Annotated in this window: 50 protein-coding genes, 1 tRNA gene and 1 riboswitch (1 of these 52 running past the window's edge); of the genes, 25 read left to right on the plus strand and 26 right to left on the minus strand. The window is 67.6% G+C overall.

Annotated elements, in window-relative coordinates:
* The first annotated feature begins 243 nt into the window (after positions 1-243).
* A complete protein-coding gene (groL, locus tag CPH63_RS00760; protein ID WP_096301133.1) occupies positions 244-1869 on the plus strand; it encodes a chaperonin GroEL in 1626 nt (541 codons plus the stop codon).
* Between the two features lie 201 nt (positions 1870-2070).
* Here groL and CPH63_RS00765 read toward each other — a convergent pair whose 3' ends face one another.
* The 3 genes from CPH63_RS00765 to CPH63_RS00775 all read right to left on the minus strand — a co-directional run bounded on the left by CPH63_RS00765 (position 2071) and on the right by CPH63_RS00775 (position 7112).
* On the minus strand, positions 2071-4449 hold the full coding sequence (locus CPH63_RS00765) for an MMPL family transporter (RefSeq protein WP_096301134.1): 2379 nt from the start codon (positions 4447-4449) through the stop codon (positions 2071-2073).
* Between the two features lie 194 nt (positions 4450-4643).
* Positions 4644-5165: a DinB family protein gene (locus CPH63_RS00770; protein ID WP_096301135.1), complete on the minus strand. Its 522-nt coding sequence runs from the start codon at positions 5163-5165 to the stop codon at positions 4644-4646.
* 75 nt (positions 5166-5240) lie between these two features.
* Positions 5241-7112: a Na+/H+ antiporter gene (locus CPH63_RS00775; protein ID WP_096301136.1), complete on the minus strand. Its 1872-nt coding sequence runs from the start codon at positions 7110-7112 to the stop codon at positions 5241-5243.
* 216 nt (positions 7113-7328) lie between these two features.
* Here CPH63_RS00775 and CPH63_RS00780 point away from each other — a divergent pair, with 216 nt between their 5' ends.
* On the plus strand, positions 7329-8339 hold the full coding sequence (locus CPH63_RS00780) for a type IV toxin-antitoxin system AbiEi family antitoxin domain-containing protein (RefSeq protein ID WP_157749184.1): 1011 nt from the start codon (positions 7329-7331) through the stop codon (positions 8337-8339).
* Positions 8340-8393: 54 nt separating this feature from the next.
* Here CPH63_RS00780 and thrC read toward each other — a convergent pair whose 3' ends face one another.
* The 3 genes from thrC to CPH63_RS00795 all read right to left on the minus strand — a co-directional run bounded on the left by thrC (position 8394) and on the right by CPH63_RS00795 (position 10848).
* Positions 8394-9656, minus strand: a complete 1263-nt coding sequence (thrC, locus tag CPH63_RS00785) for a threonine synthase (protein ID WP_096301138.1) — start codon at positions 9654-9656, stop codon at positions 8394-8396.
* A 17-nt stretch (positions 9657-9673) separates the two neighbouring features.
* Positions 9674-9843: riboswitch (SAM riboswitch) on the minus strand.
* 115 nt (positions 9844-9958) lie between these two features.
* Positions 9959-10555: a LytR C-terminal domain-containing protein gene (locus CPH63_RS00790; protein ID WP_096301139.1), complete on the minus strand. Its 597-nt coding sequence runs from the start codon at positions 10553-10555 to the stop codon at positions 9959-9961.
* Positions 10556-10566: 11 nt separating this feature from the next.
* Positions 10567-10848 carry a DUF3263 domain-containing protein gene (locus CPH63_RS00795; RefSeq protein WP_371364810.1) on the minus strand — a complete coding sequence of 94 codons (282 nt, stop codon included), beginning with the start codon at positions 10846-10848 and terminating at the stop codon, positions 10567-10569.
* 444 nt (positions 10849-11292) lie between these two features.
* On the opposite strand from CPH63_RS00795, the gene CPH63_RS00800 reads away from it, so the two are divergent.
* From CPH63_RS00800 to CPH63_RS00820, 5 genes are all read left to right on the plus strand, one after another.
* The gene (locus CPH63_RS00800) at positions 11293-11655 is read left to right on the plus strand and encodes a hypothetical protein (RefSeq protein WP_096301141.1); all 363 of its coding nucleotides are present in this window, start codon (positions 11293-11295) and stop codon (positions 11653-11655) included.
* Complete coding sequence (locus CPH63_RS00805) at positions 11652-13034, plus strand: hypothetical protein (RefSeq protein WP_096301142.1); 1383 nt, start codon at positions 11652-11654, stop codon at positions 13032-13034. The genes CPH63_RS00800 and CPH63_RS00805 overlap by 4 nt, the downstream gene beginning before the upstream one ends.
* A 21-nt stretch (positions 13035-13055) precedes the next feature.
* Positions 13056-14672 (plus strand): long-chain fatty acid--CoA ligase, encoded by a 1617-nt coding sequence (locus tag CPH63_RS00810; protein ID WP_197704512.1) that lies wholly within the window; start codon positions 13056-13058, stop codon positions 14670-14672.
* Between the two features lie 81 nt (positions 14673-14753).
* A complete protein-coding gene (gene mgrA / locus CPH63_RS00815; protein WP_096301144.1) occupies positions 14754-15779 on the plus strand; it encodes an L-glyceraldehyde 3-phosphate reductase in 1026 nt (341 codons plus the stop codon).
* Positions 15776-16246, plus strand: a complete 471-nt coding sequence (locus CPH63_RS00820; protein ID WP_096301145.1) for a thioesterase family protein — start codon at positions 15776-15778, stop codon at positions 16244-16246. Before mgrA ends, CPH63_RS00820 begins: the two co-directional genes overlap by 4 nt.
* A 64-nt stretch (positions 16247-16310) precedes the next feature.
* Here CPH63_RS00820 and CPH63_RS00825 read toward each other — a convergent pair whose 3' ends face one another.
* Both CPH63_RS00825 and nadA read right to left on the minus strand, forming a co-directional pair.
* Positions 16311-16574, minus strand: a complete 264-nt coding sequence (locus CPH63_RS00825; protein WP_096301146.1) for a hypothetical protein — start codon at positions 16572-16574, stop codon at positions 16311-16313.
* A 64-nt stretch (positions 16575-16638) separates the two neighbouring features.
* Complete coding sequence (gene nadA / locus CPH63_RS00830; RefSeq protein ID WP_096301147.1) at positions 16639-17613, minus strand: quinolinate synthase NadA; 975 nt, start codon at positions 17611-17613, stop codon at positions 16639-16641.
* A gap of 291 nt (positions 17614-17904) precedes the next feature.
* On the opposite strand from nadA, the gene CPH63_RS00835 reads away from it, so the two are divergent.
* Positions 17905-18648 (plus strand): nuclease-related domain-containing protein, encoded by a 744-nt coding sequence (locus CPH63_RS00835; protein WP_157749185.1) that lies wholly within the window; start codon positions 17905-17907, stop codon positions 18646-18648.
* A 159-nt stretch (positions 18649-18807) separates the two neighbouring features.
* Here the strand turns inward: CPH63_RS00835 and CPH63_RS00840 are convergent, their stop codons facing one another.
* A complete protein-coding gene (locus CPH63_RS00840) occupies positions 18808-21057 on the minus strand; it encodes an ATP-binding domain-containing protein (protein ID WP_096304855.1) in 2250 nt (749 codons plus the stop codon).
* A 104-nt stretch (positions 21058-21161) separates the two neighbouring features.
* Between CPH63_RS00840 and CPH63_RS00845 the strand changes: the two genes are divergently transcribed.
* Both CPH63_RS00845 and CPH63_RS00850 read left to right on the plus strand, forming a co-directional pair.
* The gene (locus tag CPH63_RS00845) at positions 21162-21992 is read left to right on the plus strand and encodes a 1-acyl-sn-glycerol-3-phosphate acyltransferase (RefSeq protein ID WP_096301149.1); all 831 of its coding nucleotides are present in this window, start codon (positions 21162-21164) and stop codon (positions 21990-21992) included.
* Between the two features lie 101 nt (positions 21993-22093).
* Positions 22094-22615, plus strand: a complete 522-nt coding sequence (locus tag CPH63_RS00850) for a hypothetical protein (protein WP_096301150.1) — start codon at positions 22094-22096, stop codon at positions 22613-22615.
* Positions 22616-22678: 63 nt separating this feature from the next.
* On the opposite strand, the gene CPH63_RS00855 is transcribed toward CPH63_RS00850, so the two are convergent.
* Complete coding sequence (locus CPH63_RS00855; RefSeq protein WP_096301151.1) at positions 22679-23527, minus strand: alpha/beta fold hydrolase; 849 nt, start codon at positions 23525-23527, stop codon at positions 22679-22681.
* A gap of 70 nt (positions 23528-23597) precedes the next feature.
* Positions 23598-24245: a hypothetical protein gene (locus CPH63_RS00860; protein ID WP_096301152.1), complete on the minus strand. Its 648-nt coding sequence runs from the start codon at positions 24243-24245 to the stop codon at positions 23598-23600.
* 201 nt (positions 24246-24446) lie between these two features.
* Here CPH63_RS00860 and CPH63_RS00865 point away from each other — a divergent pair, with 201 nt between their 5' ends.
* Positions 24447-26588, plus strand: a complete 2142-nt coding sequence (locus tag CPH63_RS00865) for a nuclease-related domain-containing DEAD/DEAH box helicase (RefSeq protein WP_096301153.1) — start codon at positions 24447-24449, stop codon at positions 26586-26588.
* Positions 26589-26652: 64 nt separating this feature from the next.
* Here the strand turns inward: CPH63_RS00865 and CPH63_RS00870 are convergent, their stop codons facing one another.
* Both CPH63_RS00870 and CPH63_RS00875 read right to left on the minus strand, forming a co-directional pair.
* Positions 26653-27147 (minus strand): hypothetical protein, encoded by a 495-nt coding sequence (locus CPH63_RS00870; RefSeq protein ID WP_096301154.1) that lies wholly within the window; start codon positions 27145-27147, stop codon positions 26653-26655.
* Positions 27148-27244: 97 nt separating this feature from the next.
* Positions 27245-27736 carry a glutathione peroxidase gene (locus CPH63_RS00875; protein ID WP_096304856.1) on the minus strand — a complete coding sequence of 164 codons (492 nt, stop codon included), beginning with the start codon at positions 27734-27736 and terminating at the stop codon, positions 27245-27247.
* A gap of 79 nt (positions 27737-27815) precedes the next feature.
* Between CPH63_RS00875 and CPH63_RS00880 the strand changes: the two genes are divergently transcribed.
* Positions 27816-28097, plus strand: a complete 282-nt coding sequence (locus CPH63_RS00880; protein WP_096301155.1) for a Rho termination factor N-terminal domain-containing protein — start codon at positions 27816-27818, stop codon at positions 28095-28097.
* Positions 28098-28127: 30 nt separating this feature from the next.
* On the opposite strand, the gene CPH63_RS00885 is transcribed toward CPH63_RS00880, so the two are convergent.
* Positions 28128-28850, minus strand: coding sequence for a TetR/AcrR family transcriptional regulator (locus CPH63_RS00885; protein WP_096301156.1), 723 nt, complete (start codon positions 28848-28850; stop codon positions 28128-28130).
* Positions 28851-28982: 132 nt separating this feature from the next.
* Here CPH63_RS00885 and CPH63_RS00890 point away from each other — a divergent pair, with 132 nt between their 5' ends.
* The 3 genes from CPH63_RS00890 to CPH63_RS00900 all read left to right on the plus strand — a co-directional run bounded on the left by CPH63_RS00890 (position 28983) and on the right by CPH63_RS00900 (position 34504).
* Positions 28983-31217 carry an MMPL family transporter gene (locus tag CPH63_RS00890; protein WP_096301157.1) on the plus strand — a complete coding sequence of 745 codons (2235 nt, stop codon included), beginning with the start codon at positions 28983-28985 and terminating at the stop codon, positions 31215-31217.
* 142 nt (positions 31218-31359) lie between these two features.
* Positions 31360-33786, plus strand: coding sequence for a bifunctional diguanylate cyclase/phosphodiesterase (locus tag CPH63_RS00895; protein ID WP_172892129.1), 2427 nt, complete (start codon positions 31360-31362; stop codon positions 33784-33786).
* A 34-nt stretch (positions 33787-33820) separates the two neighbouring features.
* Complete coding sequence (locus CPH63_RS00900; RefSeq protein WP_096301159.1) at positions 33821-34504, plus strand: alpha/beta fold hydrolase; 684 nt, start codon at positions 33821-33823, stop codon at positions 34502-34504.
* A 3-nt stretch (positions 34505-34507) separates the two neighbouring features.
* On the opposite strand, the gene CPH63_RS00905 is transcribed toward CPH63_RS00900, so the two are convergent.
* The 3 genes from CPH63_RS00905 to CPH63_RS00915 form a co-directional block, all read right to left on the minus strand.
* The gene (locus tag CPH63_RS00905; protein WP_096301160.1) at positions 34508-35617 is read right to left on the minus strand and encodes a sensor domain-containing diguanylate cyclase; all 1110 of its coding nucleotides are present in this window, start codon (positions 35615-35617) and stop codon (positions 34508-34510) included.
* 99 nt (positions 35618-35716) lie between these two features.
* Positions 35717-36232: a DUF664 domain-containing protein gene (locus CPH63_RS00910; RefSeq protein WP_096301161.1), complete on the minus strand. Its 516-nt coding sequence runs from the start codon at positions 36230-36232 to the stop codon at positions 35717-35719.
* Between the two features lie 88 nt (positions 36233-36320).
* A complete protein-coding gene (locus tag CPH63_RS00915) occupies positions 36321-37958 on the minus strand; it encodes an FAD-binding oxidoreductase (protein ID WP_172892130.1) in 1638 nt (545 codons plus the stop codon).
* A gap of 181 nt (positions 37959-38139) precedes the next feature.
* Here CPH63_RS00915 and CPH63_RS00920 point away from each other — a divergent pair, with 181 nt between their 5' ends.
* From CPH63_RS00920 to CPH63_RS00950, 6 genes are all read left to right on the plus strand, one after another.
* On the plus strand, positions 38140-38595 hold the full coding sequence (locus CPH63_RS00920) for a nitroreductase family deazaflavin-dependent oxidoreductase (protein WP_096301163.1): 456 nt from the start codon (positions 38140-38142) through the stop codon (positions 38593-38595).
* Positions 38596-38829: 234 nt separating this feature from the next.
* Positions 38830-39066, plus strand: coding sequence for a hypothetical protein (locus CPH63_RS00925; RefSeq protein WP_096301164.1), 237 nt, complete (start codon positions 38830-38832; stop codon positions 39064-39066).
* A gap of 180 nt (positions 39067-39246) precedes the next feature.
* Positions 39247-41496: an alkaline phosphatase family protein gene (locus CPH63_RS00930; RefSeq protein WP_096301165.1), complete on the plus strand. Its 2250-nt coding sequence runs from the start codon at positions 39247-39249 to the stop codon at positions 41494-41496.
* A complete protein-coding gene (locus CPH63_RS22675; protein ID WP_197704513.1) occupies positions 41493-42503 on the plus strand; it encodes an MBL fold metallo-hydrolase in 1011 nt (336 codons plus the stop codon). The genes CPH63_RS00930 and CPH63_RS22675 overlap by 4 nt, the downstream gene beginning before the upstream one ends.
* Positions 42500-43177, plus strand: coding sequence for a DedA family protein (locus tag CPH63_RS00945; protein ID WP_096301166.1), 678 nt, complete (start codon positions 42500-42502; stop codon positions 43175-43177). Before CPH63_RS22675 ends, CPH63_RS00945 begins: the two co-directional genes overlap by 4 nt.
* 109 nt (positions 43178-43286) lie before the next feature.
* Complete coding sequence (locus CPH63_RS00950; RefSeq protein WP_157749186.1) at positions 43287-43829, plus strand: hypothetical protein; 543 nt, start codon at positions 43287-43289, stop codon at positions 43827-43829.
* A 328-nt stretch (positions 43830-44157) separates the two neighbouring features.
* Here CPH63_RS00950 and CPH63_RS00955 read toward each other — a convergent pair whose 3' ends face one another.
* From CPH63_RS00955 to CPH63_RS00985, 7 genes are all read right to left on the minus strand, one after another.
* Positions 44158-45228 carry a glycoside hydrolase family 16 protein gene (locus tag CPH63_RS00955; RefSeq protein ID WP_096301168.1) on the minus strand — a complete coding sequence of 357 codons (1071 nt, stop codon included), beginning with the start codon at positions 45226-45228 and terminating at the stop codon, positions 44158-44160.
* 170 nt (positions 45229-45398) lie between these two features.
* Positions 45399-46256 (minus strand): metallophosphoesterase, encoded by an 858-nt coding sequence (locus CPH63_RS00960; protein WP_096301169.1) that lies wholly within the window; start codon positions 46254-46256, stop codon positions 45399-45401.
* A 64-nt stretch (positions 46257-46320) separates the two neighbouring features.
* Positions 46321-47808: a methyl-accepting chemotaxis protein gene (locus CPH63_RS00965; protein WP_172892131.1), complete on the minus strand. Its 1488-nt coding sequence runs from the start codon at positions 47806-47808 to the stop codon at positions 46321-46323.
* Positions 47809-48144: 336 nt separating this feature from the next.
* Positions 48145-48576: a hypothetical protein gene (locus CPH63_RS00970; protein ID WP_096301171.1), complete on the minus strand. Its 432-nt coding sequence runs from the start codon at positions 48574-48576 to the stop codon at positions 48145-48147.
* A gap of 228 nt (positions 48577-48804) precedes the next feature.
* Positions 48805-48877, minus strand: a tRNA-Thr gene (locus CPH63_RS00975).
* A 92-nt stretch (positions 48878-48969) separates the two neighbouring features.
* Positions 48970-49644: a response regulator gene (locus tag CPH63_RS00980; protein ID WP_371364813.1), complete on the minus strand. Its 675-nt coding sequence runs from the start codon at positions 49642-49644 to the stop codon at positions 48970-48972.
* Between the two features lie 17 nt (positions 49645-49661).
* On the minus strand, positions 49662-50927 hold the full coding sequence (locus tag CPH63_RS00985) for a sensor histidine kinase (protein WP_197704514.1): 1266 nt from the start codon (positions 50925-50927) through the stop codon (positions 49662-49664).
* Between the two features lie 164 nt (positions 50928-51091).
* Between CPH63_RS00985 and CPH63_RS00990 the strand changes: the two genes are divergently transcribed.
* The 4 genes from CPH63_RS00990 to CPH63_RS01005 all read left to right on the plus strand — a co-directional run bounded on the left by CPH63_RS00990 (position 51092) and on the right by CPH63_RS01005 (position 54689).
* Positions 51092-51439, plus strand: coding sequence for a hypothetical protein (locus CPH63_RS00990; RefSeq protein ID WP_096301173.1), 348 nt, complete (start codon positions 51092-51094; stop codon positions 51437-51439).
* A gap of 38 nt (positions 51440-51477) precedes the next feature.
* Positions 51478-52227: a 1-acyl-sn-glycerol-3-phosphate acyltransferase gene (locus CPH63_RS00995; RefSeq protein WP_096301174.1), complete on the plus strand. Its 750-nt coding sequence runs from the start codon at positions 51478-51480 to the stop codon at positions 52225-52227.
* 187 nt (positions 52228-52414) lie between these two features.
* Entirely contained in the window at positions 52415-53512 is a 1098-nt protein-coding gene (locus CPH63_RS01000) for an ABC transporter ATP-binding protein (protein WP_096301175.1), read from the plus strand.
* A gap of 133 nt (positions 53513-53645) precedes the next feature.
* Complete coding sequence (locus tag CPH63_RS01005; RefSeq protein WP_096301176.1) at positions 53646-54689, plus strand: YihY/virulence factor BrkB family protein; 1044 nt, start codon at positions 53646-53648, stop codon at positions 54687-54689.
* Here CPH63_RS01005 and rlmB read toward each other — a convergent pair.
* Positions 54649-55602 carry a 23S rRNA (guanosine(2251)-2'-O)-methyltransferase RlmB gene (gene rlmB, locus CPH63_RS01010; RefSeq protein ID WP_096301177.1) on the minus strand — a complete coding sequence of 318 codons (954 nt, stop codon included), beginning with the start codon at positions 55600-55602 and terminating at the stop codon, positions 54649-54651. The two genes, CPH63_RS01005 and rlmB, sit on opposite strands and share 41 nt — an antisense overlap.
* On the minus strand, positions 55602-56933 hold the 3' portion of the coding sequence (gene cysS / locus CPH63_RS01015) for a cysteine--tRNA ligase (RefSeq protein ID WP_096301178.1). It continues 93 nt past the right edge of the window; only the last 1332 of its 1425 coding nucleotides appear in the window; its start codon lies off the right edge, out of view; the stop codon is at positions 55602-55604. The genes rlmB and cysS overlap by 1 nt, the downstream gene beginning before the upstream one ends.

Below are 56933 nucleotides of genomic sequence, written 5' to 3' on the forward strand. Positions count from 1 at the left end.
TGCCCGAGTGCCAGAATTGCACCTAGCACTCACCATCGGCGAGTGCTAACCACCGGCGTCTACGGTGAGGTTGCACGGGCTTGGCGCCATCCGGCGCTTGTTCGCTCAGCCGTCCGTCGCGGGCACCCAAGCCGCCGATAACCACCTCGACTCGCTGTCGTTCAGCTACTGCTGTCCGCGGCTACGGCCGAGGTGATCCAAGACAACTAAGCATGTCCACCTATCACGTGAGGACAACACCGCATGGCTAAATTGATCGCGTTCGACGAGGAGGCCCGTCGCGGCCTTGAGCGCGGCATGAATATTCTTGCCGATGCCGTAAAGGTGACGCTGGGCCCGAAGGGTCGCAACGTCGTTCTGGAGAAGAAGTGGGGCGCCCCCACCATCACCAACGACGGCGTCTCCATCGCCAAGGAGATCGAGCTCGAGGACCCGTACGAGAAGATCGGCGCGGAACTCGTCAAAGAGGTAGCGAAGAAGACCGACGACGTTGCCGGTGACGGAACCACCACCGCCACCGTTCTCGCTCAGGCGCTCGTCAAGGAAGGCCTGCGCAACGTCGCGGCCGGAGCCAACCCGATGGCGCTCAAGCGCGGCATCGAGCAGGCCGTCATCGCCGTCTCCGAGGAGCTCGGCCGCCAGGCCAAGGACGTCGAGACCAAGGAGCAGATCGCGGCCACCGCTTCGATCTCCGCCGCTGACACCAGCGTCGGCGAGCTCATCGCCGAGGCGATGGACAAGGTCGGCAAGGAAGGCGTCATCACCGTCGAGGAGAGCAACACGTTCGGTCTCGAGCTCGAGCTCACCGAGGGTATGCGCTTCGACAAGGGTCACATCAGCCCTTACTTCGTCACCGACACCGACCGTATGGAAGCCGTCCTGGACGACCCGTACATCCTCATCGTCGAGTCGAAGATCTCCTCGGTGAAGGACCTGCTCCCGCTGCTGGAGAAGGTTATGCAGAGCGGCAAGTCGCTCGCCATCATCTCCGAGGACGTCGAGGGCGAGGCCCTGGCCACCCTGGTCGTCAACAAGATCCGTGGCACCTTCAAGTCCGTCGCCGTCAAGGCTCCGGGCTTCGGTGACCGTCGCAAGGCCATGCTGGCCGACATCGCCATCCTCACCGGTGGAGAGGTCATCAGCGAGACCGTCGGTCTCAAGCTGGAGAACGCCGGTCTGGAGCTGCTCGGACGGGCCCGCAAGGTCGTCGTCACCAAGGACGAGACGACCATCGTCGAAGGTGCCGGTGACGCCGACCAGATTCAGGGTCGCGTCAACCAGATCCGTGGCGAGATCGAGAAGAGCGACTCCGACTACGACCGCGAGAAGCTGCAGGAGCGCCTGGCCAAGCTGGCCGGCGGCGTTGCGGTCATCAAGGTCGGCGCGGCCACCGAGGTCGAGCTGAAGGAGCGCAAGCACCGCATCGAGGACGCCGTGCGCAACGCGAAGGCGGCCGTCGAAGAGGGCATCGTCGCCGGTGGCGGCGTGGCCCTGGCGCAGGCTTCGGTCACCGCGTTCGACAAGCTCGAGCTGACCGGCGACGAGGCCACTGGGGCCAACATCGTCAAGGTTGCCCTCGAGGCCCCGCTCAAGCAGATCGCGATCAACGCGGGTCTCGAAGGCGGAGTCGTGGCCGAGAAGGTTCGCGGACTGCAGCCGGGATGGGGCCTCAACGCCGCGTCCGGCGAGTACGTCGACCTGATCGCCGCCGGCATCATCGACCCGGCGAAGGTGACGCGCTCGGCGCTGCAGAACGCAGCCTCCATCGCGGCGCTCTTCCTCACCACCGAGGCCGTCGTGGCCGACAAGCCCGAGAAGGCCGGTGCCCCCGCGGGCGGCGGCATGCCGGGCGGAGACATGGATTTCTAAATCCTGACTCCATCGGGCGCCGCTGATCAGGGCGCCCAGCAATAACCTCGAAGAAGGGGCGGATCCGAAAGGGTCCGCCCCTTCTTCTATTCGGTCACGGGTCCGGCACGGGCTGGGTCTGGCACGGGCTGGATCTCGAAGATCCTGCAGATGGTGCACCAGGGCGCACACAATGCAGGACGTTCACACGACCGGGGTCGGTTAGGGACGGTGCCGGTGCTTGCCGGTGCTGCCGCCGCTCTCGATGCGACGGTGGCGACGCGGCTCGGTGACCGCCGGCTGCTCGCCGGTGATCTCCGGCGGCGCCGGCTGGCGCACGATCGGCGGAGGCAGCAGCACGGTCCGCTCCGCCGTCGGGGCCGGCTCGGCGGGAGAGCGCACCAGCGTGAGCTGTGGGGCCGGAGCCGGTGGGGGCGACGGGATGAGCACCAGCTTCGGCGCCGATCCGTCCGGCACCACCACCGGTCCCCCCTCGGTCACGCCGTAGCGGTCGTGGAAGCGCCGCAGCGGAGCCGGCGCCCACCAGTTGGCGGTGGACATCAGGCGCATCGCCGACGGCACCAGGAACGCCCGGATGATCGTCGCGTCGAGCAGCACGGCAACCGCGGTACCGACACCGAGCTGCTTGATGAAGAGCACCGACGAGGTCGAGAAGGCCCCGACCGCGACACAGAGCAGCAGCGCGGCGCTGGAGATGATGCGCCCGCTACGCCCGACTCCGGTCGCCACCGCCTCGACGTTGTCGCCGTCGTGGTCGTAGGACTCCTTGATCCGGGCCATTAGGAAGACGCCGTAGTCGGTGGAGAGGCCGAAGCCGATCACGGCCACCAGAATCGGTTGGCTAAGGTCGATAGCTCCCGTGCTCTGGAAATGCAACGGCCCTTCCAGATGCCCCCACTGGAAGATCCAGACCAGCACCCCGATCGTCATGCTCACGTTCAGGATGTTCACCAGCAGCGTCTTCACCGGCAGAACCACTGAACCGGTGAGCAGGAAGATGACCAGCATGACGGCGATCGCCACCACCAACGCCGCCATCGGCAGGTGGGCCAGCATGCTCTGCTCGTTGTCGACGAAGGCGGCCGTCTCGCCGCCGACCAGCAATTTATTGGGACTCGGCAGCTCGCGGATGTCATGCAGCGCGTTCTCAGCGGCCTGACTGAATGGGCCGTCGAAGACGACCGCGCTCAGGCTCCAGGTATCGCTGCCCAGGAAGACCGGCGCGGCGGGCACCACCACATGCGGCACCTTCGCCACCCGCTGGGCCAGCGTGGTGACCTCAGCCTGGGCCTCCTTCGGGGCTTCGACGGCGACGTTGATGGTGGTTCCCCCGGAGTTCGGGAACTCCGAGGCGACTCGCTCACTGACGGTGCGCACGACCGAATTCGTCGGCAGCGAATTGACGTTGATGTTGCTGAACCGGGTACTCAACGCCGGCCAGGCGAGCGTCGCGACCAGGATGAGGCTGGCCACCAGCACCACCTTGGCGTGCCGCATAACCCACTTGGCCAGGCGATACCAGACGATCTTGTGGACGTGACCGGTGTCCTTGCGCCGGGCCCGAGCCGAGCCCGGCAGCGTGAGCGAATCGATCCGGTGCCCCAGCAGGACCAGCGCGGCCGGCAGCACGATGATCGACACGGTGGCCGAGACCAGGGTTACCAGCGCTCCGCCGACGCCCATCGAGAAGAGGAACTTCTGCGGGAAGAGCATCAGCGCCGACATGGAGGCGGCGACGGTGAGCGCGCTGAAGATGACGGTGCGCCCGGCGGCCATACCGGCGGCCAGCGCCGCCCGCGGGGTGTACCCGTAGAGGACAGTCTCCTCCCGATACCTGGACATGATGAAGAGGCAGTAGTCGATCGCCAGCCCCAGTCCGAGGCCGGTGACCAGGTTCAGAACGTAGCTGGAGATGCTGGTGATCTCAACGACGCCGCGCAGCAGCATCAGCGTGGTCACGATCGCCAGCACGCCGATTCCGATGGTCACCGTCGCCGCGACCACGCCCCGGAAGATCCAGAGCGCGAGCAGGAAGAGCAGGGGCAGCGCGAAGAGCTCCGCCTTGCTGAGGTCACCGGCGACCCGGTCGCCGATCTCCAGGCCGGTGACGCTTACGCCGCCGAGGGCGACGTCAGGCTCGCCCTTGAACTGTTCGGAGATGCTCTTGGCCAGGACGTTGCGGTCGACGCCGCTCTTGAATTGGACGCTGACGATCGCGGACTTGCCGTCCTTGGAGACCAGCGCCGGGCTGTTGCTGTTGAGGTAGCTCTGGACGTTGGCGACGCCCTCGTCGTTGAAGAACTTCAGGGCAACCTGGCTGACCCGATAGCGACCGGCGGTGCTCGCGATCCCGCCCTTGGGGCTGACGATGGCGACGATGTCGAGGTCGGCGCTCATTCCCGCGGCATTGGTCAGCCGCTGCGCGGTCAGTACGCTCTCGGCGGTCGGCGAGTCACTGTCGTTGGTCATCTTCGACAGCGTCGTCGAGCCGACGACGGCCGCCAGCAGCCCGAAGAGGATCGCGCCGAAGACGATCACGCGTCCGTGGGAGACCGTTCGCCGAATCAGGGCGGTGATCATCGAACGGTGCGCACCCCCAATGGCTCCCGAGACATAAATCTTCTGAGTATCGGGGAAGTCTACTGGCGAGTAGCGAAAACGCCATAAGGGAATTTCGTCTAAATAAGATCCCAATCAGCCTGTTTCACCAGTGGTAGCGGTTTCGTCACCAGCAGGCGCACCCGCGTGAGGTATTTGCTGCTAAAGCGGGAGAATCAGGCACTGATGTCGTGCAGGTGGTGCACCAGATCATGGGCAAAATAACGACCAAGTGAATCTACTGTGAAGACTGATCCATTCGAGCGCCGGCCGCGCCGCACCCACTGCTCGTCCTGCACCGAGCCGAAGATCCGGGCCGCGTCAGTGAACTGCACCTGCAGCTCTGCCGCCACCTGGGATGGGATCTGCTCGGCGTAGCGGTCGGTCACCGCGGTCTCGTCCTGGTCCCAGTTAGGAAACTGCGGGTCGTCATTGTTGAGCATCAGCTCGACCCGTTCGGTGAAGATCCGATTCACGTCACGGACGTGGCAGGCGTATTCAAGGGTCGACCAGGTGCGCGGCTCGGGGCGCTGCTTGGCGTCCGGGCGGGTCAGCGCGACGGTGAAGCGGTGACGGGCGTCGTCGACGATCCCAGCGACGTCGGAGCCGCTGACCTGGGCAGCATCGAAGCCGCACTCCGGACAGGGTTCGTCGAGAATCCAGGTCCAATCCTTGTCATCGACGGCCGGTTGCTCCATGGCTCCACGATATCGAAGGGGACCCGCCCCTGACCAAGCCGTCGTCGGCGTGTCCGGGGCGAGCGTCGGTACTGCTCACCCCAGCTGTTCGTCGAGGTAGCACCAGCGCCAGGCCTCGCCGGGTTCGACGCTGCGCATCACCGGATGGCCGGTCTGACGGAAGTGCGCCTCCGCGTGCAACCCGACCGAGGAGTCACAGCAGCCGACGTGCCCACAACTGAGGCACATCCGAAGATGAACCCAATTCGTCCCCTCCTCCAGACATTCGGCGCAGGCCCCAGGGGTCTGCTGCACGGCGGCTCGCGGCGCCTCCCGCAGGTGGCCGCACTCTCCGGCGACGGAGGGTCGGGCCACCAGGTCCTCGCCCAATCGCGAGTCCGCGCTCTCCAGCCGGTCCAGCAGCGACTCCTCGACGTCGACGGCCGCCATCGCCGCCCGCAGCACCGGATAGTCGACCGTGCCCGAGTCCCGGGCGTCCAGAATCGTGTCACGCTCCGCGGCCAGCATCTGCACCCGCAGTCGCCGGTAGGTGACCGAGGGCGGCTCCAGCTCGGACTCGCTGCGGCCAAGACGCTCCCAGGCCTGATTGCTGCGGCTCGCCGCGCGCGCCCGTAGCTGCTCGATGACCTCCTCGGGGTCACTCGGCTGCCGGATCTCCTCCAGCCGATCGAGGCCGGCCCGGGTCGCCTCGGAGACGAGAGAGGCCGCCTGCAGCGCGTCATCGGCGGCATCCGGCCCCTGCAGCCCGAGGCGCCTCACCAGCATCGGCAGGGTGAGCCCCTGGATCAGAAGCGTCCCGGCGACGACGGTGAAGGCGGTGAGTTTCAGCAGGGGCAGCTGCGGGATGCTGTCGGGGAGCAGGAAGACCGCGGCCAGGGTCACCACCCCCCGCATTCCGCACCAGGAGATGACGGCCGCCGTCGACCAGCTCCAGGCCTGCTCCCGCAACTTGGGCGGCCCGATCTTGTAGGCCCCGCACGCCGCGAAGACCCAGACGACGCGGGCCAGCATGCAGGCCAGCAGCACCGCGACGCAGGTCGTCGTCACCAGCGCGAAGGAGTCACCGCTGTCGCGTACCCCGCGCAGCATGTCGCGCAACTGCAGGCCGATGAGCAGGAAGACGAGGTTCTCCAGGATGAATTGAATGGTGCTCCAATTCAGGCTCTCGGAGATTCGCGAGGTCGCCGATTGGATGCGCGGGGCGGTGTGGCTGAGCAGCAGGCCGGTGATCACCACCGCGACCACGCCGGATGAATGCACCGCCTCAGCCGGCACAAAGGCGACATACGGCGCGACGAAGGAGAGCGTGGTGTCGAGCACCGGCTCGTCGATGTGCTTACGGATGTAGCCGAGGACGGTGGCGACCGCGATGCCGATGACGATTCCGCCGACGGCCGCAAGCAGGAAACGGGCCGCCACCTCGCCGACGGTGATGTCACGGGTGATCGCGGCGATGGCGGTATTCAGGGCGACCAGCGAGGTGGCGTCGTTGAAGAGGCTCTCGCCCTCCAGGATGGAGATGGTGCGCCGCGGCATCCCGACGCGACGCCCGACCGCGCTGGCGGCGACGGCGTCCGGCGGTGCGACGACCGCGCCCAGGGCGAAGGCCGCGGCGACCGAGATCGCCGGGATTAGCCACCAGGTGACGACCCCGATGACGGCCGTACTGAAGGCGACGAGGCCGATCGACAGCAGCATAATGGGGCGCCGGTTGCGTTTGATGTCGACGAAGGACATCCGCAGCGCCGACGCGTAGAGCAGTGGGGGCAGCAGGCCGGTGAGGATCACCTCGGGGTTGATCTTCAGCTCCGGCACGCCCGGGATGAATGAGCCGATGACCCCGACGACCACGAGGGCGAGTGGCGGCGAGGCACCGAAGCGCTCAGCCAGGCCGGCCACACTGGCGACGACGACCACAAGAGCGACCAGCTCGACAGCGATATGCACTAGGCCATCATCCCCGTCACGTGTTTCGCCGTTCCGAAGCGGCCGCGGGTACGCCGTTCTGCGGCTCGCTTTCTCGTGCTCTGCGCGCGGAATTGCCGGTTTTCCGGCCAGAACCGGCAATTCCGGGTGAAAGGCGGGTTATCCACAGACGGCCAGCTCTCCACAGATTCATTCAGCGGCTCACGAAGGTGTCGGCGGCGCGATCTGCTGGTCGCCATGCGAAGAACACCGCCGGGCAACCTGTTCAGCCGGGGCGAAGCGCTGGAAATCGGCTGGACCGACTCGGCGCTCGCCCGAGCCGTCGCGACGGGAAAGCTGCGCCGGCTTCGACAGGGCTACTACACCCGCGCTGACGTCCCCCCGGAGAGCGTGCCGACTCTGGCCGCACTGGCGGCATCCGCGGCATCGGGAACATCGGGGACACCGGGGACACCGGGGGCGTCGGGGGCGTCGGCGGGCCGGCCAAGAGCTGTGCTCAGCCACTTCACGGCCACCGAAATGCACGGGCTGCCTATCCTGCGCCACACGCGCAGCCGGCAGATCGCGGCCGCGCTTCCTCGCCTCACGGTGAGGCCCGGCATGACTGGACACCTCCAGGGAGTCCATCTGCACCGGGCGTCGCTGCGAGAGCAAGACGTCGTCCGGCTCGGCGCGGCCTCGCTGACCTCAGTAGCCCGAACTGTGATCGACGTTGCCCGAACGTCGGCGCTGATCGACGGCATCGTCTGTGCCGATGCCGCTCTCAACCAGGCGAAGACGACCGAAGCCGAACTCGACGACGTGCTCAACAGCTGCGCTGGTTGGCCGGGCAGCGCGGCGGCCCGACGCGTGCTGCACTTCGCCGATTGGCGGGCAGAGTCGGCGCTGGAGTCGATCAGCCGCTGGACCATGCACGATCTCGGGATTCCCGCTCCGATCCTGCAACCGCGAATCCGCACCGATCGCGGCACCTTCGTCGCCCGGGTGGATTTCTACTGGGACGAGTTCGGGGTGGTCGGCGAGGCCGACGGCGAACTGAAGTACGGCGGTGGGGGCGGCGTGTTGCTGCGCGAGAAGCGGCGTCAGGAGCGGCTGGAGGAGCTGGGCCTGGTGGTCGTCCGGTGGGGATGGGAGCAAGCGGCGGAGCGTCCGGCGACGCTGCACCGGCGGCTACGACGCGCCTTCACCCACGGGATGGCTCGCCGCCGAATAGCTCTTCTCCCGGAATCGTCGGTTCAGGAGTGCTAAACCGACCATTCCGAACACAAGGACGGCTACGACGTCGGACCCGATGAACCGGAACTACATGAGGCCGGCTTCGCGCATCCCCTTCACGGTGGCCGGGATGACGGCGGTCGGACCGGCTCCGTCGGCCACTGCATCGATGGTCTTCAGGCCGTCTCCGGTGTTGTAGATGACCGTCTCGACCGACGGATCCAGCTGCCCGGACTCAACCAGCTTCTTCAGGACGGCGACGGTGACTCCACCGGCGGTCTCGGCGAAGACGCCGGTGGTCGAGGCGAGGAGGCGGATACCGGCGCGAATCTCGTCGTCGTCCACAGACGCCATGGCGCCGCCGGTGGTGCGCACGACATCCAGGGCGTACGGGCCATCGGCCGGGTTGCCGATGTTCAACGACTTCGCGATCCCGGTCGGCTTCACCGGGGTGATGACGTCCTTGCCCTCGGCGAACGCAGTGGCGATCGGCGAGCAGCCGGCCGACTGAGCACCGAAGACCTTCCAGCTGCTGGCGTCGACCAGCCCGGCCGCAACCAGTTCCTTGAACGCCTTGTTGACCTTGGTCAGGAGGGACCCGGAGGCCATCGGGGCCACGATCTGCGGCGGGATGCGCCAGCCGAGCTGCTCGGCGACCTCAAAGCCCAGAGTCTTGGAGCCCTCGGCGTAGTACGGGCGGACGTTGACGTTCACGAAGCCGGTCGCCTCGAACTCGTCGGTCTCCGAGAGCTCCGAGCAGAGCCGGTTCACATCGTCGTAGGAGCCCTGGATGCCGACCAGTGTGGTGCCGTAGATGGAGGACTGAACGATCTTGGCCGGCTCCAGGTCGGAGGGGATGAAGACGATCGAGTCCATACCGATTCGCGCGGCGTGCGCGGCGACCGAGTTGGCCAGGTTGCCGGTCGAGGCGCAGGCGATTCGGGTGAAGCCGAGTTCGCGGGCGGCGGTCATGGCGACCGAGACGACCCGGTCCTTGAAGGAGTGCGTCGGGTTGGCCGAGTCGTCCTTGACCCACAGCGGCGCGGTGAAGCCGAGCGCCGCGCCGAGGCGATCGGCCCGGATCAGCGGGGTCATTCCGGTGTTGGACTCAACGCGAGTCTGCTCGTTCTGGCCGACCGGCAGCAGTCCGGCGTAGCGCCAGATCGACTGCGGTCCGGCCTCGATCTCGGCCCGGGTGACCCGGGCCAGCGCCTCGGCGTCGTAGCCGATCTCCAGCGGTCCGAAGCACTCAAAACAAGCGTGCTGAGCACCGAGTGGGTAAGTTGCGCCGCAGTTGCGACAGACCAGGCCAGAGGCCGGCGACGCTGCGCGCGAGAGTAGTGCGGTCATTGCTTGGGAGCCCTTTCTCCTCATCTTCCCTCGGTCACTGTGCGCCGAGGACGGAAGTGGCACCTCTCTGCGATGGCGGGCTCGACGGTGCACGCTTGCACACCTTGGTTCAACTGACGAGACGTATCCATCACAGTGGTTGCCGGGGCTTCATCGGGCCGTTTCCCTCTGCCCCTCTGGATGAGCGGTATTAAGTTGTGGTTCGTTCAGCACCCATTCTGACACATGCAGCTACATCAGATTTCCGATCGGAGCCGCGTCGACGGGGTGGCGGCCACCCGCTGCGACGGCTTCGAGGCCGGTCAGGAGGTGTAGTCGGGGGTCAGCACGACGATCAGCGGGCCGCTGGGTAGACCGTCGAACTTCTCCTTCACCCGTTTGATCGCTGGGAATTGCCCCTGCAGCGCCTTCGCGGCGGCTTCGTTGGCCGGATCGCTGGGGTCGTAATAGACGACGGTCGAGGCGATGTTGTTGGTGAGGTTCCCCACCGAGCTAACGGTCCACCCGCCGGAGACGAAGCGACTGCGAGCCGTCTGGGCCAGCCCGGTCTGGGTTGTGTTGTTGAGCACGACCAGAGGTATCGACTTGGAGTTCGTCAGGGTGGTCGATCCGGCCGACGAGGAGGCGCTGCCCGATGTGGAGGGGCTGGAGGCGCTCAGGGATGCCGTAGTCGGGGTAGCCGGGGTGGTCGTGGTCACCGGCACCGAGTCGGTGGCGACCTCGTTGCCGGCCGAATCGGTCACGATGCTCTGCTTCGCGGCGGCCACCGAGCGGCCGTTGGGGTGATGCAGTGCCACTATCGCGACGGCCGCCGCGGCGATGCCGATGAGGGCGAGGAGAGAGCCTGCGATGCGGTCGAATCGGCGCTTGGCCGGTCGTTCAGGAGCTATGTGCGACATATAGCTCCAGTTTATACGTCAATTCCCAGACGACGTGCCGAACGTTGGCGCTGGCGACTGGCGCGCAGTCGGCGCAGGCGCTTGACCAGCAGCGGGTCGGCGGCGAGCGCGGCGGGAGTGTCGATGAGGGTGTTCAGCACCTGGTAGTACCGAGTACTCGACATGTCGAAGAGCTCACGGATCGCCTGCTCCTTGGCGCCGGCGTAGCGCCACCACTGCCGCTCGAAGGCGAGCACCTCGCGGTCGCGGCGGGTAAGTCCGCCGACCACCTCGTCACTGGCGCCAGCGGGCAGGTAGGCCGAGATTCCCTCCGGAGCCGTCGCTGCGACGCTGGGCTCGGGGCAGCCGGTGGCGTCCGAGGGGCTCGATGACCCGCCAGCTCCCGAGGAAGCCTGTGCGAACTCCATGCGACCCTGCTCCCCTGACTGTCGTACGTACCTGTTCCGGACTGAAATCTCACGCTGCCCGGCGCGACAACGCTGCGCAACCGTCCTGTGCAACTCCGACAGCTTAGCGGCTGCCTGGCGCCTCTTGGACGAGGGACACCATAACGAATTGCACCATTGTTATTCACTTTATAGGCGCTGCAACACGCGGACGCCAGCGTGCGTCGCGCCGGCGATCGTGGCGGCCCCCCGGTGGCGGCGCAGCCACCGGTTTATCCACAGCAAGATCGGTTGTCCACAGGTGACGCGATCCGCTGGTGGCGACTGCCACGAGGCGGCCAAGCTCTATCCATGCAACCAGTCGACGCCCCCGCCCTGCACCGCTACGACCAGCAGTTGCAGCGGAACTCCGCGACGCTGCGGGGCCGGGCAGGTGAACTCCGCCGGCTAGCCGAGTTGCCCCGCTGGGAGTCCATGGCGGCCCGCCTCTATGCGGATCTGGTGCACACCGAGGCCCGGCTCCTGGCCGGATGCGCCGACCGTCTGCTGGACGCCGCCGAGATCCTCCGCCGGCACACTGACACCGCACTGCGCCGCGAGGCCGAGCTCGCCGCGGTGGCCCGAGCGGCAGCCGAAGCGGCCGAAGGGGCGGCGAGTGCAGTCGGAGAGGCGGCCCGCTCCGCCGTCCGCCGCGCCGGCGGCCTGCTGCCGTGACTGAACCCAGCGCCAATTGCCGCACCGGCGCCTCGTCGATCTCAGTGCACGGCGGCCCGGGTGGCATCGCCGCCGACTGTGACTCGCTGATCGCAGCCGCCGACTCGCTGGCGGCGATCGGGGCCGACGCCGCGCGGCTCGGACTGTCGCTGCACTATGTGCTCTTCGCACCCGAACTGGTAGTGCCGAGCATCCTCGATCCGCGCGGCGGTGCGCACTTCGAGTTGGACCTTGCGTCGGCCCTGGATGGACCGACGGGACTGCTCAGCTGCGCGGCCCGGGTGGCCGGACTCGAATTCGAACTCCGCTCGGCCGCTGCCGCCTACCTGGCGGCCGATCGCCTCGCCGACGCCGGCGAGCCCTACCTGGACGCCCTGCGGGCCCTGCCGGGCGCCGTCACGGCGGCGGCTGCGGGCGTGGAGCGATTGGAGCACGACTGGCTGGCCGGACGCCGGCAGGCGATACCGGGCGATCTCGCCGACCTGCAGCGCACCCTCACCGCCGACCCAGCGCTGGTTTCGGCAGTAACGCAGAGTCTCGGCCGGCTGCCCTTCGTCGCCACGCTGCGTGCCGGATTCACGGCCAGTCAACTGCTCAGCGACGGCAACCCGATCGTCACCCGGCGTGACGCTCAGACCGGTACAGCCGGCGGGGCCGACGAGCCGCCGCGCAATCTCGGGGATCTCGTGGCCGGACTCGAACGTCCGGGCTTCGGCGGTGATGTTGCCGTGCACATACTGCCGAATTCGGCACCCGGGGTGGCCGCCTCGACTGGAGCACGACGGGTCATCGTGGACATCCCGGGGACGGACAACTGGGCACCGTCGGCCGGCAATCCGGACGTGGCGAACCTCGGCACCAACCTGCTGGCCATCGAGGGAGCTACCACGACCTACGAGCGCGGCGTCATCGAGGCCATGCGGCAGGCCGGGGTCCGGCCAGGGGACGACGTGCTGCTGGTCGGGCACAGCCAGGGCGGACTGGTCGCGGTGACCACCGCCCGGGATCTCAGCCGAAGCGGCGAATTCCACGTCAGCCACGTGATTACGGCCGGGTCACCGATCGCGGCCACCGTGAGCGAATTGCCAGCGAATGTCCAGGTCCTGGCGTTGGAGAACTCCAGCGACATCGTGCCGATGCTTGACGGCGCGGTGAACCCCGATCGGCCCAACGTCACCACGGTGACGGTCTCGCACCGCTACGACGACATCGACGCTAGCCACGCCCTGCCGACGGCGTACGTGCCCGGCGCTCAGGACGTCGACACCAACGCGCCACGATATCCATCGGTTGCGGCGTATTTGCGGGGCCTGCACGGCTTTGTGAGTTCTGAAAGCATCGTCACTCAGACCTTCCATATTGCGCGTGGCACCGAGTAGGTTGCCCTGATGGACGGACTGATGCAAGACGCACCTCTGACGATCAACTCGATTTTCCAGCGCGGCGAGCAGTACTACGGGTCGAAGACCATCGCCACCCGCACCGTGACCGGAATCGACCGCACAACGTTCGCGGAGTGGGCCGTCGCAACCCGCAAGACGGCGGGCGTCCTTGAGTCCCTGGGGCTGAGCGCAGAGGCGCGGGTCGGCACCTTCGCCTGGAACTCGGCCAACCACCTGCAGGTTTACTACGCCGCGCCCTGCACCGGACGGATTCTGCACACCATCAACATCCGGTACTTCCCGGAGCACGTCATCTACTCGGTCAATCATGCCGAGGACGAGGCGATCTTCGTCGAGAACTCGCTGCTACCGCTCTTCAGCAAGTACCTCCCGAGCTTCACGACGGTGAAGCACGTGATCGTGATGGACGACGGCGGCGGCAACGAGTTGCCGGACGACTCCCGCGTCATCACCTACGCCGATGCGGTGAGCCGAGCCGACGAGATTGACCTCATCGACCGGGTCGACAACGAGCGCCAGGCCGCGGCTCTGTGCTACACGACCGGAACCACCGGCAATCCAAAGGGGGTTCTCTACAGCCACCGCTCCAACTGGCTGCACGCGAACGCAACCCTCAACGCCGCGACCCTCGGGCTCACCGAGCGCGATGTCATGCTCCCGGTCGTTCCGATGTTCCACGCCAATGCCTGGGGTTACGCATACTCCTCCGTGTTGGCCGGCGCGTCCCTGGTGATGCCCGGACCGGACCTCAGCCCGAAGGGAATCCTCAGCCTCATCGAGTCGGAGAAGGTCACCCTCTCGGCCGGAGTCCCCACCATCTGGATGGGCATGGTTCCGCTGCTGAAGGATTTCGACCTCTCCAGCCTGCGCGAAGTCCTCTGCGGCGGGTCGGCGGTGCCGAAGTTCCTCTCCGAGCAGTGGCGTGAGGCGATCGGCCTGCCGATCACCCAGGGCTGGGGCATGACCGAGACTTCGCCAGTCGGTTCGGTCTCGAGCCTGCGGGCGATCTTCGATGACTACACCGACGATCAGAAGGCCGATATCCGGGCCACGGCCGGTATCGCGCTGCCCGGCTTCGAGATGCGAATCGTCGATGAGGAGACCCGCGAACCGCAGCCTTGGAACGACGAGGCGACCGGTGAGCTCGAGGTACGCGGTGCCTGGGTCGCCAGCCAGTACTACCGCACCGACGAGCCAGGGGAGCAGTTCTCCCCGGACGGCTGGCTGCGTACCGGCGACGTCGCCGCGATCTCCGAGTACGGCTACATGCGCCTGGTCGACCGCACCAAGGACCTGGTGAAGTCCGGCGGCGAGTGGATCAGCTCGGTGGATCTGGAGAACCAGATCATGGCCCACCCGGCGGTGGCCGAGGCTGCGGTCATTGCGCTGCCGCACCCGAAGTGGATGGAGCGTCCCTTCGCATGCGTCGTGCTGAAGCCGGGCGAGGAGCTGGAGCCACAGGAGATCCTGGACTTCCTGGCCAAGACGGTCGACAAGTGGCAGCTGCCCGACGAGGTGGTATTCGTCGATGAGATCCCGAAGACGAGCGTCGGCAAGTTCAGCAAGAAGACGCTGCGCGAACAGTTCAAGGATCACGTGCTGCCCACGGCCTGAGTAGCCAAATCAGCAAGACGCTGCCCCGCCGGCCACGTGCCTGGTGGGGCACCGTCATGTCGTGGGTCATATGGTGAGCCGGTGACCTATTTAGCTGCCCCCGACCGGTACGACACGATGACCTACCGCCGTTGTGGCCGCAGTGGTGTGTTGCTACCCGCCATCTCACTCGGGCTGTGGCACAACTTCGGCGACGACAAGGCGTTCGACGTACAGCGGGCGATCCTGCGCCGGGCCTTCGATGCCGGCATCACCCACTTCGATCTCGCCAACAACTACGGGCCGCCGTACGGCAGTGCCGAGACCAACTTCGGACGTCACTACCGCGACGACTTCCGCCCCTACCGCGACGAGCTCTTCCTCTCCACCAAGGCCGGCTACGACATGTGGCCCGGGCCGTACGGGGACAACGGCTCCCGCAAGTACCTGCTGGCCAGCCTGGATCAGTCGCTGAGCCGGATGGGCGTCGACTACGTCGACGTCTTCTACTCCCACCGCTTCGACCCGCAGACCCCGCTGGAGGAGACGCTCGGCGCCCTCGACACGGCGGTGCGACAGGGGAAGGCGCTCTACGCCGGAATCTCCTCCTACTCCGGCGAACGCACGGCCGAAGCCGTCCGCATCCTGCGCGAACTGGGCACTCCGGTGCTCATCCACCAACCGTCATACTCGCTGCTCAATCGCTGGATCGAGGAGGACCTCCTCGATACGGTCGGACAGGAAGGCATCGGGCTGATCGCCTTCTCCCCATTGGCCCAGGGGATGCTCACCTCGAAATACCTGGACGGCATTCCGGCCGAGTCCCGGATGGCCCAGGACAAGTCACTGGACCCCGAGCTGCTCAGCGAGCAGAACCTCACCCACATCCGGGCACTGAATGACCTCGCGGCGGCCCGTGGCCAGTCGCTGGCCCAGCTCGCACTGGCCTGGTGCCTGCGCGACGAGCGGGTCACCTCGGTCCTGGTCGGGGCCAGCAGCGTGGCTCAGCTGGAGGATAACCTGGCCGCCCTGCAGAACCTCGAGTTCAGTGCCGATGAGCTGGCGGCCATCGACGGGCACGCCGTGGAGGGTGGCATCAACCTCTGGAAGTCGAGTTCGGACTCGTGACCGACGCGTCTGCGCCCGCGACGCCGTCCTCACCGGTTCGCGAACTTCGGCGCGGGGATTTCGCGGTGCTGCGTGAGCTTCCCACCCGCTGGGCGGACGTGGACATCTACGGCCACGTCAACAACGTCGTGCACTACTCGCTCTTCGACACAGCGGTGAATGGCTGGCTCATAGAGGCGACCGGCACCGACATCCGCCGGCTCGACGAGATCGGCCTGGTCGTCGAGACGTCCTGCCAGTACTTCGCCGAGCTGACCTTCCCCTCAGTGGTGACGGCCGGCGTCGGCCTCATCAAGCTGGGCCGTTCGAGTGTCGTCTACCGGTTGGCGCTCTTCACCGGGGGCGTAGAGCCGGTCGCCGTCGGGCGCTTCGTGCACGTCTATGTGGACGCGCAGAGTCGGCGGCCGGTGCCGGTACCGGAGGGGATCCGCTCGGCCCTCGGCTCACTGCGCCTGCTGCCGGAGTAACCAACCGCCGGCATTCGGCTACGCCGCTGGCCGATCGGCGGCTACGCCGCTGGCCGATCGGCGGCTACGCCGCTGAAGACTTGCTGCGCGGCTTGGGGTCGGCCGCCGACTGGCGAATCTCACCCACGGCCTTGGTGACGTCGGCGCGGTCGAGGCCGAGGATCGACAGCAACTCCTTGCACTCGGTGACGTCGGTGCAGAGGCCGGCGACGACCCGCACCGCCCGTACGCGATTCTCGGCATGGTGCGCGGCCTCAGCTTCGGCCCGCAGCTGCTCGGAGTAGGAGATGTGGGATTCGGCCGCGAAGGCGCTGCTCGGTGAAGTCATGCTGGCACGATTCCCAGCTCCGTGCGATATCTAACAGCGAAATTTCCCGGCGCCGCCCTCGGCGCTATTCGCCACCGATCGACGGGTTCCCGATCTCGATCATCCGCTCGACCGCCGAGCGGGCGCGAGAAGCCATCTCCGGTTCGATCTCGACCTCGACCTCGCCGAAACGCAGGGCATTGAGCAGTTTGGCCGGGGTGATCATCTTCATGTACTTGCAGGAGGCCCGCGGGTTCACCGGCGCGAACTCCGCCGCCGGATTGGCCAGCGTGAGCTGGTGCAGCATGCCGATCTCGGTCGCTACCAGCACCCGCTTGGCCTTCGTCTCCCGAGCCGCGTCGAGCATCCCACCGGTCGAGAGGATCTTGACCCGCTCGCGGGGCACCACTCCGGCCCCGACGAGGTAGAGCGCGGAGGTCGCGCACCCGCATTCAGGGTGAACGAAGACGTCGGCGTCGGGATCGGCCTCGATCGTCTCCTTCAGATGGCCGCCGTTGATGCCGGCGTGCACGTGGCACTCCCCCATCCAGATATGCATGTTTTCGCGGCCGGTCTCCCGTTTGACGTGCGCGCCGAGGAACTGGTCGGGCAGGAAGAGCACCTCGCGGTCGGCCGGAATCGAGGCCACCACGTCGACGGCATTGGAGGAGGTGCAGCAGATGTCGGTCTCGGCCTTCACCGCGGCAGTGGTGTTCACGTAGGCGACCACCACCGCGCCCGGGTGCTCGCCCTTCCAGGCCCGCAGCTGATCGGCGTCGATGGTGTCGGCCAGCGAGCAGCCGGCGGCGGCGTCGGGGATGATCACCCGCTTCTGCGGCGCGAGCAGCTTCGCCGTCTCCGCCATGAAGTGCACGCCGCAGAAGATGATCTCCCGCTGCGACGCTCGGGCCGCGATACGCGAGAGAGCGAGCGAGTCACCGACATGGTCGGCGATGTCCTGGATCTCGGGGAGCATGTAGTTGTGGGCGAGGATGACCGCGTCGCGTTCGGTCGCCAACCGGCGAACCTCGGCTTCCCAGCCCGGTTCCAGAGTCTCCATCACGAGACCAGCCTACCGAGTGCGACCTCGCCGGCGGCTGCGGTCTGACGGTGCCCGCGCTGAGGGCCGGCTGAGCCGATCGTTTACCGAAGAACACGCTGGGTAAATCTTTGACAAGCGCACTTGAGTGCTACCCGGGTACCACCATCGGTACTAGGTACCAGATGTACGAGGTGCCTCCTGGGAAAACCTCAGTTTCAACTTGTGCACGGCATTCGAATGTTCAATACTTTGCATGCAATAGCGGGCGCTGGGGCGTCATCCCAGCGTCCACAACGAGGAGCTAGAAACATGTCACTCGCATCTGTGCACCGCATCACGCGACCACCAAACATCAAGACCTTGGTGCTTCGTCGCAACACCACCTGCGGCTGTGGCACGCGAATGGTCGCCGGTGAGGAAGCCGGCTGGGACCGCTCCGCATTCGTCGTCCGCTGCCTGGTCTGTGTGGCCGACGCGGAAGAGGCCGCCCTGGACGCGCTCTTCAGTGACCGGGCCGACGCCCCGGGCATGGAGCAGTGGGTCGCCGAGCACGAGCAGCGCCTGGCCAAGCGGCTCGCCCAGCACCAGGACACCCTGCAGGTGCTCGACGATCGCCGCATCCTCGGCTCCCGCACGAGCATCGACCACATCGTCATCGGACCGAGTGGCGTCTTCGTGATTGTGGCCAAGTCCTACGCCAACGCCAAGATCGACGTGCGCCGGGGCGGCGGCCTGTTCGTTCCGGTGCACAGCCGCCTCGTCGTCGGCTCCCGCGACAAGACCGCGCTGATCAGCGCGATGAACCGCCAGGTCTATGCCGTGCGCACGGCGCTCGAGCAGAACGAGGCGTTTGCCGACGTTCCGGTGCAGGCGCTGCTGTGCATCGTCGACGGCGTCTTCCCATGGATCGGCACGATCGATATCGACGATGTGCACGTCCGCAACCTCAACGCCACAGTGCGGATGGTGCAGACCGAAGGCGAGTACGACGCACCGGCCCGCAGCCAGCTCGTGCGCCAACTGGCCAAGCACCTGCCGCCGACGGTCCGCTAACCGGGCCAGCGGCACGCGCCACCGGCGGCCGCTTCGGCCGTGATCTTCGCCTTCCACCCTTGCGGGCACTGATTTCGGGCCATTTCGGTGCCCGCAAGGCTGAAGGGCGAAGATCGCCGGCTCACCCTGGAGCGTGCGGCCCAAGCAGCCGGGCCGCGATCAGCCCATTCCGGCTGGCAGGCCGCTGGAGTGGACCACGCTCAGACGCTTGGTCGGGCGAGTGAGCGCCACGTAGAGATCGTTCACGCCCCGTGGCGACTCAGCGACGATCGCTGACGGCTCGACGAGCACCACGGCGTCGAACTCCAGTCCCTTGGCGTCAGCCACCGTCAGCACCGACACCGGCGATCCGAGCGCCGAGGTATCCGCGGTCACCGCCTCCGGCCCGAGCAGGGCCGTTACCGTCGCGGTGGCACTCGAGTGCGCCGCCCGGGAGGTGATCACCGCGACCGTACCGTCACCGACCTGTTTCCAGACGTCGGCGACGACCTCGGCCAGCACCGGGGAGCGGGCCGAATCCCCTGTAATTTTCGTGTACTCCGGTGCTTGCTCGCCCGGACGGGCAGAGGTCGGCACGTCGACCGGCAGCCCGGCCGCGTGCACGACCGCACCCGCGACGTCCATGATCAGGCCCGGGGTCCGGTAGTTGACGGTCAGCTTGGCCAGCTGCCAGCGATCGCCGACGTGCGGCCGGAGCACGTCGCCCCAGGAGTCGGCGCCGGCCAGCGCCCCGGTCTGCGCCGTGTCACCGACCAGCGTCATCGAGCGGGACGAGGTGCGTCGCATCAGCAACCGCCACATCATCGCCGACAGTTCCTGGGCCTCGTCGACGACGATGTGTCCGAAGCTCCACTCACGATCACCGGCCGCGCGGTCGGCGACACTGCCCAGCGTCACCGTCTCCTGGTAACGCTCGGCCAGCTCCTCGGCGGTGATGAAGTCCTTTCCGCCAAAGGTGTCCTGTACGGCGTCGGCGTACTCGACCTCGGCCTTCCGCTCAGCCGCGGCCACCGCCTCACTGTTGTCGGCATAGAGCTTCGACTCGTCCGGGCCGAGCAGTTCGGCTGCCTCGTCGAGCAACGGGACATCCGACACCGTCCAGGGCGCGCTGCGGTCGCGGCGCAGCAGATCCCGCTCCGCGCCACGCAGTGAACGGGTTGCCGGGATGCGGTAGTCGGCGTCGGCGTACAGGTCACGCAGCAGCCGCTCGGCGCTGATCGGCAGCCACAGCAGGTTGATCTCGCGGCGCACGTCCCGCGACTCGTAGAGCTCGGCCATCAGCGTCGCCCGGGCATCGGCGTCGAGCTCGACACCGCGGGCGTCGGCCAGCTGCCGGACCAGCGCTCGGAGCACCTCCTTGACGAAGACGGTGCGGGCCTGATTGTGTCGCTGCGACGAGCGCCGGGCCTTCTCCCGCGCATGCCGCACGTCCTCGGGCTCCAGGTTGATTCCGGTGCCGTCGATGTCGAGCGGGCGAGCGCGCTCCAGCAGACGTTGCCGCCGGCGCACCGCCTCGGAGATGACCCGCACCATACGCAGGTCCGCCTTCAGCGCCGCCACCTCCGGTGCGTCCGAAACGTCGGTCCGCACGCCCGGGAAGAGCTCTCCCGGAGTAGCCATCAGGACCGCCTCGGACTCGCCGAGGGCGGGGAGCACCTGCTCGATGTAGCGCAGAAAGACCCGGTTCGGGCCGACCAGCAGGACACCGCTGCGGGAGATTCGATCGCGGTTGGCGTAGAGCAGGAAGGCGGTCCGGTGCAGGGCGACCGCGGTCTTGCCGGTGCCCGGTCCGCCCTGGACGACGAAGACGCCGGCCAGCGGGGCCCGGATGGCCCGATCCTGATCGGCCTGGATGGTGGCGACGATGTCGCGCATCCGGCCACTGCGAGAAGCGTCCAGGCTGGCGAAGAGGGCACCCTCGCCGATGACGATCTGGCCGCCGTCGACCCCGTTGGCCTCGAACGCAGCGAGGTCCAGGATCTCGTCCTGCAGCCCGGTCACCCGCCGACTCCCGGTGCTGAGCTGACGGCGCCGCACGATGCCGCGGGGGTGCGCGGCGGTGGCCTGATAGAACGGTTCGGCCGCCGGCGCCCGCCAGTCGACCAGAAGTTCGTTGCGCTCGTCATCGGCGATTCCGATCCGGCCGATGTAGCGCCGCAGGCCGTCCACCATGTCCAGGCGTCCGAAGCAGAGCCGCTGCTCCACCGCCTGCAGCTGCGACACCCGGCCCGCGTAGAGGCGGATGAAGGCCTCCCGTTCGGAGCGAGCCGCCGGTGTTCCGGTGGTCGGGTTGCGGGTCGCCACGTCCAGCGAGGTTGCGGCCTGCTCGCGCAGGGCGTCGAGGTGGGAGTACAGCAGGCTCAGGTGCTCCTGCTCCACCGCCAATTGCTGCGCGGTCACATCCGTCATCGGCGTCTGCGATGTACTGCTCGACTTCTCCGGCATGGTCTTCGGTACGTCTCCTGCTTCAGGCGATGTTGCCCACGGTTTTGCGCACTGCGATCATTGCAGCCATGACTGGAGTTGCTTTGACCCGCACCTACCGCGTTGCGATGGGGATTGCTGGACCGATTGTCCGCCGCTGGGGACGACTGGAGGTCACCGGCGTGGAACTGCTCGACCGGCCCGGCCCGCTGTTGATCGTCGCCAACCACGATAGCCAATGGGATCCGGTGGTCATCGGCGTCTCGGCGGTGAAGCACCGGCAGATCCGCGCGCTGGCCAAATCCGAGCTCTGGAAGAACAAGGCACTGGCCAAGGTGCTGGACGGGATGGGGCAGATCCCGATCGAACGCGGTCGCGGCGACGCGAAGGCGATGGACGCCGCAGCCGCAGTGCTACGGGACGGCGCCTGCATCGGAGTCTTCCCCGAGGGAACCGTCTCCCGAGGCGCGGTGACCCGGGCCCACAGCGGCGCCGGGCGCCTGGCTCTGGCCGTTCCCGACGTCTACGTGGTCTGCTGCCGGGTCGTCGGATCGGTTGATCTGGTCCGCTTCCCGAAGCGGCCGCGTGTGAAGATCGAATACTTCGAGCCCTCCGGCGGGCAGCCGCAGCCGGGTGAGAGCGCCATCTCCCTGATGCGCCGTACCGTCGCCGAGATCCGGGTCGGCACTCCCTATGCCATTCCCGGACGGAAGAAGACCGCGGCCAAGTACCAGGCCCGAGCCGTCGCCGCCGCGCAGGCCGAGAACGAGAAGGCTGCGAACGAGAAGGCTGCGAAAGAGAAGGCTGCGAAGGAGAAGGCCAAGAGCGAAAAGGCTGCGTCCGAGAAGGCGGCCACCGAGACGGGTGCGACCGAATCCGCCGCCACCCAGCCGGTCGAAGTGACGCCACCTGAGATGTAGCAAAGTGTTATCCGGCTGCGACCAATAACAGGCGCCGAGCCGGGTGCAACTGTGCGACTATCTGCTAGCGCAGGTGATGCGCAGTGGCCCTGGGAGAACGCATGGCACCGTCGACCGACACCATGGTCAACGGGTCGCGGCGTGGCCGCCGCTGGGCGTTCGTCACCGCCGCGGGGGTGGTTCTGCTGGCCATCGCAGCCGGTCTGCTGATCCGCCACCAGCAGAGCGACGACGCCGGCCACGGGTCGGGAGCGGCACCGGCGTCACTCCAATCCTCCGTGGGGGCAGAGATCGCCCACGTGCTGGTGATCGACTGCGCTGGTGGCACGGCGGCCACCGAGCCGACCGAGCTGAACCTGACCTGCGGGGACGGCAGCATCATCTTCAACCGGATCGTCTGGTCGTCCTGGAGCGATGCCGCCGCGATCGGAACCGGCATGCTCGGCGAGAACAACTGCATCCCGAACTGCGCGGCCGGCACAATCGTCACCGAGCCGGCCACGGTCGCCCTGGCCGCACCCGGCCCGTCAGCGGGTTCGACGATCTACACGAGCATGACGATCACCCCGGTACCGCCGAACGGGGCCGGCTTCCGCCCGATCAGCGCCAAGGTCCCCCAGTAGGTTCGCTGACTCGCTGGCTATTCGGCGACGAAGTCGCTGGCTATTCGGCGACGAAGTCGCTGGCTATTCGGCGACGAAGTCGCTGAGCAACCGGGCGAACCGGCGGGGCTCGTCCAGATGGGGGAAGTGACCGGCCCGCTCGAAGATCTCCAGCCGGCTCCCCTCGATCGCCTCGTGCGCCGCGACGGCGTGCTCGACCGGGATGATCGGGTCGCGGGCCCCCCAGGCGATGAGGCAGCGAATGTCGAGAGCCAGCGGCAGGTGCTCGTGCGCGCTGATCGTCTGTCCACCCGGGTCGATCACCGCGCGCGTGGTGGCCAGGAACGCCCGCCGACTCTCGGCGTCACCCAGCTGCGTGAAGCCATACCAGGCCTCCGCCATATCCGAACTGGCCCGCAGACCGACCTTGGCCAGCGTGCGGCCGACGGCTTCAGTTGTGCCCCGAATCCAACCCGCGGCGATCAGCGGCAGCACCCACTCCGCGCCTGGGAGGGTGGCCGAGCGCAGCAGCGGGCTAACGGCGCGACCCAACCCACCACTGGAGACGAGCACCAGCCGCTCCACCCGCTCGGGGAAGAGGTAGCAGAACTGCATGGCGATCCCGCCACCCAGGGAGTGCCCGACCAGGGTCACCCGGTCGATATCGAGGCGGTCGATCAGGTCTCGCAGAGTCGCGGCATGCGCCCCGAGCGAGTAGTCACCGCGTGGCTTGGCGGAAGTGCCGTGCCCGAAGAGATCCGGCGCGATGAGTCGATACTCGTCATCGAGGTCGTCGATCACCCCGGCCCAGGTGCGGTTGGAGCTGAGCAGACCGTGCACCAGCAGCAGGTTGGGGCCGGTACCGCTGTCGAGGTAGGCGAGGTCATGACCGTGCAGGGAGACCGAACTCGGCCCGGCGACTGGCAGCTCCATAGCCCGAGCATAGGGCCGGGCCGCCGGAAAACATGACGGGTCCGGCGGCGGGTGACCTACGCACCATCACTCACCAGCCGATTGGGTCCATCCGCCGTCTGGCCGCGTCCACGATCCGTTCGATGGACGCATAGCCGAGCACCTCAGTGCGCTGAGTCAGGAAGTCGGCGAGCTGCATCCGGGCCACCACGTGGACGAGTCCGTGCTCGGGCTGTTCGGCCACCGTGAACCCCAGCTGGGCACCGCCGACGGAGATCACCGACCGGACGTCGACGAACATCCCGGTGCTGGCACTGAGCCAGCTGGCGGCCCGGCGGGCCGCGTTGCGATTGTTGCGGACATAAGACATCCGCTGGCCGTCGACGACGAAGGTTCGACCGCTCACCCAGACATCGGAGTGCGGGTGATCTTTGGCGCTGATGGTGAAGACACCGCCAGGGCCGACCACCATCCGGTCGACATCGTCGGCGCCCCGGACTCGCACCGACGGCGCTTCGACTTGGTGCTCGAGCCCACGGGCCCGGATGGGAACACTGCGCCAGAGCGGGCCGAGGAGGTCGAGCTGCGCGTCGATGGTGTCTTCACCGGCTGGACCGATGCACCAGGCTCGATCGTCGCGCACCCGCAGGACGCGAGCAGCGAAGGTACGTGGGTGGTTGGCCGGAGCGGGCGAGAGCGCGTCGGCAGTGTCGGCCCGCTGGGCCCAGACGGCGGTCATGGTGGGGACCCCTTCAGTGATCAATGGTCCCCAGCAGACCAGTCACGACGTTCCGTGACCCGTCAACGCTAACACCGATCGAACATTCCGCTAACTCGAAAGATTCGACCGCTGGACGGCTTCCGGAGTTGGTCATCCAACTGGCACGGGCATTGGATCTGTGTTCTCCTCTAATTCTCGGCTGGGGAGTCGGGAGTCGAGATGGATCGTTTAACCCCCCACACCACCCCTTCCCGCAATCGAGCGACTACTGCCGGTAACTCCGCTGGTCGCGAATCGTTACGGGCACGACAGCTGGTCGCGGCCTACGAGCGCGCGCTGACCGAGGCCCGAACCCGCATGCACAACTTCGCCATCGCCGAGCGGTCGGAGTCCGAGATCGCGGCGCAGCTCTCCGCGCTGCAACCCCTCGGGTGGCACCTGCTGACCGATCGGCGCTGGCCCGGGTCGCGAGCGAACATCGACCTGATTCACATCGGGCCGGGCGGCGTGCTTGTCATCGATGTGAAGGCCTGGCGCGATCCAGCCGTCGTAGACGGGCGATTGCTACGCGGCCAGGTGGACGCTCAGGAGGATCTCGACCGGGTCGCTCGAACCGCCGAACTCGTGGCCGACGTGACCGGCGAGATCGGCCTGGCCCCGCTCGAAGTGGTGCCGATCGTGGTCTTCACTGGCCGCCACGGCGCCGACAGCGAAATCGGTCGGGTGAAGATCCTCGATCAGCACTCCCTCATCCCATGGATGGTCCGCCGCGGCTCGCGACTGACCCCGATCCAGGTGGGTGCACTCTGCCGAGTCGTCGGGGCGAGCTTCCCGCCGCACGAGCTGAACGCCGCCGAGCCGGCCACCGCCGAGCCGACCGCTTCTGTCGTTCCCCGGCCGATGGCCCGCCAGACCCAAGCGTCGCTCTTCGACAACTCGCTCTTCGATTCCGGGGCGCTGGAGGCGGCCCTCATCCGCGAGGCGAGTCTGGCTCCGATCGAGGAGTGGATGACCTTCCTGCATCCGGAGCAAGTGCGCCTGGTGCGGCGCATCGGAAGCGGGCCGGCGCGCATCCGGGGCGCGGCCGGCACCGGCAAGACCGTCGTCGCCCTGCATCGTGCGGCCTATCTGGCCGAATCGCTACCCGGGCCGGTGCTGGTGACGTCGTTCATCAACACACTCCCGCCGGTGCTGCGCGGGCTTTATCAGCGGCTCTCACCCGCCACCAGCGGCCGGGTGGAGTTCATCAATCTGCACGCCTGGGCGTCGCGGCGACTCACCGAACGGGGCCTGCACCTGCAGGTGGACCCGAAGTTCGCGCAGCTGGCCTACAACCGCGCCTGGGCCCGTCAGGGGAAGCGCTCCTGCCTGGGCGAGATCGGCGTCAGCTCCACCTACTGGAAGGAGGAGATCGACTGCGTCATCAAGGGCCGCGGCATCGTCGACTACTCCGACTACCGCGACCTGGTGCGCGTCGGGCGGCGCACCCGACTGGTCGGGAAGCAGCGGGAAGCGGTCTGGATGCTCTACTGCGACTACGACGACCAGCTTCGGGCAGCCGGGCGCCTGGACTACAACGACCTGCTCACGCTGGCCCTCGACGAGCTGCGCCAGCGACCCCTCGCCACGCCGTACGCGGCCGTCATCGCCGACGAGGTGCAGGATCTGAACTGCCAGGCCGTCCGCCTACTGCGAGAGATCTCCAGCGAAGGCACACGACTGCTGGTCGTCGGCGACGGTCAGCAGCAGATGTATCCCGGCGGCTACACGCTGGCCGAAGCCGGGATCTCGGTGGCGGGGCGCTCGACGGTGCTGCGAGTCAACTACCGGAATGCCTCGAAAATCATTGACGAAGCGACGAAGGTGGTTGCCGGCGACGAGTTCGACGATCTGGAGGGGTCGGCTGAGACGGGTCGGCGTGAGGTGCTCTCGGTCCGCGACGGCGGCGAGGTGCATCACGCGTCGGCTGCCAATATCGACGCGCTCCGCCGTCAGGTCGTGGAGCGGGTCGGGCAGTTGATCGTGTCCGGACAACGGCCGGCCGATGTCGCGGTGCTCTGCTCGACCAACTTCGAGGTGAACGTCTATCAGACCCTGCTGCGCAAGGCGGGTTTCGCGTCGCTACGACTGTCGGAGTACCAGGGCAGCCCGGTCGACGCGGTGAAGGTGGGGACGGTGGCCCGAGCCAAAGGCCTGGAGTTCAAGAACGTCGTGCTGCCCGTGCACGACCGTCCGAGATCCCGCACCCGCCCCGAACCCGAGGAGATCGGGCGGGAGCGGGGCGAGCAGAAGCGCCGCGAGTTGTTCGTCGCGATGACCCGGGCCCGGGACAGCCTCTGGGTCGGGCGCGTCGCCTCCTAACACCCTCCGCTTTTGGCACACCTGCAGGGATAGTCCCTGCAGGTGTGCCAAAAGCGAGGGCGGTTCAGGGGAGGTCGGTGCGCCAGCTGCGCAGTTCGTGCTCCGTGGGCCGGCGCCAGCTGACCTCGGCCCACTTCGACCCCGGCCCGAGGTCACCGGCGGCGTAGAAGCGCCGCGACGCACGAGGCCCGATCTCCCAGGGGCCCAGCTCCTGGGACAGCCGCTCCAACATCGGGCCGCTGATGATGACGTCGCAGGCCGTCTCGGCACCCTCGTTGATGAGCACGAACCCGGCGCCGTGCTCGAAGGCGATCGTCCACGGCGTCACGTAGGCGGCGTCGCGGCGTTGTTCGATCGCCACCATCAGCTCAGCCGCCTCGGCCGATCGCACCACCGATACCGCCGCCTCCTCAGCCGCGGTCAGCGCCTGTTCGGCGGCATCCAGCGCACGGGCCGACGACGCGTCGGCTCGACGGGCGCTGTTTCGCGTACTCAACGCGGCGAAGACGGCGACGATCAGCGCCATGGTCGCCGTGACGACCGCGATCCATCCGAGCACGCCCCGATTCTCGCCGACCCGCGCCGATATCCGGCCACGGCACGCGGATCAGCGCCGAGCCGGCTGCCCGTCGGTCAGGGGTCAGGCGTTAGGGAGGTCAGGCCAGCGCGGCGTTGATCGCTTCGAGAACCTCGGGCGCGTCGGGCTCGGTGCGCGGACGGAAGCGGGCCAGCACCGCGCCATCACGACCGACCAGGAACTTCTCGAAGTTCCACTGGATGTCGCCGGCCTCCCCGTCGGCGTCGGGTGTCTCGGTGAGCACGCCGTAGACGTCATCGCGTCCCTCGCCGTTCACGTCGACCTTCGAGGTGAGCGGGAAGGTGACGCCGTAGGTCGCTGAGCAGAACTCGGCGATCTCCTCGGACGTGCCCGGTTCCTGGCCGCCGAACTGGTTGCAGGGAAAGCCCAGCACGGTGAAGCCCCGGCCACTGAGTTCGTCCTGCAGCGCCTCGAGCTTGCTGTACTGCGGGGTGAGTCCGCATTTGCTGGCGACGTTCACAACGAGGGTGACGCGGTCGGCGGCCAACTGGCCGAAGGTGGTGGATTCACCGGAGAGGGTGGTGAGCGGAAGTTCGCGAAGGTCGGTCATGAGATCGACTGTAGTGATCGCGCCCATCTGGGTATGAAGCAGTCAGTTCATGAGCAGTTCCATCAGAAGGGAAATCGCCATGCCCACCGGTACCAGGGCCCGCACGCCGGGCCCCAGCGTCAAGGACAAGCCGCTCTACGAGAAGCTGCGCGACGAGGGCAACTCGAAGGCCAAGTCAGCCCGGATCGCCAACGCCGCCGCCAACACCAGCCGCAGCGCGATCGGTCGCAAGGGTGGCGCCTCGCCGAGCTACGACGACTGGACGGTCGAGCGCCTGCGCAGACGGGCCGCCGAGATCGGCATCGACGGCCGCTCATCAATGCGCAAGAGCGAGCTCATCGACGCCCTGCGCAATTCGTAGCGGACACCGACGGCGGGTTCGCAGTGCCAGCTACAGCGAGATGCGCTCCAGCACGTCGCGGATGGCGAACTCGAAGAGGGCCGAACTGCTGCTGAGCGACGCCGGCAGGTGCCGATTCACCTCGAGACTCAGCACACCGTGCAGGGTGGCGTAGCAGTCCATCGCGGCGGCCAGCGCGGCGACCGGCAGCTTTCCGTCGGTGCAGTCAACCCAGCCGTTGAGCTCGTCGACGAGCTCCGGCGTCAGCCTGGGCGTGATTCGATCCACCGCCAATCTTCCCTCGGCCACCAGGTCCAGCATGGTCTGCATCAGCGCACCCACCGAGCGCATCGAGGCCTCGGTGGTCGCCTCGGTGCCGGTGTAGCCGGGCACCGCTGATCCGAAGATGAGGCCGTACGGAGTGGGGTGCTCCAGCGCCCACTGCCGGTAGGACTTCGCGACCACGACGAAGACCTCCGTCGCCGGCAATTTCGGCGTCTGCGCCCGAGACCGCGCATAGGCCTCCTGTAGCGCAGCCCCGAGCGAGTCGAAGCCCTCGATGATCAGCGCCGTGAGCAGGTCGTCGCGGCTGGGGAAATAGCGATAGAGGGCCGACGGTGCCATGCCCATCTGACGGGCCACCGCTCGCAGCGAGAGCCCGGCCGGGCCGGACTCGGCCATCACCTCCCACGCCAGTTGCTTGATCTCCGCCGTGGTCTCGGCGCGCACACGGTCACGCCGGCTCACGGTTGCGGTAGTTGCCGGACCAATCATTCAGCGAGCCTAACACGAAGTGAACAGTGAACACTTTTAGAACAATGCTCTTGACAGACGTGCGCCCAGTGAGAACACTGTTCACAAGACAAACGCTGTTCCCGCAAATCCGCGGCAGGCCCGGAGGACATCATGATCGATCGTTTGGCTCACCTCGTTTTTCACCGCCGGCGCCTAGTGCTGGCTCTCTCCGCTGCCGTACTCGTCGCCTTCGCGGCGCTGGCCGCCGGCGCGTTCTCGGTCTTGAAGGTCGGCGGCTTCGACGACCCACGGTCTGACTCCAGTCAGGCCCAGCACCTGCTCGACACCAAGTTCGGCGGGCAGACCAACCTGATCATGCTGGTGACGCCGGTCGCCGGGGGGCACCTCGACGACCCGGCCGTCGTCTCGGCCGTCGGCACGCTCACCGAGAACCTGCGCAGCACCGGCGACGTCGGCACCATCACCTCCTACTGGTCGACCCACTCCGACTCGCTACGTACCCGCGCCGGCGACTCGGCCCTGGTGACGATGCACGTCGAGGGTGACGACGACGCCTCCTTCAAGGCCGCCCAGCGGATCATCGACGACTACGCACGAACCGATGCCACGATCCAGGTGCGCGCCGGTGGCCAGCTCGGGGTGAACCACGACGTCACCGCACAAGTCGGAAAAGACCTCGGAATTGCCGAGGGTATCGCCGTCCCGATCACGCTGCTGCTGCTCATCCTGGCCTTCGGCAGCCTGGTCGCCGCACTGCTGCCGCTGGGCATCGGACTCGTCGCGATCGCCGGCACCTTCGCCGAGCTCAGCCTGCTCGGCCACGTCACCGATGTCTCGACCTACGCCATCAACCTGACCACCGCGCTTGGACTGGGCTTGGCCATCGACTACTCACTGCTCATCGTGAACCGCTTCCGCGAGGAGGTGGCCGCGGGCTCGGAGACCGAAGCCGCCATCGCCCGCACCCTGCACACGGCCGGGCGAACCGTCATCTTCAGCTCGGCGACGGTCGCCGTCGCGCTGGCCGCGATGGTGATCTTCCCCTTGTATTTCCTACGTTCCTTCGCCTACGCCGGGATCGGGGTGGTGCTCATCGCCATGCTCTCGGCGCTCATCACGCTCCCCGCCCTGCTCAGCTGGCTGGGCGAGCGGGTGAACTCCGGGCGGGTGATTCGGCGTCGACCAATCCGACCGGCGTCGCAGGAGAGCGCCTTCTGGCGCCGTACGGCAACCACTGTCATGCGCCACCCCGTCCTGATCGCCCTGCCGGTGATCGCGCTGCTGCTCGTGATGGGCAGCCCGTTCCTCAAGATCGTCTTCTCGACGCCGGATGACCGAGCGCTGCCGACCACGCTGGCCAGCCGACAGGTTGGTGACGCGCTGCGCAGTGACTTCCCGGGCAACGCCGCAGCCAACCTCTACGTCGTCATCGACGGACCGGCCGAGCAGAACTCGCTCGACGCCTATGCCGCCCGGGTCTCCGCAATCACCGGTGTCACCTCGGTTCAGGCCCCGGACGGGCTGTGGCGGGCGGGGCAGCTCACCCCGGCGTCGGCGCCGCAACTGGCCCGTTCCGACGCGCGCTATCTGGTGGTGACCGGCCCGACCGACGGGGCTTCCGCCGCGGCGCAGCAGCTCGTCACGACGATCCGGTCGGTGGCCGCACCGGCCGGAACCCAGGTCCGGGTCGGTGGTGCGCCGGCCCAGCTCGTCGACTCCAAGGACGCAATCGGATCCCGACTGCCGTGGGCGCTGCTCTGGATCGCGGTGACCACCTTCGTGCTGCTCTTCCTCTTCACCGGCAGCGTGGTGCTGCCGATCAAGGCGCTGCTGCTGAACGCCCTGAGCCTCTCGGCGGTCTTCGGAGCGATGGTGTGGATCTTCCAGGAGGGACATTTCTCGTCCCTGCTCGGCTTCACCCCAACCCCGATCAACACCTCGATGCCGGTACTGCTGTTCTGCATCGCGTTCGGTCTCTCGATGGACTACGAAGTCTTCCTGCTGTCGCGGATCAAGGAGGAGCACGACCACGGAGCCTCGAACACCGAGGCGGTCGCGGCCGGTCTGGCCCGCACCGGACGCATCGTGAGCACGGCGGCCCTGCTGCTCTCAGTGACCTTCTTCGCCTTCGGTACCAGCCACGTGAGCTTCCTGCAGCTCTTCGGAATCGGCACGGCGATCGCGATCGTGCTCGACGCGACGGTCATTCGAGGAATTCTGGTTCCCGCGTTCATGAAGGTGGCCGGGGAGGCGAACTGGTGGGCCCCGGCGCCGCTGCGGAGACTGCACAGCCGGGTCGGGCTCTCCGAGACGGTCATCCCGTCGGACGCCCAACTGGCCGAGTTGACTGGCCCCGTCGAGCCTGCGGGCGCCGGGCGCAGCTAGCTCCGGTCGCCGTCCCTCAGCGAAACCTCAAGAAGCGCGGCGCGAGGCCGATGAGAGAGGTATGCGGCCGCTGGGGGCGGTCTCGCACCACAGCGACCGTTGCCTATCGGGGGGCAGCCGGGCATCTCGACAGGAGCACAACGTGCGGCAAGCGACGTGGAAGTGGGCCCTTGCGCTAGGCCTCTTAGCCTGCGCAAGCTACCTCGCGCTGCCAGCCGGCCTCGGCCGGGCGCTGCTGCTGCTGATCGTCGCCGTCGTCTGCGTCGTCTGCGTTGTGCTGGCCGTGCAGCATCAGCCGTCCTCGATGCGCCTGGGCTGGCGGCTGCTGGCCGCCTCGTGCGGATGCTTCATCAGCGCCACCCTGTTTTTCAGCATCGACGACCTCCTACGCCACCAGGTTCCCGGCGCCTTCACTTTCATCGATGTGCTCCGGCTCAGCGGCTACCTCCTCTTCTTCCTCGGCATCATGCGGATGAGTCGCTCCCGGGGTCTGGCCGTCTCGCGCGAACGTCACGCCGATTCGGCGGTGGTCTACCTGGGTGTCTTCTGCCTCGCCTGGCAGGTCATCCTCAGCGGCTACGCCCACGATCCGTCCCTGAGCATCACGGCCAAAGTGGTCGCGATGGCCTATCCCCTGATCAACCTGGGGGTGCTCTTCACCGCGACCGGCGCGATCCTGGCCGGGGTCACCCGGCGGGCATCGGAACGCTTCCTGCTCGCCGCGATCCTCGGGCTCTTCCTGGCCACCGCCATTGGCCGGGTCATGACGATGCGGCACAACAGCCACGCCGGCAGCGCCGCCGGCGTCGTCATGCTCTTCGCCTACGTCATGTTCGCCACCTCCGCGCTGCACCCGACCTCGCAGCGGACTCTGGTCGAGGCCACCGACTCCGGGCTGCGGGTCCGGCGCTGGGTGCCTCTGGTCGCGATGGCCGGGTTCATGTCCCCGGCCATCCTGTTCCTCGGCAGCATCTTCGACTTCCAGGTCGATGTCGCGGTCCTCAGCTGCGCCGAAGGCATCCTCTTCGGCTTGGTCGTGCTGCGGGTCTGCTGGCTGTTCATCCGGATTCGTAGCCAGAACCGGCTGCTGCACAGCCACACCGACTCCCTGCAGGAGGCACTGGCCACCCAGCAGGCGCTGGAGACCGATCTGCGCTACCTCGCCTTCCACGACAGCCTGACCGGCTTGGCCAACCGGGCCTTCCTGCAGCAGGAGGTCGAGACGGCGCTGGCCACCGCCGCCGAAGTTGGCTCGTTGGCGCTCTGTATCTGCGACCTGGACCAGTTCAAAGAGGTGAACGACAGTCTCGGTCATCAGGTCGGCGACGCCTTCCTGATCATCGCCAGCCAGCGTCTGACCGAGGTGACCGGCGGCCAGCACACGGTGGCCCGCCTCGGAGGTGACGAGTTCGCGATCCTCTTCGCCGGGCTGGCCGAACCGGGGGCGGCGACGCAACTGGCCGAGCGGATCGTCGAGGCGCTACGCCAGCCGGCGATGATCGCCGGGCGCGAGATCGCCCTCTCCGTCAGCGTCGGGCTCGCCTTCGCAAGCTGTGACACGACCAGCGAACTGCTGATCAGTGAGGCCGACACCGCCATGTACGAGGCCAAGGCGGCCGGCAAGGACCGGTGGGCGATCTTCGAGACGTCGATGCGGCTGCGCCTGGTCGACCAGCTGACCGTCACGAACTCCTTTCAGAGTTCACTCGAGTCGGGCCACTTCTTCCTGCAGTACGAGCCCCAGGTGTCGCTGCACGATGGGCGGCTGGAGGGCTTCGAGGCGCTGGTCCGATGGGAGCACCCGACGCTCGGCCTGCTCCCGCCGCTGCGCTTCATCCCACTCGCGGAGGAGACGGGCTTCATCCGGACGCTCGGGGCCTGGATCCTGCAGCAGGCCTGCATCGAGGCGGCGAACTGGGTCTCGACGACCGACCTGACCATCTCGGTAAACCTCTCGGGTCGTCAGTTGCAGGACCCCGAACTGGTCGCTCACGTCGCGGCCGCGCTGGCCGGCAGCGGGCTCGGATCGGAGCGCCTCGTCCTGGAGATCACCGAGAGCGTCCTCATGCTCAACCCAAAGCAGGCGGCGCAGACGCTCTCGGAGCTGAAGCAGATGGGGATCCGGATCGCCATCGACGACTTCGGCACCGGTTACTCGTCGCTGAGTTACCTGCAGCAATTCCCGGTCGACATCCTCAAGATCGACAAGTCCTTCATCGACCCGCTGGAGGATCCCGAGAGCGAGGGCAGCGCGTTCGTCCAGACGATCGTGCGACTGGCCCACGACCTCAACCTCAGCACCATCGCCGAGGGGGTCGAGCAGCTCTCGCAGCGCGAGACGCTCTCCCGGCTGGAGTGCCAGAGCATTCAGGGGTATCTGCTCTCCCGCCCGATGTCGCGGGAGGCGGTCCACGACTTCATCACGACATCCACGGCTACCGCGGTGACCACGGCGGCGGCTACGGAGGCAGCAACGGAGGCGCCGCTCGTCACCGCTATCGCACCGCAGCGCATCGACGCGAACCGGCTCGGTCCGATCGGCCGCCCGACGCGCGCGATCGTCGATTAACCGCAGCTGAACCTGGCCTGGATACGATCGGGGAATGTTCGCCCTGATCCCAGGAGCTGGTGGCAGCGCCTGGTTCTGGCACGCCGTCCAGCAGCGCCTGCAGGCCGCCGGGGAGTGCGCCGTCGCCGTCGAACTCCCAGCGGCCGACGAGAGTGCCGGGTTGCCTGAATACACCGAGACCGTGGTGAATGCCGTCGCCGCCGAGGGTGACGGCAGCGAGCTGGTGCTGGTCGCCCAGTCGCTCGGCGGTTTCACGGCGCCGCTGGTCGCTGAACGCCTCGGCGCGCGGAGCATCGTGCTGTTGAACGCGATGATCCCGCTCCCCGGCGAGACACCCGGGCAGTGGTGGGGGGGCACCGGCCAGCCCGCGGCGATGCGCGCCAATGATCTGGCCGAGGGTCGCGATCCGGATGCCGGCTTCGACGACGCGACCTACTTCCTGCACGACCTTCCGCCGCAGCTGCTGGCCGAGTCGGCCAATCACAACTCTCCGGAGTCGGATGCGGTCTTCGCAACCGCTTTCCCGCTCAGTAAGTGGCCGCGGATCCCGACCTACGTGCTGGCCGCGCGCGACGATCGTCTCTTCCCGGTCCAGTTCCAGCGCGACGTCGCCCTGGATCGTCTCGGCGTGACGGCGGAGGTGGTGCCGGGCGGGCATCTGGCCGCGCTGAGTTACCCCGACCCGATCACCGATCGGTTGCTGCAGCTCGGCGGCTGAGCGTCACGCCTGCGAAGCAGTGGCCCGCTCTTTGCGCGAACGCTTGTCCAGGTACATCGCGTTGTCAGCCCGGGCCACCAGGAACTCCGGCGCATCCGAACCAACCTCGGCGATCGCCACGCCGATGGAGGCGCCGATCTTCAGCGGCCCGCAGGAGAGGTCGTAGGGGACTTGGAACGCCTCGCGCAGGCGGCTGACCAGGCCGTCGACGCCGCTGCCCTCCTCGCCGGTGGGCTCGCCGCAGAGGATGACCAGCTCGTCGCCGGCCAACCGGGCGAGCAGGTCGGAGGCGCGCAGCATCTCCAGCGTGCGGTCACAGAAGGCTCGCAGCAGCTCGTCGCCGACGGCGTGGCCGTAGGTGTCGTTGATCGACTTGAACCCGTCCAGGTCGAGGAAGATGACCGCCGGGGCCGCCTCTCCACGCTGGTGCTTGGCCATCGCCAATCGCAGTGACTCTTCGAAGAGCACCCGGTTCGGCAGGCCGGTCATCACGTCGCGAGTGGCCGCATGCCCCAGCCGCTTCGTCTCGTTGCGCAGCTCCAGCAGCAGGGCGACATGCTCGGCGATGTCACGCAGCCGCTCCAGCTGGACCCGGCTGAGCTCGAGCTCCTCGTCACTGAAGGCGCAGATCGTGCCGGCCACCTCGCCCCCGGTGAGGATCAGCGGGGCGGCGGCGTAGAGGCGGATGCGATCGAACTCCCCGGTGACGTGCGGGTTCTGTGACCAGCGCGCGTCGCGGGTGGCGTCCTTGGTGTAGCTGACGTCCAGGGTGAGGATGCTGGTCGCGCACATCGAGTCGGTGCGGGCCACCTCGGCCGGGTCGTAACCGTAGGCCGCAGCCGACCACTGGCGGTCGGCGTCGATGAGGTTCACCGCGGCGGTCGGCGTGCCGCAGACGTAGGCGGCCAGGCGGGCCAGCGCGTTCAGCTCGCGACTGCGCGGTTGGTCGAGCGCGTCCAGGCGATGCAGGGCCGAGAGGCGGGCGGTCTCCTTCGCTACCGGAAGCGAGGCAACCGGAAGCGAGGCAACCGGAAGCGAGGCAACCGGCAGCGCGGCAACCGGCAGCGCCGGACCGGTGGAGTCGTCGGGGTCCGCCTGAGCCAATGCCGTCATGATCGCCTGATCGGCAGGCGTTCGGAGTTGCTTAGCGCTCTCCCGCCGAATTTCCCGCCGAATTTCCCGCCGAATTTCCCGCCGAATTCCGGGCGAATCTCAGGCGGTGGGGCGGCGCTGGGCGATGCCCCGCACGTAGGCCGCCTGCCCGGCGTGCTGAAGCGAGTCGGAGATGACGCTGATCATCCGCACGCCCAACGTCACCGGTGGGTCCCAGGACGTGTCGACGATCCGGTCCAGGTCGGCGTCGGTGAGGGTCTTCACGAAATCGACGGCCTGCTGGTGCACCTCGCCCAGGTAACCGCGCAGCAACTCGGCCGAGACCTGCACCTGCGGCACCTCCTCGACGCGCTGGGCGTAGCCGGTGGCTGCCTGATCGAAGGGGAGGTCGAACCGCTGGGCCCAGCCGCCGGCGAACCAGCGCTGCTCACAGCGGGCGACATCCGCGACGTGATCATCCTGCACACGAGACAGGTGCCAGACCAGCCAGGCGATCGAGTTCGCGTGATCGTCGATGCGGTAGGTGAGCTCATCCGGGGTCAGGTCATCCAGCACGCCGTTGACGATGTGGTGGATCCGATCGAAGGCATCAGAGAGCAGCTCGGCACTGGTCATAACACCAAGTTAGTGCCATTTCGCCGCCGATGCGTGGCAATTCTGCTCACAGCGGTACCGGGTAAGTCGCAGCCGCCGCCCGACGTGCTCAGCGCAGCGGGACCGATTGCGGGAACGAGAAGAGATTGTGCGGGTCGTGCGCCCGCTTGACCTGCTGCAGGCGGGGCAGGTTCCCGTCCCAATACGCGGCTGGGTAGGCGGTTATCGTCGGGTCGGCGTAGTTCAGGTAGGCCGAGCCGCCCAACCACGGGGTCAGCGATCGGCGTAGCCGCTGCACGTAGGCATCGTAGGGAGCGGGGTTGGCCGCGGCCCGCGTGGCCGACCAGGTTGCGGTGTACTGCAGATCAGCGAGGCAGCCCCGCCAGGGGAAGGCCGTCGCCGTCGGGGCTAGGTCGTCGACCGCGCCGCCGAGGGAATCGAAGGAGACACCGCCCTCGACCATTCCCGGGACACCGGAACCGGCGGCGGTGGCGGCGACGATGGCCGCCACACCGGCGGCGGGCAGCGGCTGGCGCAGGATCGAGGAGGTGGCGGAGAAAGGCTGCCGTCTGGCCGGCGTGAGCGAGCCGGCGATGCAGGTCGCGGCGCTGGCCCGGGGCGAGCAGCCGGCCTCGCTCAGCATCGTCGCTGCGTAGCCGGCACTGGTGCGGGTGTTCGTGACTGGTGGCGGGAGCGCACCGAGCAACGGCTGCAACTGGGCATCGAGCCCGACCTTCGTCCCGAGCCAGGTTCCGGCGATGACGACCCGCTGCCCGCGGCCGGGTTCGACCAGCAGCTTGCAGGTGGACCAGAGCTCGCGGGCGGTGCCACCGATCCAGTGCTGCCACGCGGTGAGGACGGCGGCGGCTGACCGCCACGGCCACTGCAGGTAGTAGGTACCGATCGTCGGGGCCGGCCGCACCCGGAAGGTCAGCGCGGTGACCGCGCCGAAGCTCCCGCCCCCTCCCCCGCGCAGGGCCCAGAAGAGATCAGGCTGGGTGGTGGCACTGACGGTCTGCAGCCGTCCGTCCGCGGTGATCAGGTCGACGGCGGCCAGCTGGTCACAGGCCAACCCGTAGGCACCGGTGAGGACGCCGACGCCACCGCCGAGGGTCAGCCCGGTGATCCCGACCGTCGGGCAGGAGCCGGCCCCGATCGAGACGCCCTTGGCGTCCAACTCGGTGTAGACGTCGGCCAGCAGGGCACCGGCACCGACCTTGGCCGTCATCTTCGCGGTGTCGACGTCCAGCGCGTTCAGCTCAGCGAGGTTGGCCACCAAGCCGGGCCCGGATGACCAGCCGCCGTAGGAGTGGCCGCCGTTGCGGATCCGGAGCGGGATGCCGCTGTCGGCGCAGAAGCGCACGCAGGCCTGCACGTCCACACTGGAGCGGCACATGGCGATCGCCTGCGGCGGCCGCTGCTGGGCGAAACGGGGGTTGTAGAGCAGGCTCTCCGGACGGTAGCCGCGATCACCAGGTTGGAGCAGACCACCCGATATTTGCTGGGAAAGCGAGCTGAAGGTGGGGGCCGAGCTACTGGACGCGGCAGCAGTCTCAGTGGTTGGGGCGGCCGAGCTGGCCGATGCCACGGAGGTGGTCGGGGCAGCTGAGGAGCTGGGCGTCAATTCGCTTCCCCGGGTACAGGCCGCGAGCGCACCGGCGAGCAGCGTGGCACCCCCGAAACGCAGCACGTCGCGCCTCGGGACCGCTGGCGATGGCGGCCGGTCGGCGGCCGGTGCAGGGGTCACCCAGAGATCATCGCGAATTCCAGGCGGTATCGCGCGCAACATTCCGAACCCGGCGGCGGCCGGATCGAATTGAGAGCGATCGTCACAAACGAGAGCAGTGCTCTTGACAGGCGCGAGACGGGAGGTGCATGATTGCCACACAACAGAGAGCAGTGCTCTCGCAATCGCCCAGGAGGCCAACATGTCCAGTGAGCAGCGCTACCTCGAACCCGGCTGGTTCACCCGCAACATCTTCAACCGGGCCGTCCGCCGGATGGGCCGCTTCGGGGTCAGCCTGAAGGGCTCACGTGAACTGCGGGTACGCGGGCGCAAGAGCGGCGAGTGGCGCTCGACGCCGGTCAACCTGCTCACCATCGACGGCCAGCGCTACCTGGTCGCTCCGCGTGGCACCACCCAGTGGGTGCGCAACCTGCGGGCAGCCGGCGGGGGTGAGCTCAAGATCGGGCGCCGGGTCGAACCTTTCGTCGCCGACGAGCTCAGCGACGACGTCAAGGCACCGGTGCTGCGCGAATACCTGCGGGCGTGGAAGTGGGAGGTCGGCATGTTCTTCGAGGGCCTCGACGCCGATTCACCGGAGGAGAAGCTCAGCGAAGTGGCCCCCGGATTTCCCGTCTTCCGGATCGCTCAGGCCGCCTAGAGCTGGGTCGCCGCTCGATCGTCCGGGCAGATCGCGCCTCGTCGGATGTATCAATTCAGTCACCTGAGCATCTGCTTAGTTGACGGTAAAACTCGCGCGTACCTCACGCGGGTCACGGTCGTTAGTCACGGTGTCAGGGTCTTCGCTCCACCGACGCGCAGGCTCCGGCAGATCTCAGGTGCAACCCACCAGAGCCGATTAGAGCAAGTACGCAGACGATCTGAATGAGGAGCCATGATGACCACACCCCACGTCATCGCCGAGGCCGACTACCTACCCGCGGCAGTCCGACTGAGCGACGCCGAGAAGCGCATGTACCAAGCCGAAGTTGCCCTGCACGAAGCCCGTCAGAGCGGCGTCGACGCCTGGATCACCGCAGCCTGTGACCGGCTGCACGAGGCGATCCTGGCCCACAACGCGGCCCGCCGCCAGCTCGCCCAGCTGGACGAGCAGCTTCGCCCGGCTTGCTGATCAGCCTCCGGCTGATCAACCATCCGCGCTAGCGGGCAGCGCCCGCACCAGCTTCAACCACACCGCTTCACTGCTGCATATGCGTCACCGCAGAGCCGGGGTCGTTCACGCTCGATCGAGCTGAATCCGCCCCGGCTTAGTTGCGTTCCCAGCCGCCCGGCGGCCAACTAGGATCTGCAGATGACCTCCGCCGGTTCACTACGTCACCGGGTCGTAGTCGGCGGACGACTCGCCCGCACCTGGCGGCCGACCGGCACTCAACTGCGGGCGTTGCTGCGATCGACGATCACCTCCTACATCGCCCTCGGGATCGCGCTCTACATCCTCCCCGGCGAGCAGTCATCCGGCCCAATTCCGGTACTGGTGCTGGTCGTTCTGGTGGCCACCATCGGGCTACTGCTGCGGCCGCTGCTGCTCGCGCTGGCCGTGCTCCTGGGCTCCTTCGGATTGCTGCTCGTCGGCATTCTCAGCCAGGCCATCATTCTCGGCGTCGCGATCGCCATCTCACCCGATATCGAACTCGCCAGCACCGCCCAGGTCATCCTCGTCTCCTGGAGCGCGGCGATCGTCGCCGCGCTGGTGAACTGGCTCTTCGACGCCGGCAGTGAGGACTCCTTCCTGGCCCAACTCCTCGGAAGGGCCGTGCGGGTCGCCCGTCGGCAGCGCCGTGCGGGCAATCTGGCCGGACACGGCACCCTCATCATCCAGCTCGACGGCGTCGGTGAGACTGTGCTGCGGCAGGCCATGACCGCAGGCGCCATGCCGACGCTCTCCACCTGGCTGCGCGGCGGCACGCACACCCTGCGCGGGTGGCACACCGGGCTGCCGGCCACCACGCCGGCCGGGCAGTCGGTGCTGCTCTACGGCGACACCACCCAGATCCCGTCGTTTCGCTGGTATGAGAAGCAGTCCGCGCGGCTGATGGTGGCCAACCATCCGCGCGACGCGGCCGAGCTCGAGCTGCGCCTCAATCACGGTCAGGGGCTGCTGGCCGACGGCGGGGTGAGTATCTCCAACCTCTTCTCGGGTGGCGCGGCGACGACGCTGCTGACGATGAGCGACGCCCGGCTGCCACCCCGTACCACACGAGGATTCGCTTCATTCGCCACGACCGCGGGCGGCCTACTGCACTCGATGGTCGTCTTCGTCGGCGTGGTGATCACCGAGATCTACCAGGGACGACGCCAGCGCCGCCGCCGCGTCGAACCCCGCGTGCGACGCGGTTGGCTCTTCGCGTTACTGCGGGCGGTCACCACCGCCCTGCTTCGGGATTTGAACGTCGCATTGGTGACCGAGCAGATCGCCCGCGGGGCGCCCGCCATCTATGTCGACTTCCTCGACTACGACGAGGTGGCTCACCACGCCGGCCCCAGCCGTCCGGAGTCGATTCGCATCCTCGACGGGCTCGACCGGCTGCTGCGCTTCTTCGCCGACGTGGTGGTCGCGACCGGGCATGAGTACAGCCTGGTCGTCGTCTCCGACCACGGTCAGGCTCAGGGCGCCACCTTCGACCAGTTGAGCGGCGGCCCGCTGCATGGGCTGGTGGACGCCCTCTGCGACTCGCCCGAAATCGAGACCCAGGAGGCCGACGCGGTCGGCGCGGACTCCGCCCCGGCTGAGCGCTGGGGTCCGGCCAACCTCTTACTCACCGGGGTCGCCCGCTCCTCGAGCATGGCCGGAAGGGCGGTCAGCCGATCGTCGGCGAGTTCGGCCACGGCGGCCGACTCACCCGACGGCGCTGTCAGCCGGGCCGACAACCAGGTCACCCTCGGCGAGGGAAAGGCTGCCAAGTCGGCGAAGTCCGAGTCCGACCGCGGCGAGGCGGCTGCGCCGACGGGAGTCGTGGTGGCGGCCAGCGGGAGCCTGGCCCACTTGTACCTGGCCGATCACCCGGGAATCGCGTCGAGTGAGGAGATCCACGGGCGCTACCCACGCCTCGTCGACGGCCTGGCCCAGTGCCCACAGATCGGCGTCGTGCTGCTGCGTCCGAGCAGCGCGCCCGATGACACCGACGTCCTGGCCCTGGGCGCAGGAGGGTGGCGCCGCGTGCACTCCGACGCCACGACGAGTGGTGGCGACGGCGATGATCCGCTCAGCGTCTACGGCCCGTCGGCCGCCGCCGATGTGGTCGCGCTCTTCGCGCGGGAGCATGTCGGGGATCTCGTTCTGCTCGGCCGCTTTGATCCGTCGACCGGCGAGGTCGTCGCCTTCGAGGAGCTGGTCGGCTCGCACGGAGGGCTCGGCGGCGGGCAGACCGAGGCGGTCTTCATTCATCCCAGCGATTGGGATCTTCCGCTCGACGCCGCCCTCAGTGGACGCCAGGTGTACGAGGCGCTACTGGCCCACGTCCCGCGCAGTGGCGACGACGCCGCGAATACGTTCGCGCCGCGGAGTGAGATCGCGTCGCGGAGTGAGATCGCGTCGCGATGAGTAGCAGCGCGCCGCAGCGGCCCCCCGGCGACGAGGTTTCGGTGAGCTGGTGGGGGCATGCGACGACGACGATCGAGTTGGCCGGCTGCCGGGTACTCACCGATCCCCTCTTCGCCACTCGGCTGGCCCATCTGCGCCGGGTCGGCGGCCCCGCGCCGGGTGCCCAGGCGCACCGGGCCGATGTCGTGGTCATCTCGCATCTGCACCGTGATCACCTGCATATTCCTTCGCTGGCCGTCCTGCCGGCGAGCACCCGAATAATCGCCCCCCGTGGCGCCGCCGCGGCCGTGGCTGGAACTCAGCCGCAGCTGGCCGACCGCTTCGAGGAGATCGAGGTGGGCGACAGCGTCGACGTCGGCCTGGTGCGCATCGAGGCGGTTCCGGCCGCCCACGACGGTCGACGGGCGCCCGGGTCACGCTTTCGGGCCACCACCCTCGGCTACCGGTTCAGCGTTCGTGAGGATCGCAGCGAGGAACGAGCGAGGACCGGAGCGAACGCCCGGATGAGCGCCAGCGAAGACCAAAGCACCGTTCGTGAGGATCGCAGCGAGGAACGAGCGAGGACCGGAGCGAACGCCCGGATGAGCGCCAGCGAAGACCAGTCAACCGTTCGTGAGGATCGCAGCGAGGATCGCAGCGAGGAACGAGCGAGCGCCCGGGTTTGGTTCGCTGGGGATACCGGGCTCTTCGACGGGATGCGGGAGATCGGTCCGGTGCAGGTGGCCGTGGTGCCGGTCGGCGGTTGGGGACCGACCCTGGGCGACATGCACCTCGACCCGGCGCAGGCCTGTGAGGCCGTCCGGCGGGTCGGCGCCAGTGACGCAGTCCCGATCCACTTCGGCACCTACTGGCCGACCGGGTTACGACGCGCGCATCCGACGAGCTTCCGCCGCCTCTGCCAGGAGCCGGGGACCCGGTTCGTCACGGCGCTGGCCGCCGACCAGCCACAGACGCGGGCCCATCTGCTCGCTCTCGGCCAGCGCGTCGATCTGCCAACGCACCGATGAACAGTGCGTTCGGTCCGGGTTACCTGATCGGGCTCTTCGGGGTCGTCGCGTTCGGTGCCGTCGTGCCGGTGCTACCCACCGGGGCTGCGGTGAGCGTGGCCGCCGCCGTGGCCGAGCGGGATCATATTCCCTTGTTTTTCCTGGTCATCCTGGTCGGGGCGGCCGGAGCCTACGTCGGCGACATCCTCACCTACGCCGCCCTGCGAGCCGCGGCCAGAACGATCTCAACTCATGGCCATCACGATCAGAACCGGCGCTGGTGGAGACCGCGCTATGTCCCGGAGTGGGCCCGCCGGCGGCTGGAGCCCGAGCAGCGAACGGCGACGCTGGCCCGGTTTCGTCGCCAGATCGACACCCACGAAGTGCGCACCCTACTGCTGTCCCGGTTGGTGCCGGGCGGGCGTATCCCCGTGCTGATCGCGGCCTCCGTCGGCGGATACTCGCTGCGTCGCTTCGCCCTGGCCGACCTCGGAGCCGCCCTGATCTGGGCCCTGCTGTACGCCACGATCGGCCTCCTCGGGCGGGTGGCCTTCCCCGAACCGTGGCAGGCGGCGCTGGCCGCAATCGGGCTCGTCCTGCTGGTGAGCCTGTTGAGCAGTCAATGGGCCAGATATCGGATGCGTCAGGCCGACGCACCGGCGCAGCGTTCAAGCTCACCGGAAACCTGCCGATAAAAGCGATAGCATCACAACTGTTCGAACGTGGCGAGTTCTCTCGACAGCGCGGTCCGGACTGCCGTCACGGCTTCTCCCCAGTCGGCATGTCCACGCGCGCGAGGTGCTCATGATCGTTCCCGTCGTCACCCCTGAACTGGCCGAACGCTCCCTGATCGGAGCCGCGGTTCATGCCTTCTCCGCGCGGGCCAGCACCCGATCCAGCCCGGCCGACCAGACCGATCTCGAGTTCGCCCGTCAGATACCCAAGCCGGATGAGCTCGCGGAGTCAGCCACGGTCTATGCCATCAGCCTCATCTGGTGGGCCCATCAGGATCTGCACGCCCGGCGCGAGTTGCTGGACGCGGCCACCACGCTGATGTTTGCCTACGTCGACGACGATGCTCGCGAACGCCCTTTCGAAGCCGGTTACCGGATCTTCGCCACGCAGCTGGCCCAAGCGGCGCTGACGCCCCGGATCGACGCCGAGATCGACCTGCGTCCACTCGTCTCCGGAGTCACCGAGATCGACTTGATGACGGCCCGCTTCGCCGACACTGCGGCGCACGCACTGCTGCGCACCGACCGAGACACCTTCGGCGACCCCGCCCAGTCGGCCGAGACGATGCGCGACGAGATGATTCAGCTCGCTTTCTGCTCCCGAGCCGCCTGACGGTTCTCGCCCGCCTGCGGCGCCCGTCCACCCAGTCGGAGAGGCAAGTTCGACGAATATCGATTTCGAGTTGACGTCGAATAGTTTCCGAGGAAACATTGTCCCTACGCGGTACCGGGGGGTACAGCTACAGCGCAGCAGAGAGTGACTCAGCATCCGATCGGCTCGGGGGAACCGGCCGGATGTGGCGTCCGGGGCGGATCGGGGGATCCGAGCGGACGTCGAGGGCGGACCGATTCGGGGGTTTCGGTCGCCGGTCACCAGGTGTGTGCGCTACGCAGCGGCAACGCGGCTTCGGGCCTGACCAGGCGTTCGGAGCCGCGTTCTGCTATTTCGGGGTGTATTTGTAGACCGTCGCCCAGTCGACGCTGATGTGCCCGGCCGCAGAGTCATTCGGCGGCTCGGCCCCGTCGAGGTTCGTCTCAGCCTGCAGCACCCAGTGCATCGGCTTGTGCGGCACCAGGGTGGTATTCGTGAAGACGACCGCGTCGTCGACGTAGAAGACGACCTTCCCCGGAGTCCAGTCGATGGTGATGGTGTGCCAGTCGGCCAGAGAGATCCCGGTCCGGTCGTAGGCGACGACGCCCTTGGGGTTGGAGACGCTGGACGGCTTGGCGAAGAGCGAACCCGCGTTGATGGTGCCATCCAGGTTCATCTCGGGGAAGTCGATCTCGCCGTCGTCGGGCCAGCGCATGCTGTCCGGCCACAGCAGGAAGGCGATCTTGTAGCCGTAGGTGGGCTCCACCTTCATCCGCAGGCTGTACCGGCCATAGGTCTGGCCGCCGTCGGAGCCCGGCCCGGAGCCGAAGCGCTTGCCGGAGACGCGGCCACCGACGAGTGGTGCCGGCGCGGCGACCATGTGCTCGCCGTTCTCGGTGTGCAGGTACATGTCCAGCATGCCGTCCTGCACCGAGAGCACCTTGTCCGGTCGGTAGGTGCCCTGCTTGGACGTGTCATTCGCACCGTTGTATCCGGTCCAGCTACTCGCGTAGGTGTGGGTGAAGGTCCCGAGCGGGGCCGGCTTGGTGAAGTCCTCGGTGAACTCCTGTGTCCAGCCCGGCAGATTGCCGACCGGCATCCCGTCACTCAGCCGGATGACCTGCTCGGGGTGGGAGTTAACCTGACGGGAGATGACCAGCGTCGCCAGCAGCAGCGCGAGCACGGCGACCAGCCAGAGGGTGCGGCGGGGCGGCGAGGTGCGCAACCGGTTCGACACCTCCGGCGGGAGCGGGGCACGTGGATACGCGGTGGCACCCGGGTGGGCGGTCGTGCCCGGATTGCGAATCGCCGGCGGCGGCAGCGTTCGGGGGCGCGGACCGGTGGTCTCAGCGGGGTTTGCTGGGTTTGCTGGGTTTGGCTGGGCGGCTTGTGGGGGCACGACGTCGCGTGTCGTCGACATGCGTGCGCTCCTCACCGTCGTTGGGTCAGACCCCGGATGTGCCGGCTGATTCCTCTGGTCTGCCGCGCGCGGTAGCCGTAGCCACGACACCGTTCGACGTCAGAGGTGCCGTCCTTATGTGAAATTTACCAAGTCACGGCTGCGCTGCCGACGCCCGATCGACCGCCGCGTCAGCCGAGTAACAGCGCGTCTTCGAAGACGAGCGACTGCCAAGGTCGATGCGGGAGCCGACCGTGTCCGGGATCGACGCCGACCAGGTGCCCGCCGGGCAGGGTTGCGATGGTGTGGGCGGCCTCCGGGTCGACGGTGACGACGGCGCCTACCTCCAGTGTGCATTCCAGCTCCGATCGTCGCCAGTTCACCACCGACGAGTGGCCGTGGATCTGGCTGAACGGAAGTGGTACTCCCCCGGCGAGCCAGCTCGCGATGAGTTCCGCGCCCTCGGCCGCCCAGATCGGCCCGGCCGAGAGGTTCGGTGGACCACCGCCGAGCATCTGACCGGAGCTGAAGAGCACCTGCTGGCGCAGGCCACTCAGCGCGTTGATCGCAGACGCCGCCTCCCGGGCGGTGGCCGGTGAGTGCAGCACCCCGGCCCAGAACCCTTCCGTGAGTCCGGCGTGCGTGATCAGCCAATCCGCGCCGTCGGCGTGCAGCGCGATCGCCGGGCGCATCCGCCGTTCGCTCCACCAGTCGAGCAGCATCCCGGCGCCGTCATCGCTGATCTGCTCACCCCACTCGAAGCTGGGCTCCGAGATGTACTGCGCCTCATGATTGCCGACGAGCTGAATCCACTGCCCGGGCTGCTCGGTGAGGTACCGATCGACCAGGGCGAGGACACCCTCGGAGTCAGGGCCGCGGTGGATGAGGTCACCGACCTGGACGACCGTGAGCTCGTCCGGGAGGCGCCCGGTCGAGGGGTCGGCGCCGAGTCGCTGCAGCTCACCGCGCAGCTCGTCGAGTTGGCCGCCGATGTCGCCGACGACGGCCACTCGAGCAGAGCTGCGGGAGGGTGCTGCGGCGCCGGTCATCCCCGGAACGCTAGCTGGCTGTTGTGCGTGTGCTGCTGCTGGGCTCAGATGCTGACCGCGGGGCTCAGATGCGGAACTGCCGGGTGAGGGCGTCGAGTTCCGCGGCAAGGCCGGCCAACTGGTCGGCCGACTCTCCGGTGGCCCTCGCTGCGGTGGCGGTGGTCGTCGTTCCCTCGGTCAGTTCGGTCATATTGACGCTCACCGTGCTGGTGCCCTCGGCGATGTGCGAGATCGACCGGCTGATCTCGGCGGTGGTGGCACTCTGCTGCGCGACCGCGGCGGCGATCGTCGACTGGTAGTCGCTGATCTGTCCGATCGTCTGGCTCACCTCGCCGATGGCGCTGACCGCAGCCGTCGTGCCGCTCTGGATCGTGTCGACCAGGGTCGAGATGTCGCTGGTGGCCCGTGCGGTCTCCTGGGCTAGCTGCTTGACCTCGGTGGCGACGACGGCGAACCCCTTCCCGGCCTCGCCGGCCCGGGCCGCCTCGATGGTGGCGTTGAGGGCGAGGAGGTTGGTCTGGCCGGCGATCGTCTGGATGAGTTTGAGGACGGTGCCGACCTCCTCCGACGAGGCGCCGAGTTCGGCGATCGTCGTGGTGGTGGACTGCGCGGTACGAACCGCGGCCTGGGCAACACCCGACGCCTCGGTCGCACTACGCGAGATCTCCTGCACGGAGGCGTCCATCTCGGTCGCCGCGCCGGCCATCATCTGAACGTTGTCGTCCACTTGGTTGAGTGCCTGCGACACGTGACCGGCCTGGCCGGACGTCTGCTCCGAGCTGCCGGTGAGCTGCTCGGCGATCTCGGTGAGCGAGTGGGCTGATCCGGCCAGCTGCTGCGAGTGGCCGGCGACCGTGGTGAGCACGTTGCGGACGTCGCTGACGGCGGTGTTGACTGCCTCGCTGAGCTCACCGAGCTCGTCGTGGCTGGTCACCTCGACCTCGCCGGTGTAGTCGCGCCGGGCCATCTGCGCTAGGACGGCCACGGCCCGACGCAGCGGGACGAGGATCGACTTCGAGATCAGGAAGCCGGCCACGACCAGCAGGATCGCGCCGAGAATGATCGCGACCAAGGTCATCGTGATCGACGAGTGGTACGTGCTGTCGGCGGCCGCCTGGTCGGCGTTCGCGTCGTCCAGCATGGTGTCGGAGAGGTCGCCGATGCGGCTCTGCACGATCTCGAAGGTGAGGACGTTCGGATCTTTGGCGTAGCTGTTCCAGGCGGTCAGGACGAAGTCGAGTTCGGGGCCTTCGCCACCGTTCATGTGCGCCGCCTGCAGCTTGGCTATCGCATCGGTCACCTTGGCCGCGGCGGCCTTCTCGACGTTCGGCGTATAGCCATCCTGCACCAACTGGGCCTCGACCACGCCGGCTTGTAGGTCACCCAAGGTGCGGGCCGGGATCAGGTTCTCGGTGCGGCTCTGGGTGGCCAGCTCGTGCAGTGTGTGCTGGCCGGAGTACCCAACCCAGCCGACGATGGTGGCGGTGCCCAGCCCGATGAGAACGAGCAGCAGGAGCTTGCGCCCGACCGTTAACTTGATGGTTCGCAACACTTGTGGGTACTGCCTTTCCAGCGCATGCACTCGGCCCGCCGCGGTGGAGGGTCCAAACCGGACTATCGACGCGATCAGCGCGTACATGAGCGGCACCTAAGCGACCCTCCCGCTTCGGCGCCCGGAGACCGCCCTACCCCCGTCTCGCTTTTGGCACACGTGCAGGGACTATCCCTGCAGGTGTGCCAAAAGTGCGACGGACTCGGCGATCTTGAACCGTTGCCGTGCTCTGCGGGGCCGGAGCATGTCCGGCAGCGCGTCGCATCCCCGGGAACGGAACGCGGCCTGGCGAGATCCACAGGCCCCCCGATTCGGCGGCGGCGACTGTTTAGTCGCCTAACCGCTGGGCGTGAATACCTGTCCGAGGGCGGACAAGTCAGGCGCAGTCTTGGCCAGACCGAAATCGGTGGCCACCCAGGTCGCAGTGTCGTAAACCAACTCAATGACGGTGCCAGTCGGCGCCGTCGCTCCCGGCGGCAAGCGAGCGGCCGTAGCGGTGAAGTTGCCATGCGCGACGATTAGCACCTGCTGGATTTCGTCTTCACCGTCCGGCACGCCGAACTCCAACGTCTTGGCGATGGCGCCTCGCGAGGCATAGGCCCAACTGATGGCGGTTGGCTTGGGGTCGCCATTGACAACGCCTGCTTCGGCAACCAGCCGAAGAATCTTCGCCGTATTCGAATCGTCTGATTGTCTGGATGCGGCTGCTGATCCGGAGGGAGTAGCACGTTCACCGGAGGCGCAGGCCGATAGAAGGGCAACACTCACGGCAGCAGTCACGGCAACCGCGTGTCGAGTTCGATGCCAGACCAGCACGCTGTCGGGAGGTCGATCTAACATATGCCGCCGTTCCGATACCTCTCCAGCCGAACTCTGCATGACGGAACCCTCCGGTCATGCAGGACGCAGGTTGCGGCTAGCAGTCTGATCACGATATCCGCACTCCGCAGATTTCCGCGCTCGAACAGACGGTCGGGACCGAATCCCCGAAATTTGGGCCGACGAGGGGACTTGAACCCCTAACCGCCCGATTACAAGTCGGGTGCGCTACCAATTGCGCCACGTCGGCAGTCCGGAGCGGCGTACCACCAGGGAGGTACGGCCCGCGCCAAGTGATCATCGTAGTCGGGGCCGGAGGCTCCGACACACCAGCCAGCTGGCCTACCGGAGGTTCGGCCGCTTCGCCCCCACGATCGCGTGGTCGTAGGCGTAGACGATGGCGGCCGCCCGGTCCCGCAGGTCGAGCTTGGTGAAGATGCGTCCGATATGGCTCTTCACGGTGAGTTCGGAGATGTGCAGGGCGTCGGCGATCTCACTGTTGCTCAGTCCCTGACCGATCGCCAGCAGCACGTCGTTCTCCCGCGCAGTCAGTTGCGCGCTCGCCGCCGGCGTCCGAGGCGGCGCGGCCCGCCGGTAGGCACTGAGCACTCGCGCGGTGACGGCAGGATCCAGCCAGGCATCCCCGGCCGCCACCGTCCGCACGGCACGGATCAGGTCCTCGGCCGGGGAATCCTTCAGGATGAACCCGGCCGCCCCAGCCCGGAGCGCACCGGAAAGCATCTCATCGTCGTCAAAGGTGGTCAGGGTGAGTACCGGCGGATGCGCGCCCTGATCACAGAGCCGCTGGGTGGCCGTGATCCCGTCCACGTGCTTCATTCGCAGATCCATGACGATGACGTCGATGCGGTGTTCGGCCACGGCGGCCGGCACCTGATCGCCGTCCGAGCACTCTGCGACGATGGTGAACCCATCCCGACGGCGCAGGATGCGACGCAGCCCCGACCGCACCAGCTCCTGGTCGTCGACCAGCAGCACGTTCGTCGACCCATCCTCCAACTCCGTCTCGGCCGACGTCACCGCAGGCGCCGCGATTGCAGGCCGTGCCAAGGGCATTGGTCACCGGTCTTGCCGTTGAGGCTGGCGAGCGCGCCGGGCGAATCGGTGGCCGGCACGGTGAGCTCCACGTGCCAGCTGTCACCCTCCTCGCCGATTCGGATCGCGCCACCTAGTTGGTTGGCCCGGTCCGACATTCCAGCGACTCCCGAGCCGCCGCCGTTGATCCGCGGACGTGGACGGGCCAGCCGATTGCAGACCCGCAGACGCACCTCGTCGCCGGTGAGGTCCAGTGACAGCTCAACCGGTTCGTCGGGTGCATGTTTGGCGACATTCGCCAATGATTCCTGAGCAATTCGATACAGGCCGAGACCCAGCGCGGGCGCGACAGCGGTCGCGTCGCCGACCACTTCGTAGGCAACCTTCAGCCCGGCCGATTTAAAACCGACGACCAGTTCGTCGATGTCGGCAACGCCTGGCAACGGTTGCAACTGGGACGGCTCAGTGGCCAGCACACTGACCGTGCGTCGAATATCGGACATCGCCTGCCGCCCGACCTTCTCAGCGTCGGCCAGCGCCTCCAGAGCCTCGGCCACGTCCGCCCCCTCCTCCAGCACGTGTCGCGCTCCGGTGATGTGCAGCAGCGTGACGCTGAGCGAATGCGCAACAACATCGTGTACTTCACGGGCGATTCGCTGCCGTTCAGCCAACGCGGCCTGCACGCGCTCAACCTCCCGCTTGGCCCGTTCGGCGGTGAGCGCTCGCATCTGCCAGCGCATCATGTAGCCCACGTCCAGACCCAGAAGCACCCCGCAGCAGTAGGTAATCACCCCGGGCAGCGTCCCGATCGTCGAGGCGGCGACGAGCAGGGCGATGCTGGCCGCCGTCGCGATCAGTCCGATCACCGCACCCTCAGTCGCGGTCAACTCCGCAGCCACCACCATCAGCACCAGCGGCGCCGCGTCGGCCGGGCCGTAGTTCGTCAGTGGTTGTGACAGCAGCCAACCGACGCCGACGAGCACCACCGGAAGGGTCAGCCACCACGGCACCCACCACCGCAGCGTCAGGTTGGCGACGCCCGGCAGGATGGCGACCAGGCCGGCCAGGGCGATAGTCGTAGGTGGCCAGAGGGCGCCGCGCTGAGCAACCGCGACGATGGCGAAGAGGATGCCGCAACCGTAGGTACAGAGCGGAATCCACAGCGGAAAGTCGAGGCCGTGGCTCTCCCGCTTGGCCTCGTATCGGGCTCGCAGCCCCTCCGACAGGGACCCCACTCGGCTGGACACGCCTTCAGCCTAGGCAGCTGCGCTACCGCCGTCACCATCCCAGGGTCGCAGTCGAACTACTACCTGAGTAGCAACCTCGATTGGGTCCCCGAGCACGACGATTCGCAGCCGGCCGACACCTAGCGTGATCAGTACCGACCGAACCGGAAGCAAGGCGGAGATCGATGAACTGGACACAGACCCATCAGCGCTACCAGGCGCTGCGCGAGATCGAGAGCGAGCTCGACCTCCGGCTGGACGGTGAATTGCCGTGGCGTCCGGGCTACGCAGCCGTCTTCGGCGATCGCGACGGCCTGCTGTTCGCCCTACAATTGCAGTGGAATGTGGCTGCTCAGGCACAGCTGGACGAGCAGTTCCTGGACGCCGAGGAGCTGGAGCAGGCCCGTCGCGAACTGGCCGCCCGCCACCCCGGACTACTACTCGCCCTACGTCGCAACGGCACCCGGAGGCTCCCGCCGGTGCCGGTGAGCGAACAGCACTGCAGGCATGACGCTGCCCGCCGCGCATCGTAGGCTGGAGGGAACCCCGGAGATGCCGCCGAAGGAGCAGCATGAGCCACCGCGACGACCCCCGCGCCGGATTCGTAGGACGGATCGCCGTCGCGATCCTGCGTGTGATCAACGCGGTGGTCTTTCGGCATCGCTGGCGAAATCTGCAGAACATGCCTCCCCGCGGCCCGGTAATTGTGGCGGTGAATCATCTCTCTCACATCGACACGGTCGTGATCGCCCGCCTCGTCTGGGACGCCGGCCGGATCCCTCGCTTCATGGCCAAGAGCAGCCTCTGGAATGTCCCGGTTCTCGGGTTCATCATGCGCAAAACCAAGCAGATCCCGGTGACCCGCCACTCCACGGACGCCGCAAACTCACTCGGCGCCGCAGTTGCCGCGTTGCAGCAGGGCGAGGTGGTGGTGATCTATCCGGAGGGGACGACCACCAAGGATCCGCAGCAATGGCCGATGTATCCGAAGACTGGGCTTGCCCGGTTGAGCCTGTTGGAGCCCGACGTGCCGGTGGTGCCGATCTCGCAATGGGGGGCGCAACCCCGGCGAGCCGGCGAACGACGGCGACGCCGCACGGTGGTCGTCGACATCGGAGAACCGCTGAACATGGCTCGATGGCGAGCTGCCACGGCCGATGCCGAGACGCTGGAGCGGATCGGCATCGAGGTCATGTCAGCGGTTAGCAAAGGGGTGGGACGGCTGCGAAATGAGACTCCGCCGGCGAAACCGTTCCGCCCGGTATCCAAGTCGTCCACCAATTCCCCGCAACAACTGCCCGATAACGATTTCAGCTCTTAGCGGCAGACCCTTGACGGAACCCGTCCGCTCCTGTCGAATGATGACGTCCGACCGCTATGCCGGTTAGCTGACGCCGCCTTGAGTTCGGTGGGGCGGAACGACGTCGGCCATCCGGAAATCCGTGAAGCAGCCAGCTGAGGTTGCTCGTACCCGGCGCGGTCAAACACACCGGCAGAGGAGTACAGCTATGGCGTCAGTCGACTACATCAATGCGTCCCGCATCTACCCCGGCAGCACAGTCCCGGCGGTGAACAAGCTGAATCTGGACATCAAAGACGGCGAGTTCATGGTTCTGGTCGGGCCGTCCGGATCAGGTAAGTCCACCGCGCTGCGCATGCTGGCCGGTCTTGAGGACGTCGATCAGGGCGAGATCCACATCGGTGGCCGGGATGTCTCGAACCTCGCCCCGAAGGACCGTGACATCGCCATGGTCTTCCAGAACTACGCGCTCTACCCGCACATGTCGGTCGCCGAGAACATGGGCTTCGCACTGAAGCTCGCCGGTGTCTCCAAGGAGGAGCGCAGCAAGAAGGTCCGCGAGGCGGCCGCCCTGCTCGACCTCGATCAGTACCTCGACCGCAAGCCGAAGGCCCTCTCCGGTGGTCAGCGCCAGCGCGTCGCCATGGGCCGCGCCATTGTGCGTGACCCCAGCGTCTTCCTCATGGACGAGCCGCTCTCCAACCTGGACGCGAAGCTGCGCGTGGAGACGCGCGCCAACATCGCCGCCCTGCAGGCCCGGCTCGGCACCACGACGCTGTACGTGACGCACGACCAGGTCGAGGCCATGACGATGGGTCACCGGGTCGCGGTCCTCAAAGAGGGCGGCTTCCTGCAGCAGGCCGACACCCCGCGCAACCTCTACGACAAGCCGCAGAACGCCTTCGTGGCTGGTTTCATCGGCTCGCCCGCGATGAATCTTCGCGAGGCGGAACTGGTGCCGGGCGGCGCCAAGCTGGGCAACATCGTGCTCCCGCTGCAGCCGTCGGTGGCCCAGGCCGCGTCGGCCGCCGGGCTGAGCAAGATCACGCTCGGTCTGCGGCCGGAGTCATTCACCGTGGGCAGCGACCCGGAGAGTGGCTTGAAGATCGACGTCGCCCTCGTCGAGGAACTCGGCGCGGACGCGTTCGTCTACGGCCTGCTGTCGGGTGACGCGCCGGATGCGAAGAAGTTCGTCGCGCGATTCGACGGACGTATCCCGCCGCGCGTCGGCGAGACCGTCCACATCGACGTTCGGCTGGCCGAGGAGCACGCGTTCCACCCGGAGACCGGCGAGCGCCTGGGCTGATCGTCGCCGGCGGTCCCCTGACTGGCGTTTGGCGGTCAGGGGGCCGCTTGGCATTCGGGGCTTGTCCGCCGCCACTGTCGTCGATTGACCGAGAGCCACCCAGAACCGCTTCCGGTGTGATGGGGTTAGCCTCATGGGCTTCTCCAGCCGGTTAGACGGCTTCCAGCGACGGCACCCGGCTGCCAGCTTCCCGCTCGCCGTCGTCTACAAGTACTTCGACGACTTCGGGCCGTACCTGGCTGCCCTCCTCACCTACTACGGATTCATCTCGCTATTCCCGCTGCTGCTGCTGCTCTCCACGGTGCTCAGCATCGTGCTCGTCGGCCACCCCGGGTTACAGCACGACATTCTCAACTCGGCACTCAGCCAGTTCCCGGTCGTCGGCGACCAGCTCGGTAATCCCCAGCAACTCAGCGGCGGCACCGGCGGCCTCATCATCGGCATCATCGTCTCGCTGTACGGCGGCCTCGGTGCCGCGCAGGCCGGGCAGTACGCCATGAACACGGCCTGGCGCGTCCCTCGTAACACTCGGCCGAATCCGTTTCGTGCGCGCGGACGCAGTCTCGTCCTACTGACCATCGCCGGGGTCTCGATCCTCATCACCACCGGACTCTCGACGATCGGTGGCGGCGCCGGGTCCTTCGCCGCCGAGACCAAATGGCTGGCCTTCGCCGGATCCGTGGTGCTGACCTCGCTCGTCTTCGTGCTCGTCTTCCGAATTGCCTGCGCGCGACGACTCTCCACCGCCAATGTGGCGCCCGGTGCGATCATCTTCGCGGTCTGCTGGCCGCTGCTTCAGTACTTCAGCGTCATCTACGTGACGCACGTCGTGAAGAATGCCAGCGCGACCAACGGGGTCTTCGCGATCGTCCTTGGTTTACTGGCTTTTCTCTACATCGGAGCGACCATCACCGTGATCTGCGTGGAGATCAACGTGGTGCGCGTCGACCGCCTGTACCCGCGCTCACTGCTGACCCCGTTCACCGACGCGGTCGTGCTGACGGCCGGCGACCGGGACGTCTACACCGGGCAGGCGACCGCCCAGCGGAGCAAGGGCTTTCAGGAGGTGGACGTCACCTTCGACCAGCCGGACCAGTCAGCTGAACCGGCTGAGCTCAGCTTCCCATCCGAGGGAGCTACCCCAACCGGCGGCGGCGAGCCACCTCAGCCAGGGTGACGGCGGCCGCGACCGAGGCGTTGAGGGACTCCGCTGCCTCCGACATCGGGATCGACAGGGTGAGGTCGCAGGTCTCGGTCACCAGACGGGAGACGCCCCGCCCCTCGGACCCGACGACGATGACGATCGGGGAATCGGCCAGGGTCAGCTCGTCGAGGGTCTGATCGCCGTCGGCGTCGAGACCGATGACGAACATGCCGGCGTCCTGCGCGTCTTTCAATGCCCGGACCAGATTCGTCACCTTGGCCACCGGAATGCGAGCCGCGGTTCCGGCCGAAGTGCGCCAGGCCACGGCCGTCACACTGGCCGCTCGCCGCTCAGGCAGGATCACCCCGTCGGCGCCGAAGGCGACCGCGGAGCGGATGATCGCACCCAGGTTGCGGGGGTCGGTGACACCGTCCAGGGCAACCAGCAGCGGTGCGGCCGGAGACTCGCGGGCGTTGCTGAGAAGGTCGTTGAAGTCGGTGTACTTGAAGGGCGGCACCTGCAGCGCGATCCCCTGGTGCAGGATCGCCCCGGTCATCCGGTCCATCTCGCCGCGGCTGATCTCCAGGATCGACAGACCCCGGTTGCCCGCGATTCGCAGCGCATCGGCCACCCGCTCGTCGGCCTCCAAGCCGCTGGCCACGTACAGCGCCATCGCCGGGACCTTGGCCCGTAGCGCCTCCGCAACCGGGTTGCGCCCAACCAGCAACTCGGGCGCCTCGGCACCGCGATGACGAGCCGCGCCCTGGCGCTGATCGCGTTTGGCGGTCGCGGCGGCGCGGCGAGCCGCGGGATGCTTGGTGCGTTCTTCGGCCCGCGGAGTCGGCCCCTTGCCGGCCAGTCGCTGCTTACCGTGCCCGCCGGTGCCGGCGGTGGCACCCTTCTTGCCCTTGCGGATCGCACCCTTGCGGGAGGAATTGCCTGCCATTACTGCTCCTTCGGTAACCAGCGCGCGCCGGTCGGGGTGTCTTCGATGAGCAGACCGGCCGCGGCGAACGCGTCCCGAATTGCATCACTGGTAGCGAAATCCTTGTTGCGGCGAGCCTCGGCCCGCTGCTTGAGCAGTATCTGAGCCAGCCCGTCGACGGTCTTGGTCAGGTCGTCGGCCGACTCGGCCTGGAAGGCGAACGGGCTGAGCCCGAGTACTTCGAGCATGCACAGCACCGGGCCGGCCAGGTCGATCACCGCGGACTCGGAGTCGGCGTCGCCGAGTTTCGGGTTGGCGTCGCGAATCGCGTTGTGAATCGCGGCGAGCGCCTGCGGGACGCCCAGGTCGTCGTCCATCGCGGCCACGAAGGCCGGCAGCGGTTCGGTGGCGACCAGGGTGCCGACGGTCGGGTCGCTGACACGCAGCTTCTCCAGCCGCTCGACCGCGCGCTGGATGAAGCCCTCGATACGCCGGTAGGCCGCCGCCGCCTCAGCCAACGAGTCAGCCGAGTACTCGACGTTGGACCGGTAGTGAGCCGCGCCCAGGTAGTAGCGCACCTCAACCGGTCGCCACTCCTTGACGACCTCGGTGACCAGCAGCGAGTTGCCGAGCGATTTGCTCATCTTCTCGCCCGACATGGTGACCCAGGCGTTGTGCATCCAGTAGCTGGCGAAGGCGTCCCCCGCGGCCACTGATTGGGCTATCTCGTTCTCGTGGTGCGGGAAGATGAGGTCGAGGCCGCCGCCGTGGATGTCGAAGGCTGGACCGAGGTAGCGACCGGCCATCGCCGAGCACTCGAGGTGCCACCCCGGCCGCCCACGGCCCCAGGGCGTCGGCCAGGACGCGGTGGCCGGCTCGTCAGCCTTGGCCGCCTTCCACAGCGCGAAGTCACGGGGGTCGCGTTTGCTCGTCTCGGCGCTGTCGGCGGCCGGCAGCATCTCGTCGATCCGCTGTCCGGAGAGGGCTCCGTAGTCGGCGAAGGAACGGACGTCGAAGTAGACGTCGCCACCGACGGCGTAGGCGTGGCCACGCTCGATGAGGCGCTGTATCAGCTCGATCATCTCGCTGATGTGGCCGGTGGCCCTCGGCTCGTAGCTGGCGGGGAGGCAACCGAGCGCGGCATAGGCGTCGATCACCGCGCGCTCGTTGACGTAGGCCCACGCCCACCAATCGACGCCGGCGTCGGCTGACTTGGCCAGGATCTTGTCGTCGATGTCGGTGACGTTGCGGATGAAGGTGACCTCGTGGCCGGTGTGCATGAGCCAGCGGCGCAGGATGTCGAAGTTCACCGACGAGCGCATATGTCCGATATGCGGCGGCGCCTGGACGGT

It is taken from the genome of Jatrophihabitans sp. GAS493 (genome assembly GCF_900230215.1).
GTDB lineage: Bacteria > Actinomycetota > Actinomycetes > Mycobacteriales > Jatrophihabitantaceae > MT45.

What these genes read in the sequence shown, in the direction of transcription:
- groL (WP_096301133.1), top strand. Translation starts at nt 244, where the DNA reads ATGGCTAAATTGATCGCGTTCGACGAGGAGGCCCGTCGCGGCCTTGAG.
- CPH63_RS00765 (WP_096301134.1), bottom strand. Translation starts at nt 4,449, where the DNA reads ATGATCACCGCCCTGATTCGGCGAACGGTCTCCCACGGACGCGTGATC.
- CPH63_RS00770 (WP_096301135.1), bottom strand. Translation starts at nt 5,165, where the DNA reads ATGGAGCAACCGGCCGTCGATGACAAGGATTGGACCTGGATTCTCGAC.
- CPH63_RS00780 (WP_157749184.1), top strand. Translation starts at nt 7,329, where the DNA reads ATGCGAAGAACACCGCCGGGCAACCTGTTCAGCCGGGGCGAAGCGCTG.
- thrC (WP_096301138.1), bottom strand. Translation starts at nt 9,656, where the DNA reads ATGACCGCACTACTCTCGCGCGCAGCGTCGCCGGCCTCTGGCCTGGTC.
- CPH63_RS00790 (WP_096301139.1), bottom strand. Translation starts at nt 10,555, where the DNA reads ATGTCGCACATAGCTCCTGAACGACCGGCCAAGCGCCGATTCGACCGC.
- CPH63_RS00800 (WP_096301141.1), top strand. Translation starts at nt 11,293, where the DNA reads ATGCAACCAGTCGACGCCCCCGCCCTGCACCGCTACGACCAGCAGTTG.
- CPH63_RS00810 (WP_197704512.1), top strand. Translation starts at nt 13,056, where the DNA reads ATGCAAGACGCACCTCTGACGATCAACTCGATTTTCCAGCGCGGCGAG.
- CPH63_RS00825 (WP_096301146.1), bottom strand. Translation starts at nt 16,574, where the DNA reads ATGACTTCACCGAGCAGCGCCTTCGCGGCCGAATCCCACATCTCCTAC.
- nadA (WP_096301147.1), bottom strand. Translation starts at nt 17,613, where the DNA reads ATGGAGACTCTGGAACCGGGCTGGGAAGCCGAGGTTCGCCGGTTGGCG.
- CPH63_RS00835 (WP_157749185.1), top strand. Translation starts at nt 17,905, where the DNA reads ATGTCACTCGCATCTGTGCACCGCATCACGCGACCACCAAACATCAAG.
- CPH63_RS00840 (WP_096304855.1), bottom strand. Translation starts at nt 21,057, where the DNA reads ATGACGGATGTGACCGCGCAGCAATTGGCGGTGGAGCAGGAGCACCTG.
- CPH63_RS00845 (WP_096301149.1), top strand. Translation starts at nt 21,162, where the DNA reads ATGACTGGAGTTGCTTTGACCCGCACCTACCGCGTTGCGATGGGGATT.
- CPH63_RS00850 (WP_096301150.1), top strand. Translation starts at nt 22,094, where the DNA reads ATGGCACCGTCGACCGACACCATGGTCAACGGGTCGCGGCGTGGCCGC.
- CPH63_RS00855 (WP_096301151.1), bottom strand. Translation starts at nt 23,527, where the DNA reads ATGGAGCTGCCAGTCGCCGGGCCGAGTTCGGTCTCCCTGCACGGTCAT.
- CPH63_RS00860 (WP_096301152.1), bottom strand. Translation starts at nt 24,245, where the DNA reads ATGACCGCCGTCTGGGCCCAGCGGGCCGACACTGCCGACGCGCTCTCG.
- CPH63_RS00865 (WP_096301153.1), top strand. Translation starts at nt 24,447, where the DNA reads ATGGATCGTTTAACCCCCCACACCACCCCTTCCCGCAATCGAGCGACT.
- CPH63_RS00875 (WP_096304856.1), bottom strand. Translation starts at nt 27,736, where the DNA reads ATGACCGACCTTCGCGAACTTCCGCTCACCACCCTCTCCGGTGAATCC.
- CPH63_RS00880 (WP_096301155.1), top strand. Translation starts at nt 27,816, where the DNA reads ATGCCCACCGGTACCAGGGCCCGCACGCCGGGCCCCAGCGTCAAGGAC.
- CPH63_RS00885 (WP_096301156.1), bottom strand. Translation starts at nt 28,850, where the DNA reads ATGATTGGTCCGGCAACTACCGCAACCGTGAGCCGGCGTGACCGTGTG.
- CPH63_RS00890 (WP_096301157.1), top strand. Translation starts at nt 28,983, where the DNA reads ATGATCGATCGTTTGGCTCACCTCGTTTTTCACCGCCGGCGCCTAGTG.
- CPH63_RS00900 (WP_096301159.1), top strand. Translation starts at nt 33,821, where the DNA reads ATGTTCGCCCTGATCCCAGGAGCTGGTGGCAGCGCCTGGTTCTGGCAC.
- CPH63_RS00905 (WP_096301160.1), bottom strand. Translation starts at nt 35,617, where the DNA reads ATGACGGCATTGGCTCAGGCGGACCCCGACGACTCCACCGGTCCGGCG.
- CPH63_RS00910 (WP_096301161.1), bottom strand. Translation starts at nt 36,232, where the DNA reads ATGACCAGTGCCGAGCTGCTCTCTGATGCCTTCGATCGGATCCACCAC.
- CPH63_RS00920 (WP_096301163.1), top strand. Translation starts at nt 38,140, where the DNA reads ATGTCCAGTGAGCAGCGCTACCTCGAACCCGGCTGGTTCACCCGCAAC.
- CPH63_RS00925 (WP_096301164.1), top strand. Translation starts at nt 38,830, where the DNA reads ATGATGACCACACCCCACGTCATCGCCGAGGCCGACTACCTACCCGCG.
- CPH63_RS00930 (WP_096301165.1), top strand. Translation starts at nt 39,247, where the DNA reads ATGACCTCCGCCGGTTCACTACGTCACCGGGTCGTAGTCGGCGGACGA.
- CPH63_RS22675 (WP_197704513.1), top strand. Translation starts at nt 41,493, where the DNA reads ATGAGTAGCAGCGCGCCGCAGCGGCCCCCCGGCGACGAGGTTTCGGTG.
- CPH63_RS00945 (WP_096301166.1), top strand. Translation starts at nt 42,500, where the DNA reads ATGAACAGTGCGTTCGGTCCGGGTTACCTGATCGGGCTCTTCGGGGTC.
- CPH63_RS00950 (WP_157749186.1), top strand. Translation starts at nt 43,287, where the DNA reads ATGATCGTTCCCGTCGTCACCCCTGAACTGGCCGAACGCTCCCTGATC.
- CPH63_RS00955 (WP_096301168.1), bottom strand. Translation starts at nt 45,228, where the DNA reads ATGTCGACGACACGCGACGTCGTGCCCCCACAAGCCGCCCAGCCAAAC.
- CPH63_RS00960 (WP_096301169.1), bottom strand. Translation starts at nt 46,256, where the DNA reads ATGACCGGCGCCGCAGCACCCTCCCGCAGCTCTGCTCGAGTGGCCGTC.
- CPH63_RS00990 (WP_096301173.1), top strand. Translation starts at nt 51,092, where the DNA reads ATGAACTGGACACAGACCCATCAGCGCTACCAGGCGCTGCGCGAGATC.
- CPH63_RS00995 (WP_096301174.1), top strand. Translation starts at nt 51,478, where the DNA reads ATGAGCCACCGCGACGACCCCCGCGCCGGATTCGTAGGACGGATCGCC.
- CPH63_RS01000 (WP_096301175.1), top strand. Translation starts at nt 52,415, where the DNA reads ATGGCGTCAGTCGACTACATCAATGCGTCCCGCATCTACCCCGGCAGC.
- CPH63_RS01005 (WP_096301176.1), top strand. Translation starts at nt 53,646, where the DNA reads ATGGGCTTCTCCAGCCGGTTAGACGGCTTCCAGCGACGGCACCCGGCT.
- rlmB (WP_096301177.1), bottom strand. Translation starts at nt 55,602, where the DNA reads ATGGCAGGCAATTCCTCCCGCAAGGGTGCGATCCGCAAGGGCAAGAAG.